The following is a 48791-nucleotide window of genomic DNA, read 5'->3' on the forward strand; positions in this document are numbered from 1 at the left end:
GGACGGTTCAACGTGAGCGTGACCACGTGCCCGTCCCGCTCCACCACCAGCGCCGGATCTGACATGGCGTCAGATTACGCGTGCGGGATTGTTGGTGGGCAAGAAAATGGTGGTTATGGGAGGGGAACACATGTACGATGCGAGGTATGTTCGAGAAGGTCAGAGACACACTGGCGGCGGCGATCCGGGAGCTCGTCATCCCCGTCGACGCCGTTGCGTTGACCGACTGCCTGGGTCTGCTCGATCAACTGCACGCCACCGTCACCACCGCAGTGGGCGACTTCGACCGCGCCGAGGCCTGGCGCGACTCCGGTGCGGTGAACATGACCGCATGGCTCAAGTCGACCGGTCGCAGCGACCGGGACGCTCATGTGATGGCGCGGACAGCGCGGCGGCTGAGTGATCTGCCGGTGCTCGCCGAGGCGTACCGGAACGGGACCCTGTCGACGGGACAGGTGCAAGCCATCGTCGTGAACCTCAACGACGCCATCACCCCGTTGTTCGCGTGGGCCGAGGCCGACCTCGTCCCAACCCTCGCCGCGATGCCGGTAGGTGATGTGGCCACGGCGATGCAGGCCTGGGCGCAGGCGGCGAAGGACTCGCTGGTCGATCCCACCGACCCAGAGCCCGCGCGGCCCGAACGGCACCTCCATGTGTCGCGGACGATGAACGGCCGCCGGGAGCTCTCCGGATCCTTCGACCCCGAAGCCGGGGCGATCACCGAGACCGCCTTGCGGTTGGCGTCCACTGACGATGTGGAGGGGGAGCCGGAGCGGTCGCCGGCGGAGCGGCGGGCCGACGCGTTGGTCGACATCCTGCGGTACTTCCTCGACCACCAACAGACCCACCGCGGGGGCCGGCACCGGCCGCATCTCAACGTGTTCCTCGACCTCGACGACATCGACGCCGACGACGAAGCCACCGGCTGGCTACCCGACGGCACCATGGTGGACTCTGCCACCATCCTGCGATTGGCGTGTGACGCCGGAGTCCACCGAGTCGTCACCGAAGGACGCTCCAGCATCCTCGACTACGGCACCACCACCCGCACCATCCCCGCCAGCCTCCTCAACGCCCTCGTGGCACGCGATCGGCACTGCCGTTTCGGTGACTGCGACCGGCCACCGCAATGGTGCGAAGCCCACCACGTCGAACACTGGAACCGCGGCGGACCCACCGAGCTCGGCAACCTGATCCTGGAATGCTCCCGCCATCACCACCTCGTCCACCAACCCGGATGGCACACCAAACTCCTCCCCGACGACACCTACAAGATCACCACACCCACCGGACACGTCATCCAAAGCCGACCACCCGGACGACCACCCGACCTCTTCACCTCACCGAGGGAGTAGGCGGATGTCGGAACGCGGTGATCACCTCGGCGAAGCGGGGGAGGGCCTCGGGGTTCGTGCCGAGGTCGGGGATGCTGACGATGGCGGTCTGTACGCCGGCCTCCGCGAGCTCGCGGTAGCGGCCGGTCTGCTCCTCGACGGTGCCGGCGTCGGCGTGGGGGCGCTCCGCCTCGGTGGCGACGACCGACGCCGTCGACAGGTGGCTGACCCGGATCTCGGACGGGTCACGGTCGGCGTCGGCGCAGTGCCGGTGCAGCACCGACACCTTGTGGCGGACGGTGGCGGCGTCGCCGAAGAGGTTGCAGCCGTCGGCGTGGCGGGCGACCAGCCGCAGGGTCCGCCGCTCACCCGAGCCGCCCACCCAGATCGGCACGTGCGACTGCAGCGGCCGCGGGTAGCAGATCGCCTCCGGCACGTCGATGGTCCGCCCCTTGAACGCCGGGCTGCCCGGGCCCCACATCAGTGGCAGCAGCTCCAGCGCATCCTCCAACAGCTCGTAACGCCGCCCGACCGGCGGGAAGTCCCACCCGTAGAGCGTGTGCTCCCGCTCGAACCACGCCGCCCCGATGCCGCACATCGCCCTTCCGCCCGACAGCACGTCGAGCGTGGCGACGATCTTCGCCAGGTGGGCGATGTTCCGGTACGTCACGCCGGTCACCAGCGTGCCGAGGCGGGCGGTCGTGGTCCGACCGGCCAGGAAGCCGAGCGTCGTGAACGACTCGAGCATGTCCTCCCACTCCCGGCCGACCACCGGGATCTGCAGGAAGTGGTCCATCACCCAGATGCTGGTGAAGCCGGCTTCCTCGGCCTCGGCGGCCACCGACGCCAGCCGCTCCGCTGTCTCGGCGGGCCCGCCGGGCCAGTTGAACCGGGAGATCTGGAGGCCGAAGTCGAGCGGCATGGGGTTCTCCTGCTGTCGTCGGGCGGCGGCGGGGGCGTCGAGCAGCGAGGGCGGGACGAGCGCCACGCCCGTCACCTCGGCCGCCGAGTGGATGCCGTCCCAATCTTCGGCCGCCAGGGCGGGACCGACCTCGGCGACGGCTTGCAGCTGGCCGGTCAGCGTCTTCGAGGGGACGGGCCGGGAGCGCTGCTTGTTGCGGGCGCGGCACACCTTGTCGGGCGTCGTGAACACGACGACGTGGGCCGGCAGGCCGTTGCGGCGGGCCAGCGCGAGCCAGCGAGAGCGCCACCCGGCGTCGAGGCCGGTCGTGTCGACCACCGTGGTGAGCTTGCGACGGCAGCGGCGCTCGACGATCAGCTCCAGCACGTCGAAGGCGTCCTTGCTGGCCCGCAGGTCGTGCTCGCCCTGCCCGACCACCGCCCGCAGCCCGTCCGACGACACGACGCGACGTTCGTCGCTGCCGAACTGGGCCGTGGCCCAGTGGGACTTACCGGAACCCGAGGCGCCCACGAGCACCACGACGCACGGATCGGGGAGCCGGAGAACGTTCATAGCCTGCGCTTCGTCTATCAGGCCCGCAGGGGTGCCCACTACGGCCAGTCGACTGTGCGTAGTATGACGATCCGATGTCGATGCCGTCGGTGGGGAGAGGGCATCTGGCAGCGAGGGCACCGAGGGAGGGCAGGGCGGTGGTGCGGAAGGTTTTCGCCGGGCGTGCGCGCCGACGGCGTCGGATCGTTGCTGGTGCAGCCGCAGTGGCGGTGTGCGTCGCCGCGGTCGCCGCCGTGGCGCCCGGAGCAAGCGGCGCCGGCCCCCTCCAGGAGGAGCCGTCCGACGACGTCGCCAACGGCACCGACGACGCCATCCTCGCCATCGACGTCGACGTGGCCGACGGCGACGCGGTCGCCCTCACCGGTGCGCTCGACGAGATGCAGGCCAACGTCGGCCGCCAGCTCCAGCAGCTCGACGCCGCCGAGCTGGCCGTCCGCGGCAAGCTGGAGACGCTGGCCGCGGCCGACGCCGCCATCCAGGTGACCCAGGGCAAGATCGACGACCTGACGACGGCGAGCGACTCGGTGATCGTGACCCGCTTCCTGAACCCGCCGTCGGAGACCGCCATCGAGGCGCTCACCGCCGAGTCGGTGGCCGACGCCACCATCAAGCAGGCGATCCTCGACATGCGCGCCGACGAGGACGCCGCCAAGCTCGCCGAGATCACCACGGCCCGCAGTGACCTCGAGGAGCAGAAGGCCCACCAGGAGGACGTCGCCGCCGAGGCCGACACCGCCCGCGTGGAGGCCGAGGCCGCGCTCGAGGACCTGCAGGCCGCCGTCAGCCAGGAAGCCCAGTTCATCACCGACATCCGGGCCTGGCTGGCCGACCCCGATGCCGCGGCCCGGTTCGCCGCCCAGGGCGGTGAGGCCGCAGCCCACATGCAGTCAGTGAAGGCCGAGCTGGCGCAGAAGCTCGACGAGATCGAGCGGGCGGAGTCCGAGCGCGAGGCCGCCGCCGCCCTGGCCGAGCAGCAGCGCCGTACCCGTGAGGGCGGGTTCCAGTGCCCGCTGGAAGGCTCGATGCACTTCGTCGACACCTGGGGCGCGTCCCGCTCGGGCGGCCGCGCCCACAAGGGCACCGACATGATGGCCGCGACAGGCACCGCGGTGGTCGCCCCGTCCGACGGACGGGTGGTGCACAGCTCCAACTCGCTCGGCGGCCTGAGCTTCCACCTCTACGCCGACGACGGCCACATGTACTACGGCGCCCACCTGTCGGCCTACGAGAACCAGGGCGTCGGGTGGGTGGCGGCCGGCACGCTCATCGGCCGGGTCGGCGTGTCGGGCAACGCCCCGGACAACGCCCCCCACCTCCACTTCGAGTACCACCCCAACGGTGGCGGCGCCGTGAACCCGTACAGCCGCCTCATCCAGGTCTGCCCCCAGTAGCAACCGGGCGAAACGGGGCGAAAACCGAGGGAAACCGGGAACCGCGGCGGTCGTGCGGTTCGTCGTACCGGTCGTGAGACAACGCATGACTCTGTGGCTCGCCGCGGCCGGCCTGGGCGTGGTGGCGCTCGCGCTCGTCCTCGTCGCCGGACGTGACAGCGGGAGCGACGACGCCGACCTGCCGACGCTGCCCATCGGTGCGGGAGTGGGCGCCGAGGGCGACGCGGCGGACGACCGTGCGGCCACAGCGGCCCCCGGCGTCGAAGCCGAGCTGTCGATCCTGCCCGCGGGCACCTACGTCCCGGGCGAGGGGCTGCCGGAGCTGGGTGGCGAGGCGCCGGTGTACCGCCTCGACGCCGCGCCCGACCGTGCCGCCGTGCAGCGCCTGGCCGAGTCCCTGGGCATCGACGGCGAGCCCACCGAGTCCGGCGGTTCGTGGCACGTCGAGGACGGGAAGCTGGCCCTCGACGTCTACGGCCCCGAGGGTGGCTGGTCGATCTACCCGACCGCCTGGACCGACCCGGCGGCGGGCGACGACACGGCCACGTCCGACGGCCGCGAGCCGGCGGTGCTGCCGGCCCCGCTGGACTGCCCGACGATCGACCCCGTCCCGGCCGACGGCGGCGGCTCGTCCGGGAACGCCGGCTCGACCGGCAGCGCCGGGCCCGACGGCTCCCTGACTGCGGAGATCGACATCCTGAAGTGCGAGGAGCCGGTGCCGCCCGAGCCGGTCCGACCGGCGAACCTGCCCTCGTCCGACGAGGCGCGCACCATCGCCCTGGACCTGCTGGAGTCCACGGGCGCCGACATCGAGGGCGCCGAGGTGACGATCGACGACGGCGTCACCGAGTGGTTCGTGTCGGTGGAGCCCCGGGTGGGCGGGCTGCGGGCGCCGGGCCTCGCGATGTACGTCGGCGTGGGCGACGAGGGCCGGGTCGTGTCGGCCTCCGGCTACCTGGCCACGCCGGAGAAGCTGGGCGACTACCCGCTGCTCGACACCACCGAGGCGCTGAAGCGGCTCAACGACCAGCGGACCTACGTGGGCCCGGCGGTCGACCTGCCCGCAGCCGCCGCCCGGGAGCCGGCGCTGGACGAGCCGGGGGTGGCGGTCGACACGCAGACCGTCGCCCCCGCCCCGACCTCGTCGGCGCCCGCGAGCGACCCGGGCGACGACCTCCCGGTCCTGACGCCGCCCGTCGAGCCCGTCCCGGAGACCGCCCTTCCGCCGGACACGACGCAGGTCGAGCCGGTACCGGAGACCGCGCCGCCGCCGGACGTCACCATCGAGCCACCGCCCGAGACGCCGCTGCCGCCGGAGACCACGGTGCCCCCGGCGCCGCCCGAGGTGGCGGTCACCGACGCCGAGGTGGTGCTGGTGTGGGAGTCGTCGTGGGACGGCAGCGGCACCTACCTGGTGCCCGGCTACCAGTTCACCGCCGACGACGACTCCAACCCCGTCATCGGCGCCGTCGAGGACGACCTCCTGGAGCCGCCGCCCGCCGACCCGGGCCAAGCCGAGCCGCTGCCGACCGAGCCGGGCCAAGTCGAGCTGCCGCCCACCGACTCGGACCAGGTCGAGCCGCTGCCCGCCGACCCGGGCCAGGTCGAGCCGCTGCCCGCCGACCCGGGTCAGGTCGAGCCGGGAGAGCCCGCCGTGCCGCCGGCCCGCGACCCGGACCAGCCGGTCAGCAGCCCGGGCGGCTGACCGCGGCCGGGGTCACACGCGGACCGCGTACGACTTGGCCGCCGGCTCCACGAACCGCACCAGCTCCTCGGCCTCCGTGGCCAGGAGCTCGCGGTCGGCCTTCGTCAGCCGGCCGAAGGGGGCGACCTCCAGCGTCGCCTCGCCGCGAGCCAACGTCGCCTTCCACGTCCCGGCGACGAAGCCGTCGACCAGGATCGTGGCGGCCACCCGGAGGCCCGGCAGGTACACCTGCTTGCGGTGCTCGTCGGCCACGATGCGGGTGCGCTTGCGGTGCGACAGCAGCACGTTGTCGTACTCGGGCAGGAAGCGGGGCGGCACGGGGGCATCGGCGTCGGGCAGGGAGAGCTCCGCCAGGTCGAACAGCTCGGTGCGCCCCTCGTCCTGGTAGGCGACCAGCTCCGGCCTTAGCCGAGCGATCGCCGACTTCAGCACCGGCCCCGGCAGGCCGGCCCACGTCTGCACGTCGGTCACCCCGGCCGGACCGAACGCCCGCAGGTACCGCCGCACGAGGTCGTCGACCGCAGAGTCGGGTGACGGCGACACGGCCACCTCCGCCCCGAGCCACGCGTCGGCCAGCGTGAACTGCGGCTTGCTCGGGTAGCTCCACCCGCCCTCCACCGGCACCTGGACGATGGGCAGGTGCATGCGGACGGCGTGGCGGAGCGGGCCGACGTCGGCGTCGGGGTAGCGCGACGTGAGCCAGGCGCTGAGCTCGGCGAACGTCCGCGGCGACTCGGCGAAGTACTCCCGGGCCTCCGCCACCACGGCGGCCACGTCGACCGCCGGCCCCCGCCGCTTGGCGATCGACTCGAAGCCGGCGGTCAGCATGGGTTGCAGCGTCGCTCGGTGGCGCACGTAGTCGGCGGCGGTGACGAGGTGCAGCGTGCCCCGGATCCAGGCGGCCTTGACCACCGACCGGTCGGCGATCATCGATGCCAGGTCTTCCCGTGTGAAATCAGCGATCCGCGTCCACAGCCCGACGTACGGCGCCGGCGCCGCCTGGGCCTGCAACCCGCCGAGCCGCTCGATCACCTCGGGCACCGAGATGGCCTTTCGTTGCACTAGGATCTGGCGATCCAGCGTTGCTCGGTTGAGTTGGCGCAGGGTCAGGCTTCGGTCCACCATCCGTCCCTGCTTAGCCGCAACCGCAGGGTGAACGGGGTGTTAACCGCCTGGTCGCTGGCGCGGCGAACTGGCATTCGAATGCATAGAGTGCCGGGCTACACCGCTGGGGATGCGACAGAGGAGAGCGACAGCAAATGCGGATTTCACGATCCAGGAGACTTTTCTGCACGCTCGGTGCAGTGACACTGCTGCTGGCGGCGTGCGGTGACGACGACTCCGACGCCACCAGCGGCGACGACAGCGGGGCCGAGCCGACGCCGGAGGAGCGGGGCACCCTCACCGTGTGCTCCGACACGCCGTACGAGCCGTTCGAGTTCGAGGGCGAGGACGGCGAGCAGACCGGCTTCGACATCGAGCTGCTGCGGGCGATCGCCGACGGCATGGACCAGGACATCGAGGTCACCGACCAGGACTTCGAGGGCATCTGGCTGGCCCCGCAGGCCGGCACCTGCGACATCGTGGCGTCGGCCATGACGATCACGCCCGAGCGCGCCGAGCTGGCCCTGTTCTCGGACCCCTACTTCGACGCCGAGCAGTCGCTGATGGTGCTGACCGAGAACGAGGAGACCTTCGCCACCCTCGAAGACCTCGCCGGCGAGACCATCGGCGTGCAGTCCGGCACCACCGGCGAGACCTACGCCAACGAGAACAAGCCCGAGGGCGCCGAGGTGAAGGGCTTCCCCGACTCGTCGGCCATGTTCCTGGCGCTCGAGTCCGGCGACGTCGCCGCCCTGCTGCAGGACCTGCCGGTCAACGGCTACCGGGCCACCCAGAACGACGCCTTCGTGGTGGTCGAGACCTACCCGACCGACGAGCAGTACGGCTTCGCCGCCGACCTGGACAACACCGAGCTGATCGACGACGTGAACGAGCAGCTCCAGGCCCTGCGCGACGACGGCACCTACGACGAGATCTACGCCGAATGGTTCGGCGAGGCTCCCAGCTCGTAGGGACGAGATGACGAGACGTCAGAGCGCCCGGCTGCGACGCTGGGCGCTCTACCTCGCCACGCTGGCGCTGCTGGCGTTCCTGGTCGCCCGGATCGACTGGGCCAAGGTCGGCGAGACGATGTTCGACCTGGACCTGGCGCGGGAGCAGTTCCCCGACATCGTCACCCAGGCGGCCCGCAACACCCTGATCTTCACGGTGTTCGGCTTCAGCGGCGGGCTGGTGATGGGGCTGCTGCTGGCGCTGATGCGGCTGTCGTCGCTGAAGCCCTACCGCTGGTTCGCCAGCGTCTACATCGAGATCTTCCGGGGCCTGCCGGCACTGCTGACGATCCTGTTCATCGGCTTCGGCATGCCGATCGCGCTCGACGTCCGCATCCCGTTCACCTACGGCGCCGGGAGCCTCGCGCTCGCCGTCGTCTCCGCGGCGTACATGGCGGAGACCATCCGGGCCGGCATCGAGGCGGTGCCCAAGGGGCAGATGGAGGCGGCGCGGTCGCTCGGCATGAGCCACACCCGGGCGATGGTGTCGATCGTGATCCCCCAGGCGTTCCGCATCATCATCCCGCCGCTCACCAACGAGCTGGTGATGCTGCTGAAGGACACGGCGCTGCTGGCGGCCCTGGGCACCACGGAGGCCACCGAGGAGCTCACCAAGTTCGGCCGCGACGGCGTGAGCTCGAGCGCCAACACCACGCCACTGGTGGTGGCCGGGTTCCTCTACCTGATGCTCACGATCCCGCTCACCCGGGTCGCCGCGTACCTGGAGCGGCGGGGGAGGCGGGCCCGATGAGCACGGACGACAGCACGGACGTCGGCACGGACCTCAGTGTCGACGGTGTCGACGTCGGCGGCGACGTGGAGATCCAGCCGGGAGCGCCGGCCATCGAGATCCACGAGCTGCGCAAGAGCTTCGGCGACAACGAGGTGCTGCGCGGCGTCGACCTCACCGTGCCGCTCGGCGAGGTGGTGTGCATCATCGGCGCCTCGGGGTCGGGCAAGTCGACGCTGCTGCGCTGCGTGAACCGACTGGAGGAGCCGACGTCGGGTCGGGTGCTCATCGAGGGCGTCGACATCACCGACCCCGACGTCGACGTCGACGCGGTGCGCCGCCGCATCGGCATGGTGTTCCAGCAGTTCAACCTGTTCCCGCACCTCACCGTGCTGCGCAACCTCACGATCGCCCAGCGCCGGGTGCTGCGCCGCCCCGCCGGCGAGGCCGAGGAGCTCGCCCGGGAGATGCTGGCCCGGGTCGGCCTGGCCGAGAAGCAGGACGCCTACCCGGCGCACCTCAGCGGCGGCCAGCAGCAGCGTGTGGCGATCGCCCGGTCGCTGTGCATGCAGCCCGACATGATGCTGTTCGACGAGGTCACCAGCGCCCTCGACCCCGAGCTGGTGGGCGAGGTGCTCGACGTGATGCGGTCGCTGGCCGAGGAGGGCATGACCATGCTGGTGGTCACCCACGAGATGGGGTTCGCCCGGCGGGTGTCGGACCGGGTGCTGTTCGTCGACCAGGGCGTGATCGCCGAGGAGGGCCCGCCCGACCAGGTGCTCGCGGAGCCCCGGGAGGCGAGGACCCGCGAGTTCCTGCGGCTGGTGCTGGAGCACTGACACCTCGGCTCTAGAGGACCGGGAGGCCGGCCAGGGCGAGGTGGACGAAGGCGGCCGACAGCACGGTCGCCAGGCCGGCGGCCGCGGGAGTGGCGAGCGTCCGGCGGGCGCTGGGGCGACGCTGGCGGGTGGGCGCAGGTGGGCGGGCCTCGATCCGGGCGAACAGGAGGAGCAGCGGGACGAGGATCAGCCCGAGCGCCGCGATCCACGCCGGGCGCCAGGCCCACCAGGTACCGGAGCCGGGGTCGTCCTGGGGGAACCAGCCGGTCGCCAGCAGGCCCACCACGCCGGCGGCCAGCGCCGTCATGTGCCACAGGTAGGCGGTCATCACCATGCCGTTGGCGACGACGACCCGGCGCCACACCTGCGGACGCTCCAGCCAGCGCTCCAGGCGGGGCCGCAGGAGCGACAGCACGCCGAAGTGGGCGACGGCCAGGGCGACCAGCGCCAGGCTGGGCGGGCTGGTGTTGGTGCGCTCACCGGGCACGCCCACCATCGACACCGGGTAGCCGCCCACCGCGGTGAGCAGCGCCAGCGCCCCCAGCCCGGCCGCGGTGAGGAGCGCCGACGTGCGACGGTCGAGGCGGGTCTCCCGCCACCAGAAGCCCAGCTCGTGGGCCAGCAGCCAGACCCAGGCGTACGACGTCCAGCCGACCCAGTCGTGACCCTGCAGCACGGCCACGTCGGCGGCGGCGACCAGGGCCAGCAGGACGGCGGCGCTGCGCAGGCCCCAGCGGCGGCGGGCGGCCAGCGACAGCGGCGTCACCGCCACCACCGGCACGTACACCGCCAGGAACCACAACGGCATCACGATGAGGCGAGCTGCGGCGTGCAGGCTGTCGCTGTCGGCCCCGGCCGCCTGGGCGAGCGCCAGACCGACGGTCCACACCGCCACCAGCACCGCGGCGGGGCGGACGAGCCGGCGGAGTCGGCCCTGCAGCCAGTCGGCGTAGGACGTGCCGCGGCGCTGGCTGGAGGTCCAGCTGGCGGCGTTGGCGGCGCCGCCGGCCACGAACACCAGCGGCATCACCTGGAACACCCACGTCAGCCAGTGGCTCCAACCGACGACGCCGAGCAGGTTGCGGCCGTGGAGGCCATCGGCGTCCCAGGTGACGGCGGCCAGCAGCCAGTGGCCCACGACCACCACGCCCACCGCGGCGACCCGCACGAAGTCGACCACCCGGTCGCGCTCCGGCGGCGTGGCGGCCGCGAGCGCGGCGGCATCGAGTGCTTGCGAGGACATCAGGTGGCTCCCAGCGGTCGAACGATCGGAGGTGATCGCTGGGCCCAGAGTGCGGGAGCCGGAGCCCCCGGGGCACCGGGATCGTCCCCCACGCAGAGCTGGGGCGCCCCGGTTAAGGTCCACTGAGCCATGCGTCCGGAAGGTGACCCCGACCACCACGACCTCGACGCCGCGCGCCCCACCGTGCTCCGGGTGACGAGCCGTCGCACCGGCCCCCGGGTGGTGGTCACGCTGGTCGGCGAGCTCGACATGGCCGGCACCGCCGCGGTGGTCGACGAGGTGCGTCACCACCTGGCGGGCGCGGTCGAGGTGCTCGAGATCGACGGCGCGGGCCTCGACTTCGTCGACTCCATGGGCCTCCGAGCCCTGCTGTCGCTGCAGACCGAGGCGGGCGCCGCCGACGTCCGGTTCGGCGTGGCGGCCTCGCCCCACCTGACCCGCCTGCTGCGGCTCACCGGTCTGGGCGACGTGCTGACCCTCGTCGGCTAGTCATCCGGGGTAGCTGCTCGCCCCGAACCTCCCCCGACGAACCACGCACGGGGAGCCGACGGAGATGTGGAGCAGGCGAGGCAAGCAGGAGAACGCAGCGGGCGACGAGCACGTACCGGCGTCGGCGTCCGAGGGGTCCAAGGGGCGGCTGGCCCGGCTCGGCGTCGGGCGGCGGGCGTCGGCGGTGCTGCTGGCGGTGGCCGCGGCGCTGGCCGGCAGCATCACCACGAGTCGCACCGGGATGCTCGGCGGCTCGTCCGGCTCGGCGGACGACGCGGCCGACACGTCGGAGCTGGGCGGCTCCCTCCCGTTCCAGGAGGACGACATCGCCGAGATGGAGCTGGAGCTCGCCGCCTTCGAGGACGACGAGCTGCTCGAGGACGTCCCCGTCAGCGACGAGGAGGTGTCCGACGAGGTCGAAGAGGTGTTGGGGAGCGCCGGGGTGGTCGAGGAGCTGGGGGAGAGCGGCATCCCCGAGGTGGCCATCGAGGCCTACAACGACGGCGCCGACGTCCAGGCCGACGGCGATCCGCAGTGCGGCCTGCGCTGGAGCTTGCTGGCGGCCATCGGCCGGGTCGAGTCGAACCACGGTCGCTTCGGCGGCGCCCAGCTCCGGGAGGACGGCTACGGCACCAGGCCCATCCTGGGCATCCCGCTCGACGGGCGGCCCAACGTTGCGCTCATCCGGGACACCGACGGCGGCGAGCTCGACGGCGACACCACCTACGACCGGGCGGTGGGCCCGATGCAGTTCATCCCGTCGACGTGGCGGTCGGTGGGCCAGGACGCCAACGACGACGGCCGCGCCGACCCGAACAACATCTTCGACGCCGCCCAGGGCGCCGGGGCCTACCTGTGCGCCGGCAGCGCCGACCTCGACAGCACCATGGGCCGGGCGTCGGCCGTGCGGCGTTACAACAACGCCGACGAGTACGTGCGGGTGGTGCTGAGCCTGGCGCAGATGTACGAGACGGGCAGGATCGAGCCGCTGCCCGACCTGCCGGTGCCGCCCCCGGCCCGCACCCCGTCGTCGCCCCGGCCCCCGGCTCCGGCTCCGACCACGCCGCCGACGGCCCCGGCTCCGGCCCCGGCTCCGGCCCCGACGACCACCACGATGGTGCCGCCGACGACCACCTCGACCACCGTGCCGGTCGAGCCGGACACCACCACGACCGTGCCCGACGAGCCCACCCCCACCACCACGGTCCCGCCCGCCCCGGAGCTGCCCGAGGACCCGCCGGCCGCCGTCGGCTGGGCACCCGCCATGCGGGAGGTCGTCGTCGACATCCTCACCGGCGAGGCGTGCCCCGACGAGGAGGCGGTCGCCGACGGTCAGGATGACGTCGTCGCTGCCGACCAGGGCACCGACTCCGTGTCGGCCGACGCGGCGACCACCCCCGAGGAGATCGCCTGCGAGCCGGAGTCGCCCGCCGCCGCCGGTTCGGGCCCGACGGACTGACCGCAGCAGTCGGTGCGGCGCCCGGTGACCGAAGCGGTCGCCCGGCGTCGCACCGACGTCGATCGTCCCGGCGGGGACCGGCTGCTACCGGGCCATCACCTCGGCTTCCTCTGCCCTCATGATCTCGGCGACCAGGTCGTAGATCGGGGCGGGGGCCTTGGACGGGGCGCCGGCGTCGAACGGGGGCTGGGGGTCGTACTCGATGCCGAGCTGGATCGCCTGGGCCACCTCCGGGCCGGCCATCTCGCCGACCAGCGTGAGCGCCAGGTCGATGCCGGCGGACACGCCCGCTCCGGTCACGACCTTGCCCTGGATCACCACCCGCTGCTCCACGGGGTTGGCGCCGAAGCGACGCAGGTGGTCGTAGGCGCACCAGTGGGTGGTGGCGTCGAGCCCCTCCAACACACCGGCGGCGCCCAGCAGCAGCGCCCCGGTGCACACCGAGGTCGTCCAGGTGGTGTGGGGGTGCGCCGCCCGGACCCACTCGACGACCGGGTTGCCGTCCACCGCCAGCTTGCGGGTGATGGTGCCCCCGGGCACGAGCAGCACGTCGGGGCGGGGCACGTCGGCGAAGCTGTGCTCGATGTCGAGGTGGAGCAGGCCGTTGTCGTCGCCGAGGCGGCCGGTCTCGGCCGTGCACAGCACCACCTCGGCGCCCGGGAGGTTGGTGAAGACCTGGTAGGGGCCGATGGCGTCGAGCGCCGTGAACTCGGGGTAGAGGCCGATCGCGATCTGCATCACGGTGTCCTTCCTGGTTGCGAGGTCCCTCACGCGCTCGAGCGCGCGAAGTGCTGGCGGTAGCGGTCCGGGGTGGTGGCGACCCGGCGACGGAACGCCCGGTAGAGGGTCTCGGCGCGGCGGAAGCCGACGGCCTTGGCGACGGTCTCCACCGTGAGGTCGCTGCCCTCCAGCAGCCGGCGGGCCGCCTCGACCCGCAGCTCCTCCACGTAGGCGGCGGGTGTGGTGCCGGTCTCGGCGACGAACGTGCGGGCGAAGCTGCGGCTGCTCATCCCCGCCCGCCCGGCCAGGGTGTCGACGCTGAGGTCCTCGGCCAGGTGGTCGGGCAGCCAGCGCTGGACGCCCTCGATGGCAGGGGTGCGGGCGGGCTGGGTGCGGAGCTGGGCGCTGAACTGGGCCTGCCCGCCGGGCCGCCGCACGAACACCACCAGCCAGCCGGCGATGGCGTGGGCGATCTCGGCGCCGCTGTCGTCCTCCACCAGGGCGAGGAACAGGTCGATGCCGGCGGTGACGCCCGCCGACGTCCAGCGGTCGCGGTCGTGCACGTAGATGCGGTCGGGCAGCACGTCGACGGCCTCCGACGTCCGCCGCAGCTCGTCGCAGTAGGCCCAGTGGGTGGTGGCGGTGAAGCCGTCGAGCAGGCCGGCGGCGGCGAGGAGGATGGCGCCCGTGCAGACGGCGGTGGTGCGACGGGCGCGGCCGGCGATCAGCCGCAGGTCGTCGAGCAGCGCCTCGTCGCGGACCAGGCCCCGGGCGCCGACCCCGCCGACGACGACCAGCGTGTCGACGGCCCGGTCGCCGGCGGCGAGGGCGTGCACCGACGTGTCGGCCGACACCAGCAGCCCGCTCTCGGCCCGCACCGGCCGCCCGCCGGGCGTGGCGACGACGGCCTCGTAGGGCGGGTCGGCGCCGAGCAGCGTGGCGGCGCGCACCACGTCGAGCGGGCCGGCCAGGTCCAGCAGCTGGAACTCGTCCATGGCGACGAACACGACGGTGCGCACGCACACCATCGTGCTCGTCGAATCGCTTGGCGGCAATGTCAAGGTTCTGACGATTCCCGCCAACCTTTGGTCAGCCGCCGCCCATCGTCTCGGCGGCCCGCCGCTCCATCTCCTCGGGCGACACGTCCTCGATGTGCGACGCGACGCTCCAGTTGTGGCCGAACGGGTCCTGGACGACGCCCAGGCGGTCGCCGTAGAACTGGTCCTCGGCCGGCGCGACGACGGTGGCGCCGGCATCGACGGCCTTGGCCACGACGGCGTCGACGTCCTCGACGTAGATGCTGATCGTCACCGGCGAGCCGCCGATCTTCTGCGGGCCGACCTGGCCCATCTCGGGGAACTCGTCGGCCAGCATGACCAGTGAGTCGCCCAGCTCCAGCTCGGCGTGCCCGAGGCGGCCGTCGGGGCCGGGCATGCGGCCTCGCTCGGTGAAGCCGAACACCGACGTGTAGAAGTCGATGGCGGCGGCGCCACCGTCGACCCGCAGGTAAGGGCTGACCCGGGGATAGTTGTCGGGAATGGGTTGGACCATTGGAAGGCTCCGATCGTCAGGGGCGATGTGACGCTTCCCGTGGTCGGGAGCGCCCAACCGGGGCCCTGGTCTACCGGAAGGCGGGGATGACCTGCTCGGCGAACAGGGTCAGCGTCTCGGTGCCGGGGTAGTCGCGGTGCCAGGGGATGAAGCTGGTGGCGCCCAGGTCGACGTACCGGCCGATCTTCTCGACCACCTGCTCGGGCGTGCCCACCAGGTTGCCGGCCTGCCAGGTGTCGAACGGCTCGCCGAACGTCGACCCGCCGACCGCCCTCAGCTCCTCCTCGGTCTCCCGGACGAACACCTCGGGCGACCAGGTCTTCTCGATGTCGTCGTAGTCGCGACCGACGTCGTCGCAGTGGCGCTGCAGCACCTCGGCCTTGTGGGTGAACTCCTCGGGGTTGCCGCCGAAGTTCGACCGGTCGGCCAGCCGGGCCACCACCCGGAGCGTGAGCTGCTCGCCGCTGCCGCCGATGAGGATGGGCGGGTGCGGGTCCTGCAGGGGCTTCGGGTCGCACTGGGCGCCGTCGAGCGTGAAGAACCGCCCCTCGTAGCTGGTGTCGGCCTCGGTCCACATCGACTTCACGATCTCGACCGTCTCCCGCAGCACCCGGATGCGGTCCTTGGCGGGCATGAACTCGTAGCCGTAGCCCTGGTACTCGTGGTCGTACCAGCCGGCGCCGATGCCCCAGTCGAGCCGGCCGCCGCTGATCACGTCGATGTTCGACGTGATCTTCGCCAGCAGGCCCGGGTTCCGGTAGGTGGCGCAGCCGACCATCTGGCCGAGCCGCACCCTGGTGGTCTGCTGGCTGAGCGCGGCCAGCGTGGTCCAGCACTCGAACACCGCCTCGTGGACCGGGCGGGGGACGTTGTGGAAGTGGTCGTACACCCAGATCGAGTCGTAGCCGAGGGCCTCGGCCAGCTTGGCGATCTCGACGGTCTTGGCCCACTGGGCCTCGGCGCCGTCGATGCCGATCAACTCGGTCTTCCAACCTTGGGGCACGAACGCCCCGAACGTGATGGGTCGTGCAGCAGTCATCGTCGGCGACGCTACCGAGCCCCTATGACACTTAAGGCGTAAGGCTGGTCAGTCTTCCTTGCGGGCCCGGCTGGGGGCGACGCGGTCGGGCTCGTTGGGCATCTTCGGGTACACCGGCGGCCAGGGGGCGTCCTGCAGGCCGTTGGCCATGTCGCGCTCGGACATCTCCAGCAGCGGCTCGATCGACTGCGGCTTCTCGCCGATCGTCTCCCAAGGGTCGCCCGAGGCGGCGACGCGGGCGGGGACGGTGCCGAGCCGCAGCTCCTTCGGGTCGACCAGGTCGAGCTCCTCCCAGGCGAGCGGCGTCGACACCTGGGCGTTGGCCTTCGACCGCACCGACCACGCCCCGAACACCGTCTTGTGGGGGGCGTTCTGGTTGTAGTCGACGAAGATGCGGGCGCCCCGCTCCTCCTTCCACCAGGCGGCGGTGAGCAGGTCGGGGCGGCGGCGCTCCAGCTCGCGGGCGACCGCGACGGCGGCCGCGCGCACCTGGTAGGCGTCCCAGCGGGGCTGCAGGCGGACGTACACGTGCAGGCCCCGGTTGCCGGTGGTCTTGGGGTGCGACTCGATGCCCAGCTCGTCGAGCAGCTCCTTCAGCACGTGGGCCGCCCTGACCGCCTCCGGGAAGCCGACGCCGGGCTGGGGGTCGAGGTCGAGGCGCAGCTCGTCGTTGTGCGCGTCGTCGGCGGCGGTGAAGGGCCACACGTGGAAGCCCAGGCAGCCGAGGTTGACGGCCCACAGGACGTGGGCGACGTCGGCGGCGACCATGGCGTTCGACGGCGTGCCGTTCACCGTCTGGACGAGGGTGGTCTGCAGCCAGTCGGGGGCGTTCTGGGGCACCCGCTTCTGGAAGAAGTTCGGCCCGCCGGCGCCGTTCGGGAAGCGCTGCATCAGCACCGGCCGGCCGCCCATGGCCCGCATCAGCGGCTCCTCGACGGCCACGTAGTAGTGGGCGAGGTCGAGCTTGGTCTCGCCGGTGGCGCTGAAGAACACCTTGTCGGGACTGGTGATCTTCACCTCACGGCCGGCGGCCTCCACCATGACGCCTGCGGACTTGGCTCCCATGGCTGGCACCGTACCCGGCGTTCGTCACCCCTCAGGGGACGCGGAGCAGGCGGCGGGCCAGGCTGCGGACCTCCTTGCGGAGCTGCGGCGGGTGGATGATCTCGAAGCCGAACGGGAGCGAGGCCAGGTAGCGGGCGATCCAGTCGAGGTCGTCGGCGCCGGTGCGCAGCAGGGTGCCGCCCTCGGCGGGCTCGAGCTGCCCGGCCAACGGGCTCACCGACTCGGCGGCGACGTCCGGCTCGACCAGGAGCAGCACCTCGGCCTGCCACTCGTAGCCCGCGACCGCGATGCCCTCGGTGACCATGCCGGCCGCGTCGGGCTCCTCGCTGCGGACGAAGCGGTGGCCGGTGAGCTCCGGGTCGCGCAGGCGGTCGACCCGGAACGTGCGCCAGGCCTGGCGGTCGAGGTCGTAGGCGACCAGGTACCAGCGGCGGTTGGTGCTCACCAGCCGGAAGGGCTCGACGCGGCGGGCGGTGACGTTGTCGGAGCGGTCGGTGTAGCCGAAGCGCAGGCGCTCGGGGAGGCGGCAGCCCTGGGCCAGGGTGAGCAGCACGTCGGGGCTGACGCCGGGGTTGGGGCCGCGGTTGGCGTTGCCGATGAGGAGGGTGGTGCCGGCCAGCGACTGGACCCGCTCGCGCAGGCGGGCGGGGAGCATCTGCTCGAGCTTGGCCAGCGCGGCGACCGCTGCGTCCTCGGAGCCGCCGAGGTTGCCGGTGGCGGCCGCCCGGAGGCCGGTGGCGACGGCGACGGCCTCGTCGTCGGTGAGCAGCAGGGGCGGCAGCTCGCCACCCGAGCCGAGCTGGTAGCCGCCGAGGGGACCGGGGTCGGCTTCGACGGGATAGCCCAGCTCACGCAGGCGGGTGACGTCGCGGCGGACGGTGCGCGGGGTGACCCGGAGGCGCTCGGCGAGCTCCTCCGCGGTCCACCGGGGTCGGGACTGGAGCAGCGACAGCAGCTCCAGCAGCCGCCCCGACGAGGAAACTTTCACGTCTGTCATTTATCCAGGAGATGCGGACCGTTCCTGTCCTCATCATTCCGTACCGTGACCTCATGATCAACCGCATGACGGAACACCCGATGGAGCACTACCTCGCCGAAGAGCGCCGTCAGGAGATGATGGCCGCGGCCGCCCGCAGCCGGCTGGCCACGGGGGTGCGCGACCACCGCACGCGCCGGTTGCGGCGTCTCGCCAGCGGCTGGGTCAGCCGTGTCCTGCCGGGTCGGCCGTCGTGACCTGGCCGCCGGCTCGGTCACCGGCCAGGGCGGAGCGACGCACCTTCCCGGCGTCGTCCCGCACGGGTTCGGAGGTGAGCTCCCATGAGCGCGGCTGCTTGTAGCGCACCAGCCGCTCGGCCAGGTGCGCACGCAGCTCCTCCTCGCCGGCATCGCCCACCAGGTGCACCACCGCGTGCACCACCTGGCCCAGGTCGTCGTCCGGCAGGCCGATCACGGCGCACGACTCCACCGCGGGATGCTCGAGCAGGGCACCCTCCACCTCGGCCGGGTACACGTTGGCTCCGCCGGAGAGGATCAGGTCCTTGCGGCGGTCGGTGAGGTAGACGAACCCCTCGTCGTCCATCCGGCCCATGTCGCCGATCGACTCCCAGCTGCCGCGGCGCTCGGTTTCGGCGCCGATGTAGCGGTAGGTGGAGCTGCCGCCCTTGGTCCGCATGTAGATCTCGCCGACCTCGCCAGCGGGGAGCGCCTCGCCATCGGGGCCGAGGACCACCATCTCGCCGGTCACGGGCTTGCCCACCGACCCGGGGTGCTCCAGCCACTGGGTGCCGTCGATGACCGTCGCCGCCTGTGCCTCGGTGCCGCCGTACAGCTCGAACAGCTTCTCGGGGCCGATCAGGTCGATCCACGCCCGCTTGAGCCACTCGGGACAGGGCGCGGCCATGTGCCACACGCGGCGGAGCGAGCCGAGGTCGTAGGTCCGGCCGCCGGTCTGCTCGGCAGCCTCGATCGTCCGGAGGATGCGGCTCATCATCGTGGGCACCAGGTTCACGATGTCGACCCGGTGGCGTTCGATCGCGTCGAGCGCGGCGGTGGCGTCGAAGCGGGGCAGGAGGACCACGTGCTGGCCGGCCAACACGCCGAGCGACGCGAACAGGAACGGGGCGTTGTGGTAGAGCGGCCCGGGCACCAGCTGGCCCTTGCCGGCGGCGATGCCGAACAGCTGGAGCGCCAGGTGGTCGAAGCGGCCGGGCTGGCCGGCCACGATCAGCTTGGGGCGTCCGGTGCTGCCGCCGGAGGTCGGGGCCTTCCACGACGGCGAGACCACCTCGTCGAGCGGCGTGGCGTCGATGCCCGGGTCGGGGACGAAGCCGGTCGGGATGCAGACCCGCTCGCCGTGCTCACCGTGCTCGCCCGGCTCGATGCCGACCACGATGCGGCTGTCGGCCAGCTCGACGATGGCCTGGCGCTCCCGCAGCGGCAGCTTCGACGACACCGGCTGCGGGATGGCCCCGAGCTTCCACGTCGCCAGGGCGGCGGCCACGAAGTCGGCGCTGTTGCCGAGGGCGATGGTCACCATGTCGCCCTGCGTCACGCCGTGCTGCTGGTACACCCGCGCCAGCCGGTTGGCCCAGGCCTCCATGTCGGCCCGCGTCACGGTCGTCCCGTCGCAGGTGACGATCGGTGCCGCCGGCGCCTGCTCGGCGAGCCACGTCATGACGCTGCCGAGCGGCATCCCCGCCGGCGCCAGCTCGTCGCCGGGCTCCTCGGTCGCCGTCATGCCTCGACCGACCTGTGGTTGGTCGTCGCTCCCAAGGTCGCCCCCCGTGTCTCGTCCGGTCGGTTGCGGCTGCGAGGCTACCGGCGCCGTGGCTCGGGCGACTCGGGCGACCTGGGCGGCGGGGCAGTACTGTCCGGCAGCGATGAGTCGACGGCACGCGGTGGTGACCGGGGCGTCGTCGGGGATCGGGGAGGCGACGGCCCGGGCGCTCGCAGGAGCGGGGCACCCTGTGGTGCTCGGGGCGAGACGGCTCGAGCGGTGCGAGCAGGTGGCCGAGGAGATCCGGGAGGCCGGGGGCAGCGCCCTCGCCGTGCGGCTCGACGTGGGCGACGCCGACTCCGTCGCCGCGTTCGTCACCCGGGCCGCGGCGTTCGGTCCGATCGACGTCCTGGTGTCGAACGCCGGCGACGTGCTCGCCAGCAACGCCGCCGAGACCGCGCCCGACGACTTCGCCGCCCAGCTGTCGGTGAACCTGCTGGCCGCCCAGCGGCTGGTGTCGCTGGTGGTGCCGAAGATGATCGAGCGGCAGCGGGGCGACGTGGTGTTCGTGACCTCCGACGTGACCCGCGTCCCCCGGCCCCGGATGGCGTCGTACGTCACCTCGAAGTGGGGCCTCGAGGGCCTGGCCCGGGCGCTGCAGCTGGAGCTGGAGGGCACCGGCGTGCGGGCGTCGATCGTCCGGCCCGGGCCGACCGCCAGCGAGCAGGGCTGGACCTGGTCGGAGGAGACCATCGAGGTCGTGCTGAAGGAGTGGAAGCGCCACGGCCTGCTGCGCCACGGTGGCTACCTGTCGCCGGAGGGCGTGGCCGGTGCGGTGCTGGCGGTGGTGTCGGCGCCGCGGGGGACGCACCTCACCCTGGTGGAGGTCGAACCCGAGGCACCCCTGCGTGACCGGCCCGAATGGCGCCCGCCGCCCGGCTACAGGCAATCCTGAACGAGACCGCTGGGAGGCACGTCGGATGGGGACCACGGACGTGGTGGGGTTCGTCGGGTTGGGGCAGATGGGCTCGCCGATGGCGAGCCACCTCGTGTCGTGGCCGGGCGGGCTGGTGGTGTGCGACGCCCGGGCCGAGGCCCGCGACATCCTCGCCGACCGCGGCGCCCAGGTGGCCCGGACGCCCGCCGACGTGGCCGGGCTCGCCGACGTCGTCTCCGTGATGGTGCTCGACGACGAGCAGGTGAAGGAGGTCGTGCTCGGGCCCGACGGGATCCTCGCCGCCCGCCGGGAAGGTCTGGTCATCGGCCTGCACTCCACGATCCACCCCACCACCGCCGAGCGGCTGGCGGAGCTGTGCGGGCCCCGCGGGGTCGCCGTGGTCGACGCCCCGGTGAGCGGTGGATCCGTCGGTGCTCGTGAAGGGCGGCTGGCGGTGATGGTCGGCGGCGACGACGAGGCCGTCGAGCGCTGCCGGGGACCGTTCGGGATGTGGGCGGAGCTGTTCGTCCACACCGGGCCGGTGGGGTCGGGCACCCGGGCCAAGCTGGCCGGCGACCTCGTCCACCACGTGTCGCGGGCGGCGGTGGTCGAGGCCCAGCGGCTGGCGGCGGCAGCCGGGATCTCGCTGGACGACCTGGTCCGGGTGGTCCGCCACAGCGACGCGATCACGTCCTGGCACGACACGACCGCCCACGGGCGCGACGTGGGGACCCAGGACCTGCTGCTGGTGCTGAAGGTGGGCCACGAGCTCGGCGTCGACCTGCCGCTCGCCCGTGTCGCCCTCGACGGCCTCGCCGCCGACCCGCCCCGGAGCTAGCCCGGCGACAGCTCCGCGATGGCGGCGGCGAGCGCCAGGGTGCGGCGGGCCTGGTCGACGTGCATGTTCTCGACCATGCGGCCGTCGACGGTGACGACGCCGCGGCCCTCGGCGGTGGCGGTCTCGAAGGCGTCGATGATGCGCTGCGACCGCTCGACGTCGTCGGGCGCGGGGGCGAACACCCGGTTGCACGGCTCGACCTGCGACGGGTGGATCAGCGTCTTGCCGTCGAAGCCCAGGTCGCGGCCCTGGACGCACTCGGCCTCGAACCCCTCGGGGTCCTTGATGTCGTTGTAGACGCCGTCGAGGATCACCTTGCCGGTGGCGCGGGCGGCCAGGAGGCACAGCCCGAGGCCCGTCAGCAGCGGCCCCCGTCCGGGGACGTGCGCCGCCTGCAGCTCCTTGGCGAGGTCGTTGGTGCCCATCACCAGCACCGACACCCGCTCGGAGGCCGCGGCGACCGCCTCGGCGTGCAGCATGGCGACGGGCGTCTCCAGCATCGCCCAGATGCGGGTGTGGTCCGGGGCGCCCCCGGCCTCCAGGGCCTTCTCGATGGCGTGGACGGCGTCGGCCGAGTCGACCTTGGGCACCACCACGGCGGCCGGCCCTGCCGACGCGATGGCCCGCAGGTCGTCGTCGTGCCACGGCGTGCCGATGCCGTTGGCCCGGATCGTGACCTCGCGGTGGCCGTAGCGGCCCGACGTGGCCGCCTCGCACACCCGGTCGCGGGCCTCGGCCTTGGCGTCGGGGGCGACGGCGTCCTCCAGGTCGAGGATCAGGGCGTCGGCCGGCAACCCGGCGGCCTTCTCGAGCGCCCGCTCGTTGGCGCCCGGCATGTAGAGCACCGACCGTCGGGGCCGGAGGCTGTCGTCGTCGTACCCACCCATCGCGCTCAGTCCTCCTCGATCGCCTTGTAGGCGGCGGCCAGCTCGGGATCCTTGGTGGCGAGGGCGTCGGCCAGCTCGACCATCACCTTGCACTGCTTCACGGAGGCGTCGTCCTCCATCTTCCCGTCGAGCATGATCGCCCCGGTGCCGTCGCCCATGGCGGCGATCACCCGGCGGGCGTGGCGCACCTCCTCGGGCGGCGGCGAGAACACCCGGCGGGCGATGTCGATCTGCACCGGGTGCAGGCTCCACGCCCCGACGCAGCCGAGCAGGAAGGCGTTGCGGAACTGGTCCTCGCAGGCGACGACGTCCTTGATGTCGCCGAAGGGCCCGTAGAACGGGAGGATGCCGTTGGCGGCGCAGGCGTCGACCATGCGGGCGATCGTGTAGTGCCAGAGGTCCTGCTGGAAGACGGCCCGGGGCGCCTCGACGGCGGCCTCGTCGTTGCCGGTCGGGTCCTCCCGCACCAGGTAGCCGGGGTGGCCGCCGCCGACCCGGGTGGTCTTCATGCGGCGGCTGGCGGCCAGGTCGGCCGGCCCCAGCGACAGGCCCTGCATGCGGGGGCTGGCCGCGCAGATCTCCTCGACGTTGGCCACGCCCCGGGCGGTCTCCAGCAGGGCGTGCAGCAGGATCGGCCGCTCCAGGCCCGCCTTGGCCTCCAGCTGGGCGACGAGGCGGTCGACGTAGTGGATGTCCTCGGCGCCCTCGACCTTGGGGATCATGACGACGTCGAGCTTGTCGCCGATCGCCGGCACGAGCCGAAGCAGGTCGTCGAGGCCCCAGGGCGAGTCGAGCGAGTTCACCCGGGTCCAGAACTGGGTGTCGCCGAAGTCGTTCTCCTGGCCGACGCGGACCAGGCCCTCGCGGGCGGCCTCCTTGTTGTCCGCCGGGATGGCGTCCTCGAGGTTCCCGAGCAGGATGTCGACCTTCTCGGCCATCTGCGGGACCCGGGCGGCGAGCTTCTCGTTGCTCGGGTCGAAGAAGTGGATCATCCTCGACGGGCCGAAGGGGATCTCCCGGAGGGGGGCGGGCGCACCGACGGCCAACGGGCGGAAGAAGTCCTTGGGCGAGCGCATGGCGACACAGTAGGTAGCGACATCGCCGTCAGCAGAAATCGTCCTGCGACCACGGCCGGATCGGGCACGATGGGGGCTCCATGAGCGACACCCCGAGGCCTCGCATCTTCTCCGGCATCAAGCCCACCGGCCACGTGCACCTGGGCAACTACCTGGGGGCGCTGAAGCACTGGGCCCGTGAGCAGCACAACGCCGACGCGCTGTACTGCGTGGTCGACCTGCACGCCCTCACCGTCGAGCACGACCCGGCCGAGCTGCGGGACCAGACCCGCGAGCTGTGCGCCGTGCTGCTCGCCGTCGGCCTCGACCCCGCCGTGTGCACCCTGTTCGTGCAGAGCCACGTGCCCGAGCACACCGAGCTGAGCTGGCTGATGGAGTGCACCGCGTCGTTCGGGGAGATGCAGCGGATGGTGCAGTTCAAGGACAAGTCGGAGGGCCGCACGTCGGTGCGGGTGGGCCTGCTGACCTACCCGGCGCTCATGGCGGCCGACATCCTGCTGTACCGGACCACCCACGTCCCGGTGGGCGACGACCAGCGCCAGCACCTGGAGCTCAGCCGCACCCTGGCCCAGCGCTTCAACCACAACTACGGCGACACGTTCACCGTGCCCGAGGCCGTGGTGCCCCCGATCGGCGCCCGGCTGATGGACCTGCAGAACCCCGCGGGGAAGATGGGCAAGTCGTCGGACTCGCCCCAGGGCACGATCTACCTGCTCGACGACGCCGCCACGGTGAAGCGCAAGGTGATGCGGGCGGTCACCGACACCGACAACGAGGTGCGCTACGACGTCGCCGCCAAGCCGGGAGTGTCGAACCTGCTGTCGATGCTGTCGGCCTGCACCGACGCGAGGCCGCCCGAGGAGCTCGCCGAGCGCTACACGCAGTACGGCCCGCTGAAGGGCGACACGGTCGAGGCGGTCAACGCCCTGCTCGACCCCATCCGCACCCGCTACGCCGAGCTGGAGGCCGACCCCGGCTACGTCGAGAAGCGCTACCAGGAGGGCGCCGACAAGGCCCGCGCCCTGGCGGCCTCGACCCTGGCGGCCGCCAAGCACGCCATCGGGCTCACCTAGGCCGTCACTCGCCGGAAATTGCGTTCGTCGGCCCGCTCCAGGCGGGTTTTCGAACGCAATTTCGGTGAAGGGTGCCCGAACGCGCCTCGATCCACCCGTCGGTGTCGGCGAGGAGACCGTGGGTGGATCGAGGTCTGGCAGCGATCACGAGCGAGGCCGTCGAGGCCGGACGCGAGCGCTGTCGTTCGCTGAGGACGACTGCTACTGCGGTAGGTCCAGGGTGGGATCTTCGTCTTCGTCGGACATGTTCTCGACCGCGTTCTTCGCGGAGTCCTGGGCCGAGTCGACCTTGTCCTCGAACTTGTGGCCGGTCACCTTGTCGACCGCATCGCCACCGGTGTCGATGGCACCGTCGACCTTGTCCTCGTGCTTCCCGACCAGGTCGCCCGCCTTGTCCTTGAGCTCGCCCGCCATGTCTTTGGCCTTGTCGAAGATGCTCTGGCCTTCGCTCATCTGGGTGTTCCCTTTCTGCTCATCTCGGCGCCCGCCAGGGCTCCCGCAGATCGGTACGCGTTCCCACGCAGATCGGAGGCAGGGGTGCCACCTCGCGTACCCGTCCGCCCCCGTGCGGCAAACGTCACAGGAGCTTGCGCTGCGCCGCCCAGCGGGTGAGCTGGTGGCGGCTGGAGAGCTGCAGCTTGCGGAGCACCGCCGAGGCGTGCGACTCGACCGTCTTCAGCGAGATCGCCAGCTCGTGGGCGATCTCCTTGTAGGCGTAGCCCCGGGCCAGGTGCTGCATGACCTGCTGCTCGCGGGGTGTGAGCTGGTCGAGCTCGGAGGCGACCGGCTCGCTCGGCGTCCCGGTGAAGGCGTCGAGCACGAATCCCGCGAGGTGGGGCGAGAACACGGCGTCGCCGTCGGCCACCCGCCGGATCGCCTCGGCCAGCTCGCCGCCGTCGATGTGCTTGGTGACGTACCCGCGGGCGCCGGCCCGCACCAGGTCGATGACGTCCTCGGGGGCGTCGGACACCGAGAGCCCCAGGAAGCGCACCGGCAGGCCACGGTCGCGCAGGGCGTCGATCACCTCCCGGCCGCTGCTGCCGGGTAGGTGGACGTCGAGCAGCACCACGTCGGGCAGGGTCGCCTCGATGGCCGCCACGGCCGACGGCACGTCCTCGGCCTCGCCCACCACCTCCACCGCGTCGCCCAGCTCGGCGATCACCCCGGCCCGGAACAGCCGGTGGTCGTCGACCACCACCACCCGGGGCCTCGGGCCTGCGCTCACGCCGTCAGCTCCACGCGCAGGCGGACCTCGGTGCCGGCGCCCGGGGCGGTGCGGACCTGCGCGCTGCCGCCGGCGCGGTCGAGGCGGGCGACGATCGAGTCGCTGATGCCCTTGCGGTCCGGGGCCACGTCCTCCAGGCGGAACCCGTGCCCCCGGTCGCGCACGTACAGCTCGACGTAGCCGGGCCGCAGCTCGGCGTAGAGCGACAGCGTGCGCTCGCCGCTGAACTTGGCGGCGTTCACCAGTGCCTCCCGGGCCGCGTAGATGACGGTCTGCAACGTCGGCTCGACGGGCCCGTCGCCCACGGTGACGTTGTCGACGTGGACCAGGTGCTGGTCCTCCACCTCGGCGACCATCGCCTCGATGGCCTCCCGGAAGCCCCGGCCGTCGTGGGGGTCGGGGGCGCTGTAGAGCCAGCGGCGCAGCTCCCGCTCCTGGTGGCGGGCCAGCGCCGCCATCAGCTGGGGGTCGTCGGAGCGCTTCTGCAGGAGGGTGAGCGTCTGCAGCACCGAGTCGTGCAGGTGGGTCGCCACCTCGGCCCGCTCGTCGGCCCGGATGCGCTCCCGCCGTTCCTCGGCGAGCCGGCGGGTGAGCTGCACCACCCAGGGGGCGAACGCCAGCAGCACCCCGGCCGCCACCACGGCGACCGCCACCAGCCCGTCACGCAGCACCGCCATCGGCAGGTCGGCGGCGCCGAGGTAGGCGAACCCGCCCAGCACCAGCAGCAGGCCACCGGCCGACCGGGCGGCGTGGCTGCGGGCCTCGTCCGGCGTGAGCGCCCCGCCGGCGGGCGCGTCGAGGTTCAGCTCCCGCCACCCGAGCACCAGCAGGGCGCCCACGACGGCGGTCGGCCACACCAGGAGGTCGTGGAACCCCGCGGCCTCCGACCGCAGCACCAGGAGCGCCCCGGCGGTGGCGACCAGCACGCCGAAGCGGCGGGCGGGCAGGGCCGCCAGCGACGGCCGGGGCCGCTCCGGCAGCTCGCGGCGCCACACCAGCGCCGGCCACAGCGCGGCGTAGAGCACCGCGCCCCAGCCGCCGGCCACCGTCAGCACGACGAAGGCGGCCCGCACCGGCAGCACGTCGACGTCGAACCGCCGCGCCACGGTGGCGGCGACGCCCAGCACCAGCGGTTCGTCGCCGTCGATGCGGGCCGGTCGTTCCATCCGCCGGATTGTCGCAGAGCGCCGCAGCCCGGACATCAGGGTCAACCCCGAGGCGCGCCTGAGGGAAGTGCCCTGATGGCGTGGTTGTCGCAGTCGGCGGATGATGCCGGGCATGGTCGACGAGACAGAACCCGAGGACGAGCCGCCGCCACCCCGACGGCCCGCCCGCCTGCTCGAGCGGGGCCCGGACCGCTACCTCGGCGGGGTGGCGAGCGGCGTCGCCCGTGCCTTCGACGTCGACCCGCTCGTCGTGCGGGTGGCGCTGGTGGCGGTGGCCCTGTACATGCCGCCGTCCGTGGTGCTGTACGCCCTGGCGTGGCTGGTGCTGCCCGACCAGCGCACGCACCGGTCGCTCCTGTCCGCCGCCGTGGGCGGCCACGACGTGGCACCGGCGCTGGGCGTCGCCGCCCTCGGTCTGGGCGCCGCCGTGCTGGCGCCGGAGCTGGGGCCCGGCGGCGACGGTGGCCTCACCTTCGGCGTGGTGCTGCTGGGCCTGGGCTTCCTCCTGGTCACCGGGAGGGTCGGGACACGATCGGAGCCGCCCGGGCCGCCGTGGTCCGATCCGCCGCCGCCACCCCGCTCCGACGCGCCGCCCCCGCCATCGTCGGGGTCGCCGCCGCCGCCGGTGCCGTCGCCCCCACGCCAGAAGGCGTACCTCGGGTGGTTCGGCATCTCGGCCCTGGTGCTGCTGGTCGGCGGCTTGGCTGCCGCGGACCAGGGGTGGGAGCCCGTGCAGCCGGGCGTGGCCGTGTCGCTGGGCCTGCTGCTCCTCGGTGCCGTGCTGTGCGTGGCGGCCTGGCGGGGCCGGGCGCGGGTGCTGCTGCCCGTCGGCGTGGTCCTGCTGCCGCTGTGGATCGGGCTGTCGGCCTCCGACGTCCCCCGGTTCGAGGGCGACGGCGACGTGCAACGCGTGGTCGCCGCCGACGAGCCCCTGCCGGCGGCGCTCCGGCACGGCTACGGCAACCTCACGGTCGACCTGACGGCCGCCGACTTCCCGGCGGGGGAGCGGCAGCGGATCTACGTCGGCCTCACCGCCGGGCGGGTGTTCCTCCGCGTGCCCCGGGACGTCCACCTGGACATCCGCGGCGACGTCGGTATGGGCACGGTCGACGTGTTCGACGGCTGGCAGGTGGGCGACAGCGGGCCCTACCTGCTGCAGGAGGTCGACCGGACCCTCGGCGAACCCCGCGACCTCTGCCAGTCCTACGAGACGTACGAGGAGCCGCCGCTCCCGTCGATCTCCTCGCTGGTCGAGCAGCCTGGCGAGCCGACGACATCGACCACAACGACGACCGTCGAGTACTTCGACACGACGACGGGCGACCCCTGCACCCCGGCACAGCCCCTGGAGAACCCCGCCGAGCTCGAGCTGGTGCTCGACGTCGGCATCGGCATCGTGGAGGTGCACCGTGACCCGACATGAGCTCGACCCGGTCTCGCTGGTCGGCGGGATCCTCTTCCTCGCCTTCGGCGTCGTCGGCCTGCTCCACGGCGCCGGCTGGATCGAGGGCGGCTCGCTGTTCTGGGCGGCCGTCGTCGTGCTCGCCGGCCTCGGCGCCGTCGGCGTGGCCCGCTCGGTCGTCGGCCTGCTCCGGGTCACCCCCGACCACGAGGCGTACGACAGCGTTCCGCCGGGCGAAAACGCCCCGAAAACCCCGTCATAACGGGCACATCTACATCTGATCGCCGCGGGAGCGGGGAATCCTTCTCCCATGTTCGACCGTGACTCAGGCTCGATGCGACTGCCCCGGCGTCGTGAGCGTGGTGGCCGGCTGGTGGCCCTGCTGGCCGTCGTCGGTGGCGTCGTGGTGGTCCTGCTGTTCCTCCAGTCCAACCTCATCGATCTGCCGGACTGGTTCGCCGGTGGCGAGAGCGATCCCGCGCCGCGGGGCACCGTCGAGTACAAGGGCCAGCAGGCCAAGTCGGCCTCCGAGAACTTCCTCGTCGACATCGGCGACGGCGAGGCGACCGTGTCGGTGAAGGCCAAGCAGAACTGGGACACGCCGGGCAACGTGATCAGCGGCGACTTCCAGTCGACCAACGGCACGTCCAGCGTGGCCGACCCCGACGACCGCGACGTCCCCGCCAGCCTCAAGGTGCGCGTCGACTACTGCGCCGACGGGCTGATCACCAGCTTCGAGCCCGTCGACCCCGGGGAGGGCGAGCCCACCCGGGCCATCCGCTTCGAGATGGGCGACCTGTTCGTGTGCAACGCCACGCTGGAGCACTCGGTGCAGAACGACGCCGCGTTCAAGCAGGACGACACGCCGAACATCTTCCACGGCGAGTTCACCAGCTTCGTGGCCCGCGCCGCCGAGTGGACCGCGGCGGCCGCCGAATGCCCCACCGAGGAGCTGGAGGAGTTCCAGAGCGACGCCTTCGTCGGCCACGTGACCTCCACGCTGGCGGAGCAGTACGGCATCGCCGAGGCCGACGTCGAGGTGGTGCCCGGCACGCCCGGCACGACGTCGGACCGCATGCAGGCGCGGCTGCGGGAGCGGCTGGAGAGCTACGCCAACGCCGAGGACCCCGACGACCCGGACGAGACCTACGAGGCGCTCGACATCCAGTACCTGAGCGCCGACGGCGAGGCCGTGGCCGACTCCTGCTACCGCGAGCCCGGCAGCCGCAGCCTCGACCAGCTCGACCAGGTCAACGCGCCCGACCCCGACGAGCCGGCCCGCTGACCCCGGCCGAGCACGACTAGGACTTCAGGAACTCGGGGACCCGGTCCTTGGGGCGGCCGATGATGGCGCGGTCGCCCTTCACCAGGATCGGGCGCTGCAGCAGGCGCGGGTGCTCGATCAGGAGCCCGATCACGGCATCCGGGGTCGTGTAGTCGGCGGGGTCGAGGCCCAGGCCCTTGAAGAACGGGTCCTTGCGGACCAGGTCGGCCACCGGGTCCTCCAGCTTGGCGATCAGGTCCTCCAGCGCCGGCCGGTCGAGCGGGGTCTTGAGGTACTCGACCACCTCGGCGTCGACGCCCTCGGCGGCGATCTCGTCCATGGCGTGCCGGGACGTGGAGCAGTTCTTGTTGTGGAGGATCGTGAGGTCGGCCATCCCCGGGGAACCTATCCGGCGCCGTCACCGGGGGTGCGGGGGAGGTGGACCTCGAACCGGGCGCCGTCCGCCGTCCCGTCGCCGTTCGTCGTCGGGTCGACCGCGGCGACCGTGCCGTGGTGGCGGCTGACGATCTCCTGGACGATGGCGAGGCCCAGGCCGGCGCCGCCGGCGTCGCGGGTGCGGGCGTCGTCGAGGCGGGTGAAGCGCTCGAAGATGCGGACCCGGTCCTCGGCCGGGATGCCCGGGCCGTCGTCGGCCACCACCAGCACCAGCTGGTCGTCGTCCTCGGTGAGCGAGAACCGCACGGTGCCGTCGGCGTGGCGCTCGGCGTTGTCGGCCAGGTTGCGGACCAGGCGGGCCAGCTGCCCGGCGTCGCCCACCGTCTGGCCGGCCGACACCGCGTGCACGTCGACGTCGACCCGGCCCCGGTCCCGCAGCCGGCGGGCCTCCCGCAGCACCAGGTCGTCGACGTCGACGGGGGCGAACGCCGCACGGTTGGCCCCGGCGTCGGCCTTGGCCAGGTGCAGGAGGTCGTCGATGAGGCCCTGCATCGCCAGCGCCTCGTCGAGCACCCGCTGCTCGGTGGCCGCCCGGTCCGCCCTCTGGGGGTGGGCGATGTCGACTTCCAGGTCGGAACGGATGCGGGTGAGCGGGGTGCGCAGCTCGTGGGAGGCGTCGGCCACGAAGCGCTGCTGGCGGCGCTGCGCCTGCTCCACCCGGTCGAGCATGGCGTTCATCGTGCGGGCCAGGCGGGCGATCTCGTCGTCGGTCGGCGGCACCGGCACCCGGGTGTCCAGGTCGCTGCCGCCCATCAGCGCCACCTCGCTACGGATCGCCTCCACCGGCCGCAGGGTGCGCCCGGTCAGCCACCACACCACCACGGCCAGCAGGATGGTCACGATCGGGATCACCCACAGGAGCAGGGCGCCGAGGACCTCGGCGCTCTCGCGGACCTCGTCGATGTCGGTGGCGACGTGGACGACCACCCAGTCGGTGTCCAGGCCGTCGACGGGCACGATGCGGGACAGCAGCCGGAAGTCGTCGTCGTCGACGGGCAGGTCGTCGACCGTGTGGAAGGCATCGTCGTAGCCGACCGGGTCCTCCGCGATGGGCCGGCCGTGGGTGGCGATGTTGGCGCTCTGGTTGAGCACCTTGCCGTCGTCGTCCACCATCTGGACGACGTTGTCCTCGTCGCCCCGGCCGCCCCACACGCGGTCGAAGGCGTCGTCGGGGTGGTCGGAGCGCAGCAGCGCCTCGATCTCGTCGGCCCGCTGCCGCAACGTCGTGTCGACGCCGTCGGTCAGCAGCTCGCGCTGGGCGGTCACCAGGCCGACGCCGGTGAGTGCGAGGACCACCAGCACCACCACGGCGGCCAGCGCCGTGAGCCGGAAGCGCACCGTGCCCACGTGGGAGCGCCACTGGGCGCGCAGCCACTCCACCGGGCGGTTCAACCCCCCTGGGGGTCGAGGCGGTAGCCGACCCGCCGCAGGGTCTCGATGCTGTGACGGCCGAAGGGCTCGTCGATCTTGTTGCGGAGGCGGCGGATGTACACCTCGACGATGTTGGGGTCGCCCTCGAAGTCGAAGTCCCACACGCCGTCGAGGATCTCGGTCTTGGAGACGGCCTGGCCGGCCCGCCGCATGAGGAACTGGAGGACGGCGAACTCGCGGGCGGTCAGCGGGATCGACGTGTCGCCCCGCCAGGCGCGGTGCTCGACCGGGTCGACGCGCAGGTCGCCGACCTCGAGCGGCGCCGGTGGCCGGCCGCCGGTCCGTCGCAGCAGAGCCCGCAGCCTGGCCACCAGCACCGGGAACGAGAAGGGCTTGGTGAGGTAGTCGTCGGCACCGGTGTCGAGCGCCTCCGTCTCGTCGAGATCGCCCTCCTTGGCGGTCAGCACCAGGATCGGCGCCCAGTTGCCGGCCTCCCGCAGCGCCGAGCACACCTGGAAGCCGTTGCGCCCGGGCAGCATCAGGTCGAGGACGATGGCGTCGTAGCTGCCCTCGGTGGCGAGCCACAGGCCGTCGGTGCCGTCGAAGGCGACCTCGACGCTGAAGCCCTCGGCCTCGAGCCCGCGCTTGACCGCGGTGGCGATCTTCTTGTCGTCCTCGACGAGCAGCACCTTCATCCGATGTCATCCTGGCGCATCGGCGCCATGATGGGGCGTTTCGGCTGAACCGGCGCTGAACGCTCAGCGGTCGTTCAGCCACCGTGCCGGAGGGTGTCAGCATGATGCACACCCCGAAGACCACGTCGCTCGTCGTGCTCGTTGCCCTGTTGGGGGCGGCCTGCGGCGACGACGACAGCTCGACGTCCACGCCGACGCCGGAGACCACCGCCCCGGCCGACGCGGTGCCGGTGATCGACCCCGGCGACGGCGGCGACTACGCCCCCGAGCTCGACCCGGCCGACTTCGTCGACGGCGTCGACAACCCCTACATGCCGCTGCTGCCGGGCACGACCTGGCACTACGAGGGCCTCGACGCCGGCGAGAAGGAGGTCGACGACGTGGTCGTGACCGACGAGCGCAGGGAGATCCTCGGCATCTCGGCCGTGGTCGTGCGCGACACGGTGTCCGACGCCGACGGCAACCTCATCGAGGACACCTACGACTGGTACGCCCAGGACCTCGAGGGCAACGTCTGGTACCTGGGCGAGTCGTCCTCCGACTACGAGGACGGCGAGGTCGTGAGCACCGAGGGCTCCTGGGAGGCGGGTGTCGACGGCGCCTACGCCGGCATCGTGATGCCGGCCGACCCGACGGTCGGGCACGCCTACCGCCAGGAGTACTACGCCGGCGAGGCCGAGGACCTGGGCGAGATCATCGAGGTCGGTGCCGGTCCGCAGACCGTTCCTGCGGGGACGTACGAGGACCTCGTGGTCACCCGCGACTGGAACCCGCTCGATCCCGAGGTCGTCGAGGAGAAGACCTACGCCCCCGGCGTCGGCGTGATCCACGAGACCAAGGTCGAGGGCGGCGACGCCGAGGTCGAGCTGGTGACGACGACGGCCGATTAAAGCTAGAGCAGCACCCGATGGACCCGCCAGGGCTGGGAGATGCCCTTGAGGGACACGTCCTCACCGCCTTCGAAGCCCAGGTCACTGGCGGAGGCGGTGAGGTCGCGGGTGAGGCCCGACACCACGATCTCGCCCGGCTGGGCCACGTCGGCGATGCGGGTGGCGACCACCACGTTCTGCCCGAAGATGTCGTCCTCGGTGGCGACCACCTCGCCGGTGTGGAGGCCCAGCCGCAGCGTCACCGGCACGTCGGGGTGGTCCTTGCGGTAGTCGCCCATGGAGCTCTGGATGGCGATGGCGGCGAGCACCGCGGCCCGGGCGCTGGGGAAGACGACCAGGAAGCCGTCGCCCTGGGCCTTCACCTCGGTGCCGCCGTGCGCCGCGACGTGGCGGCGGACGATGACGTTGTGCGCCTGCAGCACCGCGAGCCAGCTCTGGTCGCCCAGCTCCTCGGCCAGCTTGGTGGAGCCGCAGATGTCGGACACCAGGATCGTCAGCGTGCCCGGAGGGATGCGGCTCTCGCCGTCGTCGGCCCTGGTGGCGGCGTCGGTGGGCGAGGCGGCGTCGCCGTTCCGGCCGACCGGCGCCGGGGCGGGTTCCGCCTCGCGGCTCGGCATCTCGGGGATCTGGTCCGACACGGTGGGGCCACCGAGCGCCCGCTCGATCTTTGCCCTGGCCAGGTCGAGCGCATCGGCCGCCCGCTCGTGGGCATCGGTGACCGCGTCGGCCGCGTAGCCGTGCACGTCGGCCCGACGCTCGTGGCGGTCGCGGCGGTGGTCCCGCAACGCCTCGCGGAGGCGGCCCTTCTTGCGCGGGTTGCGGATGGTGACACCGCCCCACATGCCGGTCGCGTGCACCCGGATCAGCGGCGCGCCCGGGATCGGCGGCACGTTGCGCACCAGGTTGGTGGTGCCGCCCATCACCACGAAGCCGCCGACGTCGACGGGGATGCCCTCGGGCAGCCGGATGGTGACGCCGCCCATCAGAGCGGTGGCCCGGATGTCGACCACGGGCGACTCGATCGTGGCGTTCGTCAGGTCGATGAACACCGAGCCCCAGAAGGCGAAGGCGCGGATCTCCGGTGGTGCCCGCCACGGCCCGCGGGCCGTCGCCGAGCTCATGATCCCCACGAACCGGCGCCGGCGGGGCGTGGCGACGGCCACCGCGTCCTGGCCCGAGCCGAACGTGGCCGGGGTGGTGGTGCCGACGGTGGCGGGGACGGGAGGGCCCAGGTCGCCGGGCAGGTCGGCGAGGACCACCTCGAGGTCGGCCCGGGTCTGGGCGGCGTACACCTGGCCCGCCCGGTCGGCGAACTCGTCGAGCGTCAGACGCCCGTCGCTCGTGTGCCGCCGCAGCATGTCGACCACACGCTGGCGCTCGGCGTCACCGATCCGCACCCCTCCCGGATCCGCCATATCTACCCAGTCTCGCGCGAAAGCGTGGGACTCATCAGGCCCGGTAGGTGAGACGTCCGGCACGGCGATGCCAGTCGAAGGCGACCAGCTGGCCGGTGCCCGACAGGGTGGCGTAGGCGGTGCCGTCGTCGCCGAAGGCGATGTTGGTGGTGAGCGGGTCGGGGAGCGGGATGCGCTCGACCTGGGTGCCGTCGGGCGACACCGCGGTGATGCCGCCGTGCACCAGGGTGGCCACGCACACCCAGCCCTCGCCGTCGACGGCCAACGAGTCGAACAGCATGTGGCCGCCGGGGTCGAGCAGCGTCGCGCCGCCGCCCGCGCCCACCGGGTTGCTGCCCGTCACCTCGCCCGGGCCGGTCACGTCCCAGGCCCAGAGGCGCCCGGTGTGGGTCTCGGCGACGTAGAGGCGATCGCCGTCGGGGGACAGGCCGATGCCGTTGGGGGCGTCGAGCGGGAAGATCACCTCGGCGGGCTCGCCGTCGAACGGGAGGTAGTGGACGCCGGTGCGGTCGCTGCTGCGGGACTCGCGCACGCCGTGGTCGGTGAACCAGAGTCCACCGGTGGCGTCGAACACCAGGTCGTTGGGCGCCCGCAGCTTGCGGCCCGAGCTGGTGGTGAACAGGGTCTCCACCTTGCCGGTGTCGAGGTCGACCCGCTGGACGCAGCCGTGGCCGGGGTAGGTCGACGGCGGTGGGCTGTCGGGGATCAGGAGGCCCATCCGCTCGACGTAGTCGAAGCAGCCGCCGTTGTTGACCACCCAGACGGCGCCGTCGGGCCCGATCGCGGCACCGTTGGGGCCGCCGCCCAGCTCGGCCACCACGTCGACGCTGCCGTCGGTGCCCACCCGGCTGAGGGTGCCCCGGGCGATCTCGGTGACCAGCACCGACCCGTCGTCGAGGACGACGGGCCCTTCGGGGAAGCGCAGCCCCGTGGCGATCACCCGCAGGTCGGCCGGCTCGATCGTGGTCGCATCGCTCATGTCATGACGGTCTAGCGAAACCCTGGCGGCCGCGCTCGGCAAAGGTGCCGGCGTGGGCCACTATGGGCGGTGGGCGGAGATCGGCAACAGGAAGGACCCGGAAGGCGGGCATGATGCCCTACTACCTCGGCATCGACGTCGGCACCACCTACACCGCCGCCGCGGTCTGGCGCGACGGGCGGGTGGAGGTCGCCAGCCTGGGGCTGCGCGCGCCCGTGGTGCCGTCGCTGGTCTTCGCCCCGGACGACGGCGGCGCCCTGCTGATGGGCGAGGCGGCGCAGCGGCGGGGGATGGTGGAGCCGCAGGGCCTGGCCCGGGAGTTCAAGCGCCGCCTCGGCGACCCCACGCCGATCGTCATCGGTGGTGGCACCCACACGGCCGAGGCGCTGATGGCCCGGATGGTGCGCTGGGTGGTCGACACCGTCACCAGCCAGGAGGGCGGCCCGCCGGCGGCGATCAGCGTGTCGCACCCCGCCAACTGGGGCACCTACAAGCTCGACCTGCTCGGCGGCGCCGTCGAGGCGGCCGACGTCGACGACGTCTCGATGGTCACCGAGCCCGAGGCCGCCGCGATCCACTACGCCTCGCAGGAGCGGATCGGCACCGGTTCGGTGGTGGCGGTCTACGACCTGGGCGGCGGCACGTTCGACGTGGCGCTGCTGCGCAAGGTCGACAAGGGCTGGGAGATCCTGGGCGAGCCCGAGGGCATCGAGCGGCTCGGCGGCATCGACTTCGACGAGGCCGTGTTCCGCCACGTCGTCACGTCCACGGACAGCGCCCTCGAGGACCTCGACCCCGACGACCCCAAGGTCCTGGGCGCGGTGGCCCGGCTGCGGCGCGAGTGCGTCGACGCCAAGGAGGCCCTGTCGTCCGACTCGGCGGTGTCGATCCCGGTGCTGCTGCCGCCCGACGTGCAGGCCGACGTGCGTCTCACCCGGGCCGAGTTCGAGCAGATGATCCGGCTGCCGCTGCGCGACTCGATCGAGGCGCTGCGCCGGGCGCTGCGGTCGGCCAAGGTCGACGTGGCCGACATCGACCAGGTGCTGCTGGTGGGCGGCTCGTCGCGCATCCCGCTGGTGGCCCAGCTGGTGGCGTCGGAGCTGGGCCGGCCGGTGGCGGTCGACGCCCATCCCAAGTACGCGGTGTCGCTGGGGGCGGCGATCCTGGCGGCCGAGGGCAGCTCCGCCGACCCGGTGCTCACCAGCCAGATCGTGATCCCGGTGGTCGAGGCGCCCGTCCCCGCGCCCGCGCCCGTGCCACTGCCCGACGACGACGTCACCGAGGACTCGCCGCTGGCCCGACCGTCACCGCCGCACGGGACGCCGGCTCCCGTGCTCCCCCCGCCGCCTCCCGTCGAGGAGCCGATGCTCGCACCGTCGGCCTCGGTGTTCGCCGACGCCACCGAGGTGGCGCAGCCGGTCGCGCCCGCAGCTCCTGCCCGAGGCGAGACCCGGCGGGTGCACGTGCCGGCACCGATGGTCGCGCCGACGCCGGCCACCCCGGCGCGGGTGCGCTCCAGCAGCGGCGGCTACCCGGCGATGGCCGCGCCCCGACGTCGTCGGCGGGGCTTCTTCGGGCGGCTGGCGTGGTGGTGCGCGGTGCTGGTGGTGGTCGCGTCGGTCGGGGTGGCGGGGGTGCTCGTCCTCGAGGCGACCAACCCGGACGCCCTCGACATCGACTTCGAGCAGATCTACTCCGGCAGCTGAAGCCGGCACGGCCCGGGCTACGCGGTGGCGGCCAGCGGGCGCGCCGGGACCTGCTCCAGCACGTGCCAGCGGCGGCCGTCGAGCACCATGGCGTCGCTGACGGCGGCCTCGTGGGGTGGGGGCGGGAGCGACTCGCTGCCGTCGCCGAGCGTCAGCGACACCGCCCACCCCGTGTCGCTGCGGGAGCGGTAGCAGGCCCGGTAGGGGCCGCCGCGGTGGCGGTCGTCGACAATCGTGATGGCGTGGTCGCCCACCTGGGCCAGCACGCCGTGCCCGTCGGCCCGCACCAGCGACAGGCACGTCCCCTTCGACCCCGAGAGGCGGCGCCACACCTCGGTGTACGGCACCGTGCGGCTCGCCCGGGGGAAGTAGCCCTGGCACACCAGTTCGCCGCCATGCCACGACACCTCGGCGGTGTCGCCGCCGTCGTCGCTGTCGGGGTCGCCGTAGAGGTCCAGCTTGTGGTTCCAGGAGAGGTGCGGGTCGCGCCACTCGAGGGTTCCGGCGAACGACATGGCGGGGTGCTCGTCGGTCCGGCCGGGGAACGGCAGCCGGATGTCACCGAACACCGTCCCGGTCTGCACCCAGATGACCTGCGCCGGCTCGCACCAGGGACCACCGTCGACGGACAGCGAGACCCGCTGCCAGACACCTCGGAACCGCTCGGGGATCATGCCCGTACCTGTCTCCTTCCGTGGCCGCCAACCGCTGAACGAGGTCAGGAGGGAACGTGACAGCACGAGGTTTCCCGGTCGTGTCCCTCCCGAGAACGGCATGTGGCGCAGGCCTTTCTTGACCCTGTACCGGGGTACGGCCCGTAGCGTGGGGGCATGGGCGCGCTCACGATCGGAAGGCTGGCCGAGGCGGCCGGCGTGCACGTCGAGACCGTGCGCTACTACGAGCGGCGCGGCTTGATCGAACCGCCGCCCCGCTCGCCGTCGGGCTATCGGCAGTACTCGGCCGACGACCTGTGGCGCCTCCAGTTCATCGCCCGGGGCAAGCAGCTCGGCTTCACGCTGAGCGAGATCGCCGAGGTGCTGGGCGACGCGTCTCGCACCACCGAGGCGGTGCGAGACGCAGCCGAGGCGAAGATCGCCGTGGTCGACGAGCGGCTGGCCGAGCTGGCCCGCACCCGCTGCCGGCTGCAGCAGCTCGCCGACCTGTGCAGCCACGGCGACGCCGCCGACTGCGTCGCCCTCCGCGTCGCCGCCGGCTGACGGCTCAGGCGTCGAGCACTTCGGCCAGCTCGGCCAGGAGGTGGTGCTTGCCGCGGGCGCCGATCAGGCGCTGCACCGGTTGGCCGTCGACGAACACCAGCAGGGTGGGGAAGCTCATCACGTCGTAGCGCAGGGCGACCTCCGGCTGCTGGTCGACGTCGAGCTTGTAGATGCGGAGGCGGTCGGCGTGCTCGGCGGCGATCTCGTCGAGGATCGGGGCAAGGGCGTGGCACGGTGGGCACCACTCCGCCCAGAAGTCCACCAGCACGGGCACCGGGGAGCCCAGCACCGTCTCGTCGAACGCCGTCGCGGTCAGGTCGGTCACTGCGGTCATGCCGGGAACGTACGACCCGTACCCCGGTCCGGGGTCAAGGCGGTCGTGCGTGTTTGGAGTGCCCCAGCTAACTTGTAAAGCGACATGAACAGAGCGGGCACGACCGAGCGCTCCAGCGCCCCACACGCCGAGGCCGACGCCGTCGTGCCGGCGGCGCCCGAGGTCGTGAACGTCCCCGATCCCGCGCCGATCCCCGCGATCGCGGTGCGGGCGCTGCGCAAGAGCTTCGGCACCACCGAGGTGCTCCACGAGGTCGACCTCACCGTGCAGCCGGGTACCGTCGTGGCACTGCTGGGGCCCAGTGGCTGCGGCAAGACCACCCTGCTGCGCAGCATCGCCGGCCTGGAGCGCCCCGCCGCCGGCGAGGTGACGCTGGCGGGCCGCACCGTGTCGGGGCCGTCGGACTTCGTGCCGCCGGAGCGCCGCCAGGTCGGCATGGTGTTCCAGGACTGGGCGCTGTTCCCGCACCTGAGCGTGGCGCAGAACGTGGCCTACGGCCTGCCCCGCGCCGAGCGCAAGGGCCGCCGGGTCGACGACGTGCTCGACATGGTCGGCCTGGCCGGGCTGGGCGACCGCCTGCCGTCGACCCTGTCGGGCGGCCAGCAGCAGCGGGTGGCGCTGGCCCGGGCGCTGGCGCCCCGCCCCAAGGTGCTGCTGCTCGACGAGCCGTTCTCCAACCTCGACACCTCCCTGCGGACGCGGGTGCGCAGCGAGGTCCACCAGCTGCTCGCCGAGCTGGGCATCACCACGGTGTTCGTGACCCACGACCAGGAGGAGGCGTTCGTCCTGGGCGACGAGGTGGCGGTGATGCGCGCCGGTCGCATCGTCCAGCAGGCCCGCCCGGCCGAGCTGTACGCCCGTCCCGTCGCCGCCTGGGTGGCGACGTTCGTGGGCGACGCCAACCTGGTCGACGGCGCGGTGACGGGCGACGGCGCGGCGACGGTGCTGGGCCGGGTGCCGCTCGACGGTGCCGCCGAGACGGACCGGGTGCAGGTGCTGCTGCGGCCCGAGGAGCTGCGGCTCGACCCGCTGCGGCCGCAGCCCGGCGTGAGCCAGGTGCGGGCCACGGTCGAGCTGCGGGAGTACTACGGCCACGACACCGTGTACCTGGTGCGGCCCGACGGTGGCGACGTGTTGCGGGTGCGGGCCGGCTCGGCTCCCCGCTTCGCCCGGGGCGACCGGGTGGCGGTCCGCTACGTCGGCCCCCCTGCGGTCGCGTTCGCCGTCGACACGGGCTGACGTGATCGTCGTCGTCGGCGCGGGGCCGGCGGGCCTGGCGGCGGCGTGGCGCGCCGCGCTCGCCGGGCACGAGGTGACGGTCGTCGAGCGGGCTCCGGTGGTCGGGGGGATGGCCGGGTCGTTCGAGGTGGCGGGCGTGCGGGTGGACCACGGCAGCCACCGGCTGCACCCGTCGACCCCGCCCGAGATCCTGGGGGCGCTGCGGGAGCTGCTGGGCGACGACCTGCAGGTGCGCCCCCGCAACGGCCGCATCCGGCTGCTCGACCACTGGGTCGCCTTCCCGCTGCAGACCGGTGACCTGCTGCGCCGCACGCCGCCCCGGTTCGCAGCGCGGGCGGCGCTCGACGCCGCGACCGGGCCGCTGCGCCGCCCCCGGGCCGACACGTTCGCCGAGGTGATCCGGGCCGGCCTCGGCCCTGCCGTGCTCGACACCTTCTACGGGCCGTACGCCCGCAAGCTGTGGGGCGTCGACGCATCGGAGCTGGCGGGGGAGCTGGCCCGGCGCCGGGTGAGCGCCTCGTCGCCGCTGGCGATCGCCCGTCGCCTGGTGCGCGGCGCCCGGCCCGAGGGCCGCACGTTCCTCTACCCCCGGCGGGGGTTCGGCGCGATCGCCGAGGCGCTGGCCGACGCCGCGGTCGCGGCGGGCGTCGACATCCGGCTCGGCACCGGCCTGCGGGCGCTGAAGGCGGGGAGCGAGCTGCGGGTCGAGCTCGACGACGGCCGCACGATCGACGCCGCCCACGTCTGGTCGACGGCACCGCTGCCGGTGCTCGCCCGCCTGACCGAGCCGGCGCCCCCGGAGGTCCCCGGCCTACGGCATCGGGCCATGGTGCTGCTCTACCTGGTGCTCGACCGGCCGCCGTGGACGGCGTTCGACGCCCACTACTTCCCCGGGCCCGACGTGCTCGCCAGCCGGGTGTCGGAGCCCCGCAACTACCGCGACAACCCCGACGACCCGGGCGACACCACCGTGCTGTGCGCCGAGATCGCCTGCGACGAGGGCGACGCCGTGTGGCAGGCGTCCGACGCCGACCTGGCCCAGCGACTCGCCGACGAGCTCGCGGCGGCGGGACTGCCCCGGCCCAGCCCCGTCGCCGTCGAGAGCCGCCGGCTACCCCGGGTCTATCCCCTGTACCGGCCCGGCTTCGCCGACGACCTCGCCGCCCTGGAGCGCTGGGCGGGCACGATCCCCGGCCTGGTCACCTTCGGGCGCCAGGGGCTGTTCACCCCCGACAACACCCATCACGCCTTGGCGATGGGCTGGGCGGCTGCCGACGCGCTGCGCGACGCCGACGGCACCTTCGACACGGCGACGTGGACCGCCGCCCGGGACGGCTTCCGCTCGTTCGTCGTCGAGGATTGAGGCTCAATGCGGCGCAGCCGCCCTTGACGCTGCTTGGGGCGGCGGCGGGGTGGTTGGTATGGGGACTGAAGGTCGATGCTGCGCAGATCGAGCTCGGGGGCCGGCGACCGCAGCTCCCGCCACACCGCCGGCACCACCCGGCGCAGGTAGGGGAGGAGCTTCACGAACGACTGGCCGTGCTCCCGGAACCGGTAGGTGATCGGCACCTCGGCGTAGCGGAAGCCCTTGGCCAGCAGGTCGAGGGTGAGCACCTGGGCGTAGTTGAAGTCGTGGACCAGCTCGGCCGACCGAGCGGCGGCGGGGGACAGGGCCCGGTAGCCGGACTGCCCGTCGGTGAGGCCCCGCACGCCCCAGCGCCGCACCAGCAGGCGCAGCACCAGCGTCAGCACCTGGTTGCCCACCCAGCGATGCGGCCGCATCGACCGGGACAGACCGGCGAAGCGCGACCCGACCACGTAGTCGGCGGTGCCCGCCAGGATCGGGGCGACGAGGTGCTCGATCTCCTCGGGGGCGTACTCGCCGTCGGCGTCGCAGAACACCACCGCGGCGGCATCGCGCTCCACGCCCAGCACCAGTCCGGCCCGCACGGCGGCGCCCAGCCCCTGGTTCGTCGGGAGCGCGTGGACGTCGGCGCCGGCGGCCCGGGCCACGTCGGCGGTGTCGTCGGTCGAACCGTCGTCCACGACCACCACCTGCAGCGGATGCCCGGCCACCGTGGCGGGGGCTCGTCGCACCACCGCGGCCACCGACTCCTCCTCGTCGAACGCGGGGAGGAACAGCAGCACGGGCGCCGACGAGGTAGGGCTATCAGTCACAGTTAGGGGATCTTTACAGTAAATGCGCAGGATGGCTAGCCTCCGTCGACATGCGACAGGGGCAGCGGGCACGAAGAGGGCTGGCGATCGCCGTGGCGTTGGCCATCGGAGTCTCGACCGCGGCGGCGGGCTGCAGCAGCAGCGACGACGACTTCCTCTACATCTACTCAGGCCGCACCAAGAACCTGATCCGCCCGCTGCTCGACCAGTTCGCCGAGGAGTCCGGCGTCAAGATCGACGTCCGCTACGGCGACTCCGCCGACCTGGCGCTGCTGCTCGACGAGGAGGGCGACCGCACCAACGTCGACGTGTTCGTCTCGCAGAGCCCCGGCGCCGTCGGCTACCTCGACGCCCAGGGACTGCTCGGCGAGCTGCCCGAGAGCGTGACCGGCATGGTGCCCGAGGGCGACGCCGCCGAGGACGGGAGCTGGGTGGGCCTGTCGGGCCGGGTGCGCACGCTCGTCTACAACACCGACCTGATCGACCCGGCCGACCTGCCCGACTCGGTGCTCGACCTGGCCGACCCGCAGTACGCCGGCCAGGTGGGTGTGGCGCCCACCAACGGCTCGTTCCAGGACTTCGTCACCGTGCTCCGCTCCCACGTCGGCGAGGAGGAGACCGGCGACTTCCTGACCGCGCTGGCCGACGGCGGTGCCCCGACGTTCAGCAACAACACCGCCATCGTGGAGGCCGTCGGCCGCGGTGAGGTGCCGATGGGGCTGGTCAACCACTACTACGCCTTCGTCGCCAAGGCCGAGGACCCCGACCTGCCCGTGGAGAACTACTTCTTCCCCGCGGGCGACTACGGCTCGACGCTGCTGGTGACCGCGGCGTCGATCGTCGAGGGCTCCGACATGCCCGACGAGGCCGAGCAGTTCGTGGAGTTCCTGCTGTCGTCCGAGGCCCAGCAGTACTTCGGCGACGAGACCTTCGAGTACCCGCTGGCCTCGGGCGCCGAGCCCGCCGACGAGCTGCCGCCGTTCGACGAGATCACCACCACCCGGGTCGACCTGGGCGAGCTCGGCAGCGGCCTCGAGGCGACGGCGGAGCTGATCGACGCCAGTGGCCTCCACAGCTGACGCCGGGCGCGGAGGGTCCCGCCTCGGGAGGTTGACCGGCGGCGCCTCACCGACGCTGGTCGGGGTGTGCGGCGTGGTCGGGCTGCTGTTCGCCGCGCCGCTGCTGTACCTGGTGAGGGAGAACCTCGCCGGCAGCGAGGACCTCGTCGACCTGTACACGTCGGCGCGCACGCTCGGGCCGCTGCGCAACACGCTGGTGCTCGCCGTCGCCACCGCGGCGTCGGCGTCGGTGGTCGGCACCGGGCTGGCGTGGCTGACCACCCGCAGCGACCTGCCGCTGCGGCGGTTCTGGGCGGCGGTGACCCCGCTGCCCCTGGTGTTCCCGTCGTTCGTCGGGGCGCTGGGGCTGGTGGCGGCGCTGTCGCCGGGCGGCCTGCTGGAGTCGCCACTCGGCTGGGTGGGCGTCGACCCGACCCGGCCCGAGGGCTTCTGGGGCGCCTGGCTGGTGCTGACGCTCTTCACCACGCCCTACGTCCTGCTGCCGGTCGCCGCCCGGCTGGTGTCGCTGCCGCCGTCGCTGGAGGAGAGCGCCCGGCTGCTGGGACGCGGCCCGTGGGCGGTGTTCCGCACGGTGGTGCTGCCGCAGCTCCGCTCGTCGATCCTGGCGGGCGCCCTGCTGGTGTTCCTCTACGCGGTGAGCGACTTCGGCGTGGTGGTGCTGCTGCGCTTCGACACGCTGACCCGGGCCATCCACACCAACAGGCTGTTCAACGCCGACCGGTCGGCCGCGCTGAGCCTGCTGCTGGCGGTGGTGGCGCTGGCGGTGGTCGCCGCCGAGCGGACCGTCTCCCGGCGGGCCCGCGACGTCGACGGCGTGCGCACCAAGCAGCCGTTGAGGGTCCCGTTGGGGCGCGGCCGCTGGCCGGCGTTCGGGCTGGTGGTGGTGTGGACCGGGCTGGCGCTGGGTGGGCCGCTGGCGTCGCTCGGGCTGTGGGCCTGGCGCGGCCTGGCGGGCGAGGGCAGCGACCTGAGCGGTGCCGGCGAGGGCCTGGGTGGCCTGCGGACCCCGGCCGGGAACTCGGCCGCCATCGGCATGGTGACGGCCCTGGTGGCGGTGGCCGTGGTGCTGCCGCTGGCCTACCTGTCGGCCCGCCATCGGGCCGCGGCCGGCGACGCCGCCAACGGCCTGGTGGCCGCGGGCTTCGCCCTGCCGGGCCTGGTGGTGGCGCTCGCCGTCGTGTCGTTCGCCTTGGACCTGCCCGAGTCGTGGGGCCTGTACGAGAGCTTCACCCTGCTGGTGTTCGCCTACGTGGTGCACCTCGGCGCCCAGTCGCTGCGGGCGGCGCAGGTGGCGGTGGCGGCGGTGCCCCGGCGGCTCGACGAGTCGGCCCGGATGCTGGGCGCCGGCCGGGTGCGGCGGTTCGGCACCATCGAGCTGCCGCTGATGGTGCCGGGGCTGGCGGCGGGCGCGGGCCTGGTGCTGCTGTCGACGATGAAGGAGCTGCCGATCACCCTGCTGGTGGCGCCGACCGGGTTCGAGACCCTGTCGACCCGGATCTGGGCCGACGCCGAGTCGGGCTTCCTGGCCGAGGCGGGACTGGCCAGCATCGTGCTCGTCGCGCTGTCGGGCGTCCTGACCTGGCTGCTGGTCACCCGGCGGACGGAACGCCTGGCGTGACGTCGCGGCTGGGGCTCGTCATGGCGGGGGTGGGCGTGGTCGTGGCGGCGTGGGCGATGGTGGCGATCCCGGCCCGGGCGACCTCGGGGGCGCGCACCACGGCCGACGAGCCGCAGTACCTGCTGTCGGCCCAGAGCCTGGCCGAGGACCGGGACCTGTGGATCGACGACGAGCTGGCGGAGCGGGCGTACGAGCCCTTCCACGAGGTGCGGCTGCCGGTGCAGACCGAGCGGCTCGACGACGGCCGGTCGATCAGCCCCCACGACCCCCTACTGCCGGCGATCCTGGCGGTGCCGATGGGGCTGGGCGGCTGGGCCTGGGCCAAGGCGACCCTCGCGGTCCTGGCCGGCGTCCTGGCCGCGGTGCTCACGTGGACCGCGGTGCGGCGGTTCGACGTGCCCCTGCCGGTCGCGGCGGTCACGGTGCTCGCCTTCGGCGTGTCGGCGCCCCTCTCGTCGTACGGCACCCAGGTCTACCCGGAGCTCCCGGCGGCGCTGGCCGTCGCGGTGGCGGTCGCGGCGCTGACCTCCCCGTCGTCGTCCCGCCGTCACGACCTGGTGTGGGTCGCCGCCGTCGTGGCGCTGCCGTGGCTGGGAGTGAAGTACCTCCCGGTCGCCGCGGTGCTGGCGGTGCTGGGGCTCGTCCGGTCCCGGTCGACCACGGCGCTGGCGGGGCTGGCGGTGTCGGGGGTCGTGTACCTCGTGGGGCACCAGCTGCTCTACGGCGGGTGGACCGTCTACGCCGCGGGGGACCACTTCGTGGGCGGGGAGCTGACCGTGGTCGGGAGCTCGCCGGACTACCTCGGGCGGAGCCGCCGGGTGGTCGGGCTGCTGCTCGACCGTGAGTTCGGGCTCGCCGTGTGGATGCCGGGCTACCTGCTCGCCGTCCCGGCCGCTGCGGCGCTGCTGCGGCGCCGGCCGCCGGGCTGGCTGGTGCTGGCCCTGCCCGCCGCCGCCGGGTGGGCGACCGCCACGTGGGTGGCCCTCACCATGCACGGCTGGTGGTGGCCCGGGCGGCAGACCGTCGTGATCCTGCCGTGCGTCGTGCTCGCCGTGGCCTGGTGGGCCGGGCGGGTCGCGGCCATGCGCCCGGCCGTCGCGGTCGCCGGGGTGCTCGGTGCCCTCAGCTGGATGTGGCTGGTGGTCGAGGCGCGGCGGGGCGACCTGACCCTGGTGGTCGACTTCGCCACCACCCGCAACCCCGTCTTCCGGGCGCTGCACGCCGTGCTGCCCGACTACCGCCATCCCGACAGCGGCGACTGGCTGCTGCAGGCCGCCTGGCTGGTGGGGCTCGGCGCCGTGGCCGCCGTCGCGGCTTTCGGGCCGCGGTTCGCCCGCCCTCGTTCGACAATCGAGACAACAAGGAGTGCAACCCATGTTCCTGCATAGAGGACGGAAGGCCGTCGCGCTCGTCGGCCTGGTCGCCCTGCTGGGTGTGGCCGCGTGCGGCGACGACGACGACGATGGCGCCTCGGTCCGGGAGAGCGGCGACACGTCGGGCAGCGGCTCCGGCTCCGGTAGCGGCTCGGCGTCCGGGACCGGCTCGGGCTCCGGCTCGGGGTCGGGCAGCGGCACCGCCGACGGCGAGGAGTGCGTGCTCGTCGGCGCCTCCGATGCCGAGCCCACCGAGACCGTGGAGGTCACGCTCCAGGAGTTCACCATCGAGCCCGTGCCCGACGAGATCCCGGCCGGCACGGTCGAGTTCGCCGTCACCAACGACGGCACGGAGATCCACGAGATCGTGATCGTGAAGTTCGACGGCGAGCCCGGCGACATCCCGACGGCCGACGACGGCTCGGCCGACGAGGCCCAGCTGCCGGCCGGCACCGAGGTGCTGGAGATCGAAGGCTTCGCCGGCGAGGGCAAGACCTGCACCGCGGCGTTCGACCTGGAGGCGGGCAGCTACGCCCTCTTCTGCAACATCGTGGAGGAAGAGGACTCGGGCGAGCTGGAGGCCCACTACCAGATGGGCATGTACACCAGCTTCACGGTGACCTGACGGTCAGACGGACTGGCGGCTCAGCGTCTCCGCGGAGACGACACCGACCACATGGCCGTCCTCGAGCACGGGTACGCGTTCCAGCTCATGCGTCTGCATGAGCTGGAACGCCATGCTGGCGGTGTCGTCGGCGGACACGGAGGGCCACTCCGTGTCGCAGCAATCCCCCGCGAGGATGGTGGCGGGGTGGCGACCGGCTGCAATGGCGAAGACGACGATGTCGCTGTTGGTGAGCACACCACAGAGCTCGCCCTGATCGTCCATGACGAGGGCGTCGGCGACGTCCCGCGCCCGCATCAGGTGAGCTGCCGCTTCGATCGAGGTGCGGGCATCGACCATGAGCGGATCAGTGTCCATCACGTCTCGAACCTTCTGAGCCATCGCCGTTTCCATCCCGAGGTGGTTTGCTCACACCGACACGCAAGAGCTTCCCCTACCGCGCGCGGGTAAACAGTCCGGCCGAAGAAATCTGGCTCTCGGAGCGGATCCGTGGGTTAGTGGCGGCCTGGGAGGTGGGGGGTGTGGCCTCCGAGGGCGAGCATGGCGAGGGCGATGAGGGGTTCGGGGCCGTGGAAGCCGAAGGCGATGCGGGTGAGGAGCCGGATCTTGGTGTTGGTCGACTCGATCAACCCGTTGGAGAGCCCCGAGTCGAGCGCCGCGTGGATCGCGGCTCGGTGTTTGACGATGCGGCGCTGCAGGCGGACGAACGCTGGGAGCCGGGAGCGGCGGGCCCATGAGATCCAGCGGTCGAGAGCGATCTTGCCTTGTTTGCCTTTGACGGCGAAGACGTAGCGCAGTGCCTCTTTGAGCAGGTAGGCGCGCCACAGCCGGGGGTCGGTCTTGGCGATCCAGTCGAGCTGCTGGTGTTGCCGTGGGGTCAGGTTGTCGGGGTTCTTCCAGAGGGCGTAGCGGGCTCGTTTGATCGTGCGGGCTTGGCCGGTCGCCATCTCGTGTCGGCCGGTCGTGGCGTTCGTGCGACGGCGGCCGGATGCTTCGTTCCACACTCGTCGCCGTTCGACGTCGAGCGCTTCGGTTACCCAGGCCACGACGTGGAACGGATCCGCGCAGCGGATCGCGTTCGGTGCTCGCTGGGCGACGACCCGGGCGATCCAGTCGGCCATGTCCGCCGACACATGGGTGATCTGTGCAGCCCGCTCCGCGCCGAGTGCGTCGAAGAACCGGTGCAGGGTGGCGTCGTCCCTGCCCGGCGCGGCCCACACCAGGCGGCCGGTGTCGTGGTCGACCACCACGGTCAGATAGCGGTGGCCCCGCTTGTAGGAGATCTCGTCGATCCCGACCCGGGCCAGGCCCTCGAACCGGTCGACCGAGGCATCGATGTCCGCGCTGACCCGGGCCACGATCGCGCCGACGGTCCGCCACGCGATGCGCAGCAGTTCCACCACTGCAGTCTTCGAGACGTGCACCGCCAGCCAAGCCGCCTGGTCGTCGAAGTCCCGAGTGTGACCCGCGCCGTGCCGGGCCCAAGGGACCTGCGCCACGGTCGGGCCGTGCTCGCGACAACGCACCCGGGGCGCCTCGGCCTCCAAGAACACCTTCGTTGACCCAAGATCCAGCGCACGCCATCGGCGCCGTCCCTCCCCCCGATCGAACCTCGGTGAGCGGCGACCACAGCGCCCGCACCGGCCCCGAGCCCTCGCCGCCGGCCGCACCCACACAACCACCGCCTCCGCGTCGTCGTCGAAGTCGACGCCCTCGACCACCGTGCGCGTGAGCCCACACGCACGCTGCCATACGCTCCGGATGCGCACCCCGTTCTGCCTCCCGATTCGGACCTTCAGACAGCCCGGAACGTAGGAAGCAAACGGGGTGCGCCCGCGGATAGCCGCTCAACTGACCCACGGATCAGTCAGTTGAGCCA

48 protein-coding genes and 1 pseudogene are annotated in these 48791 nt (G+C 72.8%); 24 read left to right on the forward strand and 25 right to left on the reverse strand.

Features of this window, described 5'->3' with window-relative positions:
- Positions 1-146: 146 nt before the first annotated feature.
- Entirely contained in the window at positions 147-1355 is a 1209-nt protein-coding gene (locus VK611_19170) for a DUF222 domain-containing protein (GenBank protein HMG43460.1), read from the forward strand.
- Here VK611_19170 and VK611_19175 read toward each other — a convergent pair.
- Complete coding sequence (locus tag VK611_19175) at positions 1336-2808, reverse strand: TIGR03560 family F420-dependent LLM class oxidoreductase (GenBank protein HMG43461.1); 1473 nt, start codon at positions 2806-2808, stop codon at positions 1336-1338. The genes VK611_19170 and VK611_19175 overlap by 20 nt on opposite strands.
- 203 nt (positions 2809-3011) lie before the next feature.
- Between VK611_19175 and VK611_19180 the strand changes: the two genes are divergently transcribed.
- Positions 3012-4199, forward strand: a complete 1188-nt coding sequence (locus VK611_19180) for a peptidoglycan DD-metalloendopeptidase family protein (protein ID HMG43462.1) — start codon at positions 3012-3014, stop codon at positions 4197-4199.
- Positions 4200-4284: 85 nt separating this feature from the next.
- On the forward strand, positions 4285-5904 hold the full coding sequence (locus VK611_19185) for a hypothetical protein (protein HMG43463.1): 1620 nt from the start codon (positions 4285-4287) through the stop codon (positions 5902-5904).
- A gap of 12 nt (positions 5905-5916) precedes the next feature.
- Here the strand turns inward: VK611_19185 and VK611_19190 are convergent, their stop codons facing one another.
- A complete protein-coding gene (locus tag VK611_19190) occupies positions 5917-6945 on the reverse strand; it encodes a winged helix DNA-binding domain-containing protein (GenBank protein HMG43464.1) in 1029 nt (342 codons plus the stop codon).
- Between the two features lie 263 nt (positions 6946-7208).
- Between VK611_19190 and VK611_19195 the strand changes: the two genes are divergently transcribed.
- From VK611_19195 to VK611_19205, 3 genes are read left to right on the forward strand one after another with little or no spacing between them, the layout of a single operon-like run.
- The gene (locus VK611_19195) at positions 7209-7979 is read left to right on the forward strand and encodes a basic amino acid ABC transporter substrate-binding protein (GenBank protein HMG43465.1); all 771 of its coding nucleotides are present in this window, start codon (positions 7209-7211) and stop codon (positions 7977-7979) included.
- Positions 7980-7986: 7 nt separating this feature from the next.
- Positions 7987-8769 (forward strand): amino acid ABC transporter permease, encoded by a 783-nt coding sequence (locus VK611_19200; protein ID HMG43466.1) that lies wholly within the window; start codon positions 7987-7989, stop codon positions 8767-8769.
- On the forward strand, positions 8766-9587 hold the full coding sequence (locus VK611_19205; protein ID HMG43467.1) for an amino acid ABC transporter ATP-binding protein: 822 nt from the start codon (positions 8766-8768) through the stop codon (positions 9585-9587). The genes VK611_19200 and VK611_19205 overlap by 4 nt, the downstream gene beginning before the upstream one ends.
- Before the next feature lie 10 nt (positions 9588-9597).
- On the opposite strand, the gene VK611_19210 is transcribed toward VK611_19205, so the two are convergent.
- Complete coding sequence (locus VK611_19210; GenBank protein ID HMG43468.1) at positions 9598-10830, reverse strand: acyltransferase family protein; 1233 nt, start codon at positions 10828-10830, stop codon at positions 9598-9600.
- 129 nt (positions 10831-10959) lie between these two features.
- Here VK611_19210 and VK611_19215 point away from each other — a divergent pair, with 129 nt between their 5' ends.
- A complete protein-coding gene (locus VK611_19215; protein HMG43469.1) occupies positions 10960-11319 on the forward strand; it encodes an STAS domain-containing protein in 360 nt (119 codons plus the stop codon).
- A 64-nt stretch (positions 11320-11383) separates the two neighbouring features.
- Positions 11384-12778 carry a lytic transglycosylase domain-containing protein gene (locus VK611_19220; GenBank protein HMG43470.1) on the forward strand — a complete coding sequence of 465 codons (1395 nt, stop codon included), beginning with the start codon at positions 11384-11386 and terminating at the stop codon, positions 12776-12778.
- Between the two features lie 84 nt (positions 12779-12862).
- Here the strand turns inward: VK611_19220 and VK611_19225 are convergent, their stop codons facing one another.
- From VK611_19225 to VK611_19250, 6 genes are all read right to left on the reverse strand, one after another.
- Positions 12863-13516, reverse strand: a complete 654-nt coding sequence (locus VK611_19225) for a DJ-1/PfpI family protein (GenBank protein HMG43471.1) — start codon at positions 13514-13516, stop codon at positions 12863-12865.
- 29 nt (positions 13517-13545) lie between these two features.
- Positions 13546-14517, reverse strand: coding sequence for a DJ-1/PfpI family protein (locus VK611_19230; GenBank protein HMG43472.1), 972 nt, complete (start codon positions 14515-14517; stop codon positions 13546-13548).
- A 70-nt stretch (positions 14518-14587) separates the two neighbouring features.
- Entirely contained in the window at positions 14588-15049 is a 462-nt protein-coding gene (locus VK611_19235; GenBank protein ID HMG43473.1) for a VOC family protein, read from the reverse strand.
- 70 nt (positions 15050-15119) lie between these two features.
- The gene (locus VK611_19240) at positions 15120-16088 is read right to left on the reverse strand and encodes an LLM class F420-dependent oxidoreductase (protein HMG43474.1); all 969 of its coding nucleotides are present in this window, start codon (positions 16086-16088) and stop codon (positions 15120-15122) included.
- A 48-nt stretch (positions 16089-16136) separates the two neighbouring features.
- Entirely contained in the window at positions 16137-17153 is a 1017-nt protein-coding gene (ligD, locus tag VK611_19245; protein ID HMG43475.1) for a non-homologous end-joining DNA ligase, read from the reverse strand.
- A 31-nt stretch (positions 17154-17184) separates the two neighbouring features.
- Positions 17185-18150 (reverse strand): YafY family protein, encoded by a 966-nt coding sequence (locus VK611_19250; protein HMG43476.1) that lies wholly within the window; start codon positions 18148-18150, stop codon positions 17185-17187.
- Between the two features lie 53 nt (positions 18151-18203).
- Between VK611_19250 and VK611_19255 the strand changes: the two genes are divergently transcribed.
- Positions 18204-18386, forward strand: coding sequence for a hypothetical protein (locus VK611_19255; GenBank protein ID HMG43477.1), 183 nt, complete (start codon positions 18204-18206; stop codon positions 18384-18386).
- Here the strand turns inward: VK611_19255 and VK611_19260 are convergent.
- On the reverse strand, positions 18355-19890 hold the full coding sequence (locus VK611_19260) for an AMP-binding protein (GenBank protein HMG43478.1): 1536 nt from the start codon (positions 19888-19890) through the stop codon (positions 18355-18357). The two genes, VK611_19255 and VK611_19260, sit on opposite strands and share 32 nt — an antisense overlap.
- A 142-nt stretch (positions 19891-20032) precedes the next feature.
- Between VK611_19260 and VK611_19265 the strand changes: the two genes are divergently transcribed.
- Together VK611_19265 and VK611_19270 are read left to right on the forward strand one after the other, a co-directional pair.
- Positions 20033-20824: an SDR family oxidoreductase gene (locus VK611_19265; GenBank protein ID HMG43479.1), complete on the forward strand. Its 792-nt coding sequence runs from the start codon at positions 20033-20035 to the stop codon at positions 20822-20824.
- 25 nt (positions 20825-20849) lie between these two features.
- A complete protein-coding gene (locus VK611_19270; protein HMG43480.1) occupies positions 20850-21644 on the forward strand; it encodes an NAD(P)-dependent oxidoreductase in 795 nt (264 codons plus the stop codon).
- Here VK611_19270 and VK611_19275 read toward each other — a convergent pair.
- Together VK611_19275 and VK611_19280 are read right to left on the reverse strand one after the other, a co-directional pair.
- On the reverse strand, positions 21641-22531 hold the full coding sequence (locus VK611_19275) for a CoA ester lyase (protein ID HMG43481.1): 891 nt from the start codon (positions 22529-22531) through the stop codon (positions 21641-21643). The two genes, VK611_19270 and VK611_19275, sit on opposite strands and share 4 nt — an antisense overlap.
- Positions 22532-22536: 5 nt before the next feature.
- Positions 22537-23607, reverse strand: a complete 1071-nt coding sequence (locus VK611_19280; protein ID HMG43482.1) for a CoA ester lyase — start codon at positions 23605-23607, stop codon at positions 22537-22539.
- A gap of 80 nt (positions 23608-23687) precedes the next feature.
- On the opposite strand from VK611_19280, the gene trpS reads away from it, so the two are divergent.
- Complete coding sequence (trpS, locus tag VK611_19285) at positions 23688-24680, forward strand: tryptophan--tRNA ligase (GenBank protein ID HMG43483.1); 993 nt, start codon at positions 23688-23690, stop codon at positions 24678-24680.
- A 201-nt stretch (positions 24681-24881) separates the two neighbouring features.
- On the opposite strand, the gene VK611_19290 is transcribed toward trpS, so the two are convergent.
- The 3 genes from VK611_19290 to VK611_19300 all read right to left on the reverse strand — a co-directional run bounded on the left by VK611_19290 (position 24882) and on the right by VK611_19300 (position 27071).
- Positions 24882-25133 (reverse strand): antitoxin, encoded by a 252-nt coding sequence (locus VK611_19290; GenBank protein ID HMG43484.1) that lies wholly within the window; start codon positions 25131-25133, stop codon positions 24882-24884.
- 124 nt (positions 25134-25257) lie between these two features.
- A complete protein-coding gene (locus VK611_19295) occupies positions 25258-25905 on the reverse strand; it encodes a response regulator transcription factor (GenBank protein ID HMG43485.1) in 648 nt (215 codons plus the stop codon).
- A complete protein-coding gene (locus VK611_19300) occupies positions 25902-27071 on the reverse strand; it encodes a PspC domain-containing protein (protein HMG43486.1) in 1170 nt (389 codons plus the stop codon). The genes VK611_19295 and VK611_19300 overlap by 4 nt, the downstream gene beginning before the upstream one ends.
- Positions 27072-27183: 112 nt before the next feature.
- Here VK611_19300 and VK611_19305 point away from each other — a divergent pair, with 112 nt between their 5' ends.
- Genes VK611_19305 through VK611_19315 form a run of 3 tightly spaced genes read left to right on the forward strand, consistent with a single transcriptional unit; the run spans position 27184 to position 29758 of the window.
- Positions 27184-28494: a PspC domain-containing protein gene (locus VK611_19305; GenBank protein ID HMG43487.1), complete on the forward strand. Its 1311-nt coding sequence runs from the start codon at positions 27184-27186 to the stop codon at positions 28492-28494.
- Complete coding sequence (locus VK611_19310) at positions 28481-28735, forward strand: hypothetical protein (protein ID HMG43488.1); 255 nt, start codon at positions 28481-28483, stop codon at positions 28733-28735. Before VK611_19305 ends, VK611_19310 begins: the two co-directional genes overlap by 14 nt.
- A gap of 48 nt (positions 28736-28783) precedes the next feature.
- Complete coding sequence (locus VK611_19315) at positions 28784-29758, forward strand: hypothetical protein (protein HMG43489.1); 975 nt, start codon at positions 28784-28786, stop codon at positions 29756-29758.
- 16 nt (positions 29759-29774) lie between these two features.
- Here VK611_19315 and VK611_19320 read toward each other — a convergent pair whose 3' ends face one another.
- The 3 genes from VK611_19320 to VK611_19330 are packed head-to-tail and all read right to left on the reverse strand — an operon-like array spanning position 29775 to position 32259.
- Positions 29775-30131: an ArsC/Spx/MgsR family protein gene (locus VK611_19320; GenBank protein HMG43490.1), complete on the reverse strand. Its 357-nt coding sequence runs from the start codon at positions 30129-30131 to the stop codon at positions 29775-29777.
- A gap of 11 nt (positions 30132-30142) precedes the next feature.
- A complete protein-coding gene (locus tag VK611_19325; GenBank protein ID HMG43491.1) occupies positions 30143-31585 on the reverse strand; it encodes a HAMP domain-containing sensor histidine kinase in 1443 nt (480 codons plus the stop codon).
- Positions 31582-32259, reverse strand: a complete 678-nt coding sequence (locus tag VK611_19330) for a response regulator transcription factor (protein HMG43492.1) — start codon at positions 32257-32259, stop codon at positions 31582-31584. The genes VK611_19325 and VK611_19330 overlap by 4 nt, the downstream gene beginning before the upstream one ends.
- Before the next feature lie 101 nt (positions 32260-32360).
- Between VK611_19330 and VK611_19335 the strand changes: the two genes are divergently transcribed.
- Positions 32361-33149, forward strand: coding sequence for a hypothetical protein (locus VK611_19335; GenBank protein ID HMG43493.1), 789 nt, complete (start codon positions 32361-32363; stop codon positions 33147-33149).
- Positions 33150-33151: 2 nt separating this feature from the next.
- On the opposite strand, the gene VK611_19340 is transcribed toward VK611_19335, so the two are convergent.
- Positions 33152-34564, reverse strand: a complete 1413-nt coding sequence (locus VK611_19340; protein ID HMG43494.1) for a DUF1707 domain-containing protein — start codon at positions 34562-34564, stop codon at positions 33152-33154.
- Positions 34565-34598: 34 nt separating this feature from the next.
- Positions 34599-35543, reverse strand: a complete 945-nt coding sequence (locus tag VK611_19345) for an SMP-30/gluconolactonase/LRE family protein (protein ID HMG43495.1) — start codon at positions 35541-35543, stop codon at positions 34599-34601.
- A 113-nt stretch (positions 35544-35656) separates the two neighbouring features.
- On the opposite strand from VK611_19345, the gene VK611_19350 reads away from it, so the two are divergent.
- Positions 35657-37249 (forward strand): Hsp70 family protein, encoded by a 1593-nt coding sequence (locus VK611_19350; protein ID HMG43496.1) that lies wholly within the window; start codon positions 35657-35659, stop codon positions 37247-37249.
- A gap of 17 nt (positions 37250-37266) precedes the next feature.
- Here VK611_19350 and VK611_19355 read toward each other — a convergent pair whose 3' ends face one another.
- Positions 37267-37923 carry a hypothetical protein gene (locus tag VK611_19355; GenBank protein ID HMG43497.1) on the reverse strand — a complete coding sequence of 219 codons (657 nt, stop codon included), beginning with the start codon at positions 37921-37923 and terminating at the stop codon, positions 37267-37269.
- 156 nt (positions 37924-38079) lie between these two features.
- Between VK611_19355 and VK611_19360 the strand changes: the two genes are divergently transcribed.
- On the forward strand, positions 38080-38466 hold the full coding sequence (locus VK611_19360; protein ID HMG43498.1) for a MerR family transcriptional regulator: 387 nt from the start codon (positions 38080-38082) through the stop codon (positions 38464-38466).
- 4 nt (positions 38467-38470) lie between these two features.
- Here VK611_19360 and trxA read toward each other — a convergent pair whose 3' ends face one another.
- A complete protein-coding gene (gene trxA / locus VK611_19365; GenBank protein ID HMG43499.1) occupies positions 38471-38800 on the reverse strand; it encodes a thioredoxin in 330 nt (109 codons plus the stop codon).
- 84 nt (positions 38801-38884) lie between these two features.
- Here trxA and VK611_19370 point away from each other — a divergent pair, with 84 nt between their 5' ends.
- Entirely contained in the window at positions 38885-40039 is a 1155-nt protein-coding gene (locus VK611_19370) for an ABC transporter ATP-binding protein (protein ID HMG43500.1), read from the forward strand.
- A gap of 1 nt (position 40040) precedes the next feature.
- A complete protein-coding gene (locus tag VK611_19375; protein HMG43501.1) occupies positions 40041-41402 on the forward strand; it encodes an FAD-dependent oxidoreductase in 1362 nt (453 codons plus the stop codon).
- 326 nt (positions 41403-41728) lie between these two features.
- On the opposite strand, the pseudogene VK611_19380 reads toward VK611_19375, so the two are convergent.
- Positions 41729-42289 (reverse strand): annotated as a pseudogene (locus VK611_19380) (glycosyltransferase family 2 protein).
- On the opposite strand from VK611_19380, the gene VK611_19385 reads away from it, so the two are divergent.
- Genes VK611_19385 through VK611_19400 form a run of 4 tightly spaced genes read left to right on the forward strand, consistent with a single transcriptional unit; the run spans position 42268 to position 46912 of the window.
- Positions 42268-43296 (forward strand): extracellular solute-binding protein, encoded by a 1029-nt coding sequence (locus VK611_19385; protein HMG43502.1) that lies wholly within the window; start codon positions 42268-42270, stop codon positions 43294-43296. The pseudogene VK611_19380 and the gene VK611_19385 sit on opposite strands and share 22 nt — an antisense overlap.
- Positions 43297-43327: 31 nt before the next feature.
- Entirely contained in the window at positions 43328-44914 is a 1587-nt protein-coding gene (locus tag VK611_19390; GenBank protein ID HMG43503.1) for an iron ABC transporter permease, read from the forward strand.
- The gene (locus VK611_19395) at positions 44911-46302 is read left to right on the forward strand and encodes a hypothetical protein (GenBank protein HMG43504.1); all 1392 of its coding nucleotides are present in this window, start codon (positions 44911-44913) and stop codon (positions 46300-46302) included. Before VK611_19390 ends, VK611_19395 begins: the two co-directional genes overlap by 4 nt.
- The gene (locus VK611_19400; GenBank protein HMG43505.1) at positions 46289-46912 is read left to right on the forward strand and encodes a hypothetical protein; all 624 of its coding nucleotides are present in this window, start codon (positions 46289-46291) and stop codon (positions 46910-46912) included. Before VK611_19395 ends, VK611_19400 begins: the two co-directional genes overlap by 14 nt.
- Before the next feature lie 3 nt (positions 46913-46915).
- On the opposite strand, the gene VK611_19405 is transcribed toward VK611_19400, so the two are convergent.
- Both VK611_19405 and VK611_19410 read right to left on the reverse strand, forming a co-directional pair.
- Positions 46916-47269, reverse strand: a complete 354-nt coding sequence (locus VK611_19405; protein ID HMG43506.1) for a CBS domain-containing protein — start codon at positions 47267-47269, stop codon at positions 46916-46918.
- Positions 47270-47406: 137 nt separating this feature from the next.
- The gene (locus tag VK611_19410) at positions 47407-48681 is read right to left on the reverse strand and encodes an ISL3 family transposase (GenBank protein ID HMG43507.1); all 1275 of its coding nucleotides are present in this window, start codon (positions 48679-48681) and stop codon (positions 47407-47409) included.
- Positions 48682-48791 lie beyond the last annotated feature (110 nt).

The organism is Acidimicrobiales bacterium (genome assembly GCA_035316325.1).
Lineage (GTDB): Bacteria > Actinomycetota > Acidimicrobiia > Acidimicrobiales > VFJN01 > DASXTK01.

What these genes read in the sequence shown, in the direction of transcription:
- VK611_19170 (HMG43460.1), top strand. Translation starts at nt 147, where the DNA reads ATGTTCGAGAAGGTCAGAGACACACTGGCGGCGGCGATCCGGGAGCTC.
- VK611_19175 (HMG43461.1), bottom strand. Translation starts at nt 2,808, where the DNA reads ATGAACGTTCTCCGGCTCCCCGATCCGTGCGTCGTGGTGCTCGTGGGC.
- VK611_19185 (HMG43463.1), top strand. Translation starts at nt 4,285, where the DNA reads ATGACTCTGTGGCTCGCCGCGGCCGGCCTGGGCGTGGTGGCGCTCGCG.
- VK611_19200 (HMG43466.1), top strand. Translation starts at nt 7,987, where the DNA reads ATGACGAGACGTCAGAGCGCCCGGCTGCGACGCTGGGCGCTCTACCTC.
- VK611_19205 (HMG43467.1), top strand. Translation starts at nt 8,766, where the DNA reads ATGAGCACGGACGACAGCACGGACGTCGGCACGGACCTCAGTGTCGAC.
- VK611_19210 (HMG43468.1), bottom strand. Translation starts at nt 10,830, where the DNA reads ATGTCCTCGCAAGCACTCGATGCCGCCGCGCTCGCGGCCGCCACGCCG.
- VK611_19215 (HMG43469.1), top strand. Translation starts at nt 10,960, where the DNA reads ATGCGTCCGGAAGGTGACCCCGACCACCACGACCTCGACGCCGCGCGC.
- VK611_19220 (HMG43470.1), top strand. Translation starts at nt 11,384, where the DNA reads ATGTGGAGCAGGCGAGGCAAGCAGGAGAACGCAGCGGGCGACGAGCAC.
- VK611_19225 (HMG43471.1), bottom strand. Translation starts at nt 13,516, where the DNA reads ATGCAGATCGCGATCGGCCTCTACCCCGAGTTCACGGCGCTCGACGCC.
- VK611_19235 (HMG43473.1), bottom strand. Translation starts at nt 15,049, where the DNA reads ATGGTCCAACCCATTCCCGACAACTATCCCCGGGTCAGCCCTTACCTG.
- VK611_19240 (HMG43474.1), bottom strand. Translation starts at nt 16,088, where the DNA reads ATGACTGCTGCACGACCCATCACGTTCGGGGCGTTCGTGCCCCAAGGT.
- ligD (HMG43475.1), bottom strand. Translation starts at nt 17,153, where the DNA reads ATGGGAGCCAAGTCCGCAGGCGTCATGGTGGAGGCCGCCGGCCGTGAG.
- VK611_19250 (HMG43476.1), bottom strand. Translation starts at nt 18,150, where the DNA reads ATGACAGACGTGAAAGTTTCCTCGTCGGGGCGGCTGCTGGAGCTGCTG.
- VK611_19255 (HMG43477.1), top strand. Translation starts at nt 18,204, where the DNA reads ATGATCAACCGCATGACGGAACACCCGATGGAGCACTACCTCGCCGAA.
- VK611_19260 (HMG43478.1), bottom strand. Translation starts at nt 19,890, where the DNA reads ATGACGGCGACCGAGGAGCCCGGCGACGAGCTGGCGCCGGCGGGGATG.
- VK611_19265 (HMG43479.1), top strand. Translation starts at nt 20,033, where the DNA reads ATGAGTCGACGGCACGCGGTGGTGACCGGGGCGTCGTCGGGGATCGGG.
- VK611_19270 (HMG43480.1), top strand. Translation starts at nt 20,850, where the DNA reads ATGGGGACCACGGACGTGGTGGGGTTCGTCGGGTTGGGGCAGATGGGC.
- VK611_19275 (HMG43481.1), bottom strand. Translation starts at nt 22,531, where the DNA reads ATGGGTGGGTACGACGACGACAGCCTCCGGCCCCGACGGTCGGTGCTC.
- VK611_19280 (HMG43482.1), bottom strand. Translation starts at nt 23,607, where the DNA reads ATGCGCTCGCCCAAGGACTTCTTCCGCCCGTTGGCCGTCGGTGCGCCC.
- trpS (HMG43483.1), top strand. Translation starts at nt 23,688, where the DNA reads ATGAGCGACACCCCGAGGCCTCGCATCTTCTCCGGCATCAAGCCCACC.
- VK611_19290 (HMG43484.1), bottom strand. Translation starts at nt 25,133, where the DNA reads ATGAGCGAAGGCCAGAGCATCTTCGACAAGGCCAAAGACATGGCGGGC.
- VK611_19300 (HMG43486.1), bottom strand. Translation starts at nt 27,071, where the DNA reads ATGGAACGACCGGCCCGCATCGACGGCGACGAACCGCTGGTGCTGGGC.
- VK611_19305 (HMG43487.1), top strand. Translation starts at nt 27,184, where the DNA reads ATGGTCGACGAGACAGAACCCGAGGACGAGCCGCCGCCACCCCGACGG.
- VK611_19315 (HMG43489.1), top strand. Translation starts at nt 28,784, where the DNA reads ATGTTCGACCGTGACTCAGGCTCGATGCGACTGCCCCGGCGTCGTGAG.
- VK611_19320 (HMG43490.1), bottom strand. Translation starts at nt 30,131, where the DNA reads ATGGCCGACCTCACGATCCTCCACAACAAGAACTGCTCCACGTCCCGG.
- VK611_19330 (HMG43492.1), bottom strand. Translation starts at nt 32,259, where the DNA reads ATGAAGGTGCTGCTCGTCGAGGACGACAAGAAGATCGCCACCGCGGTC.
- VK611_19335 (HMG43493.1), top strand. Translation starts at nt 32,361, where the DNA reads ATGATGCACACCCCGAAGACCACGTCGCTCGTCGTGCTCGTTGCCCTG.
- VK611_19340 (HMG43494.1), bottom strand. Translation starts at nt 34,564, where the DNA reads ATGGCGGATCCGGGAGGGGTGCGGATCGGTGACGCCGAGCGCCAGCGT.
- VK611_19345 (HMG43495.1), bottom strand. Translation starts at nt 35,543, where the DNA reads ATGAGCGATGCGACCACGATCGAGCCGGCCGACCTGCGGGTGATCGCC.
- VK611_19350 (HMG43496.1), top strand. Translation starts at nt 35,657, where the DNA reads ATGCCCTACTACCTCGGCATCGACGTCGGCACCACCTACACCGCCGCC.
- VK611_19355 (HMG43497.1), bottom strand. Translation starts at nt 37,923, where the DNA reads ATGATCCCCGAGCGGTTCCGAGGTGTCTGGCAGCGGGTCTCGCTGTCC.
- VK611_19360 (HMG43498.1), top strand. Translation starts at nt 38,080, where the DNA reads ATGGGCGCGCTCACGATCGGAAGGCTGGCCGAGGCGGCCGGCGTGCAC.
- trxA (HMG43499.1), bottom strand. Translation starts at nt 38,800, where the DNA reads ATGACCGCAGTGACCGACCTGACCGCGACGGCGTTCGACGAGACGGTG.
- VK611_19370 (HMG43500.1), top strand. Translation starts at nt 38,885, where the DNA reads ATGAACAGAGCGGGCACGACCGAGCGCTCCAGCGCCCCACACGCCGAG.
- VK611_19385 (HMG43502.1), top strand. Translation starts at nt 42,268, where the DNA reads ATGCGACAGGGGCAGCGGGCACGAAGAGGGCTGGCGATCGCCGTGGCG.
- VK611_19400 (HMG43505.1), top strand. Translation starts at nt 46,289, where the DNA reads ATGTTCCTGCATAGAGGACGGAAGGCCGTCGCGCTCGTCGGCCTGGTC.
- VK611_19405 (HMG43506.1), bottom strand. Translation starts at nt 47,269, where the DNA reads ATGGACACTGATCCGCTCATGGTCGATGCCCGCACCTCGATCGAAGCG.